General features: G+C 32.2%; 58 protein-coding genes (1 of these 58 cut by a window edge). 39 read left to right on the top strand and 19 right to left on the bottom strand.

What is annotated here, in order from left to right:
- Nucleotides 1-16: 16 nt before the first annotated feature.
- Nucleotides 17-1,171 (bottom strand): trans-sulfuration enzyme family protein, encoded by a 1,155-nt coding sequence (locus IEW40_RS11430; protein ID WP_188618234.1) that lies wholly within the window; start codon nucleotides 1,169-1,171, stop codon nucleotides 17-19.
- Between the two features lie 204 nt (nucleotides 1,172-1,375).
- Between IEW40_RS11430 and IEW40_RS11425 the strand changes: the two genes are divergently transcribed.
- From IEW40_RS11425 to IEW40_RS11385, 10 genes are all read left to right on the top strand, one after another.
- Nucleotides 1,376-1,993, top strand: a complete 618-nt coding sequence (locus tag IEW40_RS11425; protein WP_229663438.1) for a hypothetical protein — start codon at nucleotides 1,376-1,378, stop codon at nucleotides 1,991-1,993.
- Between the two features lie 226 nt (nucleotides 1,994-2,219).
- Nucleotides 2,220-2,561 carry a hypothetical protein gene (locus IEW40_RS11420; protein ID WP_188618232.1) on the top strand — a complete coding sequence of 114 codons (342 nt, stop codon included), beginning with the start codon at nucleotides 2,220-2,222 and terminating at the stop codon, nucleotides 2,559-2,561.
- Between the two features lie 25 nt (nucleotides 2,562-2,586).
- Nucleotides 2,587-2,871 (top strand): winged helix-turn-helix domain-containing protein, encoded by a 285-nt coding sequence (locus tag IEW40_RS11415; RefSeq protein WP_188618231.1) that lies wholly within the window; start codon nucleotides 2,587-2,589, stop codon nucleotides 2,869-2,871.
- 147 nt (nucleotides 2,872-3,018) lie between these two features.
- Entirely contained in the window at nucleotides 3,019-3,309 is a 291-nt protein-coding gene (locus IEW40_RS11410) for a hypothetical protein (protein WP_188618230.1), read from the top strand.
- A gap of 28 nt (nucleotides 3,310-3,337) precedes the next feature.
- A complete protein-coding gene (locus IEW40_RS11405) occupies nucleotides 3,338-3,994 on the top strand; it encodes a DUF1361 domain-containing protein (RefSeq protein WP_188618229.1) in 657 nt (218 codons plus the stop codon).
- A gap of 65 nt (nucleotides 3,995-4,059) precedes the next feature.
- Nucleotides 4,060-4,353 carry a hypothetical protein gene (locus IEW40_RS11400; RefSeq protein WP_188618228.1) on the top strand — a complete coding sequence of 98 codons (294 nt, stop codon included), beginning with the start codon at nucleotides 4,060-4,062 and terminating at the stop codon, nucleotides 4,351-4,353.
- 5 nt (nucleotides 4,354-4,358) lie between these two features.
- On the top strand, nucleotides 4,359-4,730 hold the full coding sequence (locus tag IEW40_RS11395) for a hypothetical protein (protein ID WP_188618227.1): 372 nt from the start codon (nucleotides 4,359-4,361) through the stop codon (nucleotides 4,728-4,730).
- Between the two features lie 35 nt (nucleotides 4,731-4,765).
- The gene (locus IEW40_RS14205) at nucleotides 4,766-4,918 is read left to right on the top strand and encodes a hypothetical protein (protein ID WP_229663437.1); all 153 of its coding nucleotides are present in this window, start codon (nucleotides 4,766-4,768) and stop codon (nucleotides 4,916-4,918) included.
- A gap of 44 nt (nucleotides 4,919-4,962) precedes the next feature.
- Nucleotides 4,963-6,180: a B12-binding domain-containing radical SAM protein gene (locus IEW40_RS11390; RefSeq protein WP_229663436.1), complete on the top strand. Its 1,218-nt coding sequence runs from the start codon at nucleotides 4,963-4,965 to the stop codon at nucleotides 6,178-6,180.
- A 111-nt stretch (nucleotides 6,181-6,291) separates the two neighbouring features.
- Entirely contained in the window at nucleotides 6,292-6,753 is a 462-nt protein-coding gene (locus tag IEW40_RS11385; RefSeq protein ID WP_188618226.1) for a hypothetical protein, read from the top strand.
- A gap of 115 nt (nucleotides 6,754-6,868) precedes the next feature.
- Here the strand turns inward: IEW40_RS11385 and IEW40_RS11380 are convergent, their stop codons facing one another.
- Both IEW40_RS11380 and IEW40_RS11375 read right to left on the bottom strand, forming a co-directional pair.
- Nucleotides 6,869-7,204: a DUF3276 family protein gene (locus tag IEW40_RS11380; protein ID WP_188618225.1), complete on the bottom strand. Its 336-nt coding sequence runs from the start codon at nucleotides 7,202-7,204 to the stop codon at nucleotides 6,869-6,871.
- A 120-nt stretch (nucleotides 7,205-7,324) separates the two neighbouring features.
- A complete protein-coding gene (locus IEW40_RS11375) occupies nucleotides 7,325-8,998 on the bottom strand; it encodes an ABC transporter ATP-binding protein (protein ID WP_188618224.1) in 1,674 nt (557 codons plus the stop codon).
- A gap of 119 nt (nucleotides 8,999-9,117) precedes the next feature.
- Between IEW40_RS11375 and IEW40_RS11370 the strand changes: the two genes are divergently transcribed.
- The 3 genes from IEW40_RS11370 to yajC all read left to right on the top strand — a co-directional run bounded on the left by IEW40_RS11370 (nucleotide 9,118) and on the right by yajC (nucleotide 10,958).
- A complete protein-coding gene (locus IEW40_RS11370; RefSeq protein WP_188618223.1) occupies nucleotides 9,118-10,023 on the top strand; it encodes a transcription antitermination protein NusB in 906 nt (301 codons plus the stop codon).
- Nucleotides 10,024-10,151: 128 nt separating this feature from the next.
- Nucleotides 10,152-10,631 carry a DUF1573 domain-containing protein gene (locus IEW40_RS11365; RefSeq protein ID WP_188618222.1) on the top strand — a complete coding sequence of 160 codons (480 nt, stop codon included), beginning with the start codon at nucleotides 10,152-10,154 and terminating at the stop codon, nucleotides 10,629-10,631.
- 12 nt (nucleotides 10,632-10,643) lie between these two features.
- Entirely contained in the window at nucleotides 10,644-10,958 is a 315-nt protein-coding gene (gene yajC / locus IEW40_RS11360) for a preprotein translocase subunit YajC (RefSeq protein WP_373283799.1), read from the top strand.
- A 75-nt stretch (nucleotides 10,959-11,033) separates the two neighbouring features.
- Here the strand turns inward: yajC and IEW40_RS11355 are convergent, their stop codons facing one another.
- From IEW40_RS11355 to IEW40_RS11335, 5 genes are all read right to left on the bottom strand, one after another.
- A complete protein-coding gene (locus tag IEW40_RS11355; protein ID WP_188618221.1) occupies nucleotides 11,034-12,719 on the bottom strand; it encodes a putative transporter in 1,686 nt (561 codons plus the stop codon).
- A 189-nt stretch (nucleotides 12,720-12,908) separates the two neighbouring features.
- Entirely contained in the window at nucleotides 12,909-13,457 is a 549-nt protein-coding gene (locus IEW40_RS11350) for a hypothetical protein (protein ID WP_188618220.1), read from the bottom strand.
- Nucleotides 13,458-13,528: 71 nt separating this feature from the next.
- Complete coding sequence (aspS, locus tag IEW40_RS11345) at nucleotides 13,529-15,277, bottom strand: aspartate--tRNA ligase (RefSeq protein WP_188618219.1); 1,749 nt, start codon at nucleotides 15,275-15,277, stop codon at nucleotides 13,529-13,531.
- Between the two features lie 119 nt (nucleotides 15,278-15,396).
- Nucleotides 15,397-15,606, bottom strand: coding sequence for a helix-turn-helix domain-containing protein (locus IEW40_RS11340; RefSeq protein WP_188618218.1), 210 nt, complete (start codon nucleotides 15,604-15,606; stop codon nucleotides 15,397-15,399).
- A 4-nt stretch (nucleotides 15,607-15,610) separates the two neighbouring features.
- Nucleotides 15,611-16,210 carry a DUF2975 domain-containing protein gene (locus tag IEW40_RS11335; protein ID WP_188618217.1) on the bottom strand — a complete coding sequence of 200 codons (600 nt, stop codon included), beginning with the start codon at nucleotides 16,208-16,210 and terminating at the stop codon, nucleotides 15,611-15,613.
- Between the two features lie 324 nt (nucleotides 16,211-16,534).
- Here IEW40_RS11335 and IEW40_RS14235 point away from each other — a divergent pair, with 324 nt between their 5' ends.
- Entirely contained in the window at nucleotides 16,535-16,759 is a 225-nt protein-coding gene (locus tag IEW40_RS14235) for a 30S ribosomal protein THX (RefSeq protein ID WP_188618216.1), read from the top strand.
- Nucleotides 16,760-16,790: 31 nt separating this feature from the next.
- Here IEW40_RS14235 and IEW40_RS11325 read toward each other — a convergent pair whose 3' ends face one another.
- Together IEW40_RS11325 and IEW40_RS11320 are read right to left on the bottom strand one after the other, a co-directional pair.
- A complete protein-coding gene (locus IEW40_RS11325; protein WP_188618215.1) occupies nucleotides 16,791-17,441 on the bottom strand; it encodes a DUF937 domain-containing protein in 651 nt (216 codons plus the stop codon).
- 125 nt (nucleotides 17,442-17,566) lie between these two features.
- The gene (locus tag IEW40_RS11320) at nucleotides 17,567-18,076 is read right to left on the bottom strand and encodes a DUF2480 family protein (RefSeq protein ID WP_188618214.1); all 510 of its coding nucleotides are present in this window, start codon (nucleotides 18,074-18,076) and stop codon (nucleotides 17,567-17,569) included.
- Between the two features lie 103 nt (nucleotides 18,077-18,179).
- Here IEW40_RS11320 and lpxB point away from each other — a divergent pair, with 103 nt between their 5' ends.
- The 11 genes from lpxB (at nucleotide 18,180) to IEW40_RS11265 (ending at nucleotide 32,053) form a co-directional block, all read left to right on the top strand.
- Nucleotides 18,180-19,283: a lipid-A-disaccharide synthase gene (lpxB, locus tag IEW40_RS11315; protein ID WP_188618213.1), complete on the top strand. Its 1,104-nt coding sequence runs from the start codon at nucleotides 18,180-18,182 to the stop codon at nucleotides 19,281-19,283.
- Nucleotides 19,284-19,286: 3 nt separating this feature from the next.
- A complete protein-coding gene (locus IEW40_RS11310) occupies nucleotides 19,287-19,739 on the top strand; it encodes a DUF1569 domain-containing protein (protein WP_188618212.1) in 453 nt (150 codons plus the stop codon).
- A gap of 35 nt (nucleotides 19,740-19,774) precedes the next feature.
- The gene (locus tag IEW40_RS11305; protein ID WP_188618211.1) at nucleotides 19,775-21,535 is read left to right on the top strand and encodes a ComEC/Rec2 family competence protein; all 1,761 of its coding nucleotides are present in this window, start codon (nucleotides 19,775-19,777) and stop codon (nucleotides 21,533-21,535) included.
- 107 nt (nucleotides 21,536-21,642) lie between these two features.
- Nucleotides 21,643-22,308 (top strand): succinate dehydrogenase cytochrome b subunit, encoded by a 666-nt coding sequence (locus IEW40_RS11300; protein WP_188618210.1) that lies wholly within the window; start codon nucleotides 21,643-21,645, stop codon nucleotides 22,306-22,308.
- A 16-nt stretch (nucleotides 22,309-22,324) separates the two neighbouring features.
- Nucleotides 22,325-24,337: a fumarate reductase/succinate dehydrogenase flavoprotein subunit gene (locus IEW40_RS11295; RefSeq protein ID WP_188618209.1), complete on the top strand. Its 2,013-nt coding sequence runs from the start codon at nucleotides 22,325-22,327 to the stop codon at nucleotides 24,335-24,337.
- Nucleotides 24,338-24,361: 24 nt separating this feature from the next.
- Nucleotides 24,362-25,132 (top strand): succinate dehydrogenase/fumarate reductase iron-sulfur subunit, encoded by a 771-nt coding sequence (locus tag IEW40_RS11290; protein ID WP_188618208.1) that lies wholly within the window; start codon nucleotides 24,362-24,364, stop codon nucleotides 25,130-25,132.
- 149 nt (nucleotides 25,133-25,281) lie between these two features.
- Nucleotides 25,282-26,799, top strand: coding sequence for a TlpA family protein disulfide reductase (locus IEW40_RS11285; RefSeq protein ID WP_188618207.1), 1,518 nt, complete (start codon nucleotides 25,282-25,284; stop codon nucleotides 26,797-26,799).
- Nucleotides 26,800-26,891: 92 nt separating this feature from the next.
- Nucleotides 26,892-28,301: a 23S rRNA (uracil(1939)-C(5))-methyltransferase RlmD gene (gene rlmD, locus IEW40_RS11280; protein ID WP_188618206.1), complete on the top strand. Its 1,410-nt coding sequence runs from the start codon at nucleotides 26,892-26,894 to the stop codon at nucleotides 28,299-28,301.
- A gap of 84 nt (nucleotides 28,302-28,385) precedes the next feature.
- Entirely contained in the window at nucleotides 28,386-30,902 is a 2,517-nt protein-coding gene (locus IEW40_RS11275; protein ID WP_188618205.1) for a zinc-dependent metalloprotease, read from the top strand.
- Nucleotides 30,903-30,969: 67 nt separating this feature from the next.
- Nucleotides 30,970-31,437, top strand: coding sequence for a DUF6452 family protein (locus IEW40_RS11270; protein ID WP_188618204.1), 468 nt, complete (start codon nucleotides 30,970-30,972; stop codon nucleotides 31,435-31,437).
- Nucleotides 31,403-32,053: a DUF6048 family protein gene (locus IEW40_RS11265; protein ID WP_188618203.1), complete on the top strand. Its 651-nt coding sequence runs from the start codon at nucleotides 31,403-31,405 to the stop codon at nucleotides 32,051-32,053. The genes IEW40_RS11270 and IEW40_RS11265 overlap by 35 nt, the downstream gene beginning before the upstream one ends.
- A gap of 6 nt (nucleotides 32,054-32,059) precedes the next feature.
- On the opposite strand, the gene coaE is transcribed toward IEW40_RS11265, so the two are convergent.
- The 4 genes from coaE to ruvB are packed head-to-tail and all read right to left on the bottom strand — an operon-like array spanning nucleotide 32,060 to nucleotide 35,694.
- Nucleotides 32,060-32,680 carry a dephospho-CoA kinase gene (coaE, locus tag IEW40_RS11260; protein WP_188618202.1) on the bottom strand — a complete coding sequence of 207 codons (621 nt, stop codon included), beginning with the start codon at nucleotides 32,678-32,680 and terminating at the stop codon, nucleotides 32,060-32,062.
- A 19-nt stretch (nucleotides 32,681-32,699) separates the two neighbouring features.
- On the bottom strand, nucleotides 32,700-33,566 hold the full coding sequence (locus IEW40_RS11255) for an MBL fold metallo-hydrolase (RefSeq protein WP_188618201.1): 867 nt from the start codon (nucleotides 33,564-33,566) through the stop codon (nucleotides 32,700-32,702).
- Between the two features lie 43 nt (nucleotides 33,567-33,609).
- Complete coding sequence (locus IEW40_RS11250; protein ID WP_188618200.1) at nucleotides 33,610-34,656, bottom strand: WG repeat-containing protein; 1,047 nt, start codon at nucleotides 34,654-34,656, stop codon at nucleotides 33,610-33,612.
- Nucleotides 34,657-34,671: 15 nt separating this feature from the next.
- A complete protein-coding gene (gene ruvB / locus IEW40_RS11245; protein ID WP_188618199.1) occupies nucleotides 34,672-35,694 on the bottom strand; it encodes a Holliday junction branch migration DNA helicase RuvB in 1,023 nt (340 codons plus the stop codon).
- Nucleotides 35,695-35,844: 150 nt separating this feature from the next.
- Between ruvB and IEW40_RS11240 the strand changes: the two genes are divergently transcribed.
- From IEW40_RS11240 to IEW40_RS11220, 5 genes are all read left to right on the top strand, one after another.
- Nucleotides 35,845-36,996, top strand: a complete 1,152-nt coding sequence (locus tag IEW40_RS11240) for an MFS transporter (RefSeq protein WP_188618198.1) — start codon at nucleotides 35,845-35,847, stop codon at nucleotides 36,994-36,996.
- Between the two features lie 83 nt (nucleotides 36,997-37,079).
- On the top strand, nucleotides 37,080-38,318 hold the full coding sequence (gene hutI, locus IEW40_RS11235; RefSeq protein ID WP_188618197.1) for an imidazolonepropionase: 1,239 nt from the start codon (nucleotides 37,080-37,082) through the stop codon (nucleotides 38,316-38,318).
- 2 nt (nucleotides 38,319-38,320) lie between these two features.
- Nucleotides 38,321-39,241 carry a formimidoylglutamase gene (gene hutG / locus IEW40_RS11230; RefSeq protein WP_188618196.1) on the top strand — a complete coding sequence of 307 codons (921 nt, stop codon included), beginning with the start codon at nucleotides 38,321-38,323 and terminating at the stop codon, nucleotides 39,239-39,241.
- A gap of 189 nt (nucleotides 39,242-39,430) precedes the next feature.
- Nucleotides 39,431-39,832: a hypothetical protein gene (locus tag IEW40_RS11225; protein ID WP_188618195.1), complete on the top strand. Its 402-nt coding sequence runs from the start codon at nucleotides 39,431-39,433 to the stop codon at nucleotides 39,830-39,832.
- A gap of 29 nt (nucleotides 39,833-39,861) precedes the next feature.
- Complete coding sequence (locus IEW40_RS11220; protein ID WP_188618194.1) at nucleotides 39,862-41,157, top strand: NAD-dependent succinate-semialdehyde dehydrogenase; 1,296 nt, start codon at nucleotides 39,862-39,864, stop codon at nucleotides 41,155-41,157.
- Nucleotides 41,158-41,191: 34 nt separating this feature from the next.
- Here the strand turns inward: IEW40_RS11220 and pyk are convergent, their stop codons facing one another.
- From pyk to IEW40_RS11195, 5 genes are read right to left on the bottom strand one after another with little or no spacing between them, the layout of a single operon-like run.
- Nucleotides 41,192-42,634 carry a pyruvate kinase gene (gene pyk / locus IEW40_RS11215; RefSeq protein ID WP_188618193.1) on the bottom strand — a complete coding sequence of 481 codons (1,443 nt, stop codon included), beginning with the start codon at nucleotides 42,632-42,634 and terminating at the stop codon, nucleotides 41,192-41,194.
- On the bottom strand, nucleotides 42,627-43,079 hold the full coding sequence (locus tag IEW40_RS11210; protein ID WP_188618192.1) for an IPExxxVDY family protein: 453 nt from the start codon (nucleotides 43,077-43,079) through the stop codon (nucleotides 42,627-42,629). Before IEW40_RS11210 ends, pyk begins: the two co-directional genes overlap by 8 nt.
- Nucleotides 43,057-43,821 (bottom strand): ribonuclease III, encoded by a 765-nt coding sequence (gene rnc / locus IEW40_RS11205; RefSeq protein ID WP_188618191.1) that lies wholly within the window; start codon nucleotides 43,819-43,821, stop codon nucleotides 43,057-43,059. Before rnc ends, IEW40_RS11210 begins: the two co-directional genes overlap by 23 nt.
- Nucleotides 43,821-45,068 (bottom strand): beta-ketoacyl-ACP synthase II, encoded by a 1,248-nt coding sequence (gene fabF / locus IEW40_RS11200; protein ID WP_188618190.1) that lies wholly within the window; start codon nucleotides 45,066-45,068, stop codon nucleotides 43,821-43,823. The genes rnc and fabF overlap by 1 nt, the downstream gene beginning before the upstream one ends.
- 30 nt (nucleotides 45,069-45,098) lie before the next feature.
- Nucleotides 45,099-45,338: an acyl carrier protein gene (locus IEW40_RS11195; protein ID WP_069800766.1), complete on the bottom strand. Its 240-nt coding sequence runs from the start codon at nucleotides 45,336-45,338 to the stop codon at nucleotides 45,099-45,101.
- Nucleotides 45,339-45,507: 169 nt separating this feature from the next.
- Between IEW40_RS11195 and folE the strand changes: the two genes are divergently transcribed.
- The 9 genes from folE to IEW40_RS11150 form a co-directional block, all read left to right on the top strand.
- Nucleotides 45,508-46,173, top strand: coding sequence for a GTP cyclohydrolase I FolE (folE, locus tag IEW40_RS11190; RefSeq protein ID WP_188618189.1), 666 nt, complete (start codon nucleotides 45,508-45,510; stop codon nucleotides 46,171-46,173).
- A gap of 37 nt (nucleotides 46,174-46,210) precedes the next feature.
- The gene (locus IEW40_RS11185; RefSeq protein ID WP_188618328.1) at nucleotides 46,211-46,501 is read left to right on the top strand and encodes a hypothetical protein; all 291 of its coding nucleotides are present in this window, start codon (nucleotides 46,211-46,213) and stop codon (nucleotides 46,499-46,501) included.
- Between the two features lie 107 nt (nucleotides 46,502-46,608).
- Entirely contained in the window at nucleotides 46,609-48,096 is a 1,488-nt protein-coding gene (gene cysS / locus IEW40_RS11180) for a cysteine--tRNA ligase (RefSeq protein ID WP_188618188.1), read from the top strand.
- A gap of 306 nt (nucleotides 48,097-48,402) precedes the next feature.
- Nucleotides 48,403-51,054 (top strand): 4-alpha-glucanotransferase, encoded by a 2,652-nt coding sequence (locus IEW40_RS11175; protein WP_188618187.1) that lies wholly within the window; start codon nucleotides 48,403-48,405, stop codon nucleotides 51,052-51,054.
- A 198-nt stretch (nucleotides 51,055-51,252) separates the two neighbouring features.
- Entirely contained in the window at nucleotides 51,253-52,176 is a 924-nt protein-coding gene (locus IEW40_RS11170; protein ID WP_188618186.1) for a hypothetical protein, read from the top strand.
- Between the two features lie 218 nt (nucleotides 52,177-52,394).
- Nucleotides 52,395-53,375, top strand: coding sequence for a glycosyltransferase family protein (locus tag IEW40_RS11165; protein WP_188618185.1), 981 nt, complete (start codon nucleotides 52,395-52,397; stop codon nucleotides 53,373-53,375).
- 93 nt (nucleotides 53,376-53,468) lie between these two features.
- The gene (locus IEW40_RS11160) at nucleotides 53,469-53,930 is read left to right on the top strand and encodes a DUF4890 domain-containing protein (RefSeq protein ID WP_188618184.1); all 462 of its coding nucleotides are present in this window, start codon (nucleotides 53,469-53,471) and stop codon (nucleotides 53,928-53,930) included.
- A 136-nt stretch (nucleotides 53,931-54,066) separates the two neighbouring features.
- On the top strand, nucleotides 54,067-55,953 hold the full coding sequence (locus IEW40_RS11155; RefSeq protein ID WP_188618183.1) for a DUF3858 domain-containing protein: 1,887 nt from the start codon (nucleotides 54,067-54,069) through the stop codon (nucleotides 55,951-55,953).
- A 7-nt stretch (nucleotides 55,954-55,960) separates the two neighbouring features.
- Nucleotides 55,961-57,671, top strand: partial view of a transglutaminase domain-containing protein gene (locus IEW40_RS11150; protein ID WP_188618182.1) — the 5' portion only. Its footprint extends 230 nt past the window's final position; 1,711 of the gene's 1,941 nt are visible here — the first part of the coding sequence; its start codon is at nucleotides 55,961-55,963; its stop codon lies off the right edge, out of view.

Genomic DNA, 57,671 nt, shown 5'->3' with positions numbered 1-57,671 from the left:
AAAAATAAAAAATCTATTAATTTTTATGTAAAGCTTGTGATAAATCTTCGATTAAATCTTCTGTATTTTCTAAACCGACAGAAATTCTGACGGTGGCATTGTCTATTCCTTTAGACGCTAAACTATCTTTGGAATTGGTAGCGTGACTCATTTTTGCAGGAATTTCTAACCTAGAGTCTGAAGTCCCAAAAGACACTTTTTTCCCGAAAAGTTTTGTGTTATTTATGAGTTGGTTGGCAGTTTCTTCGTCTTGAAGCTGAATGGTAAGCACTGCCGGAATGATGCTCATCTGTTTTTTTGCCAAATCATATTGTTCAAAATCTTCTAAAGCAGGGAATTTTACCGATTTAATTTGCGGAATAGTTTTCAAAAATTTGGCAATTTTCAGGGCGCTTTCTTCTTGTGCCTTCATTCGGTAAACCAAAGTGGGAAGACCAAGGGAGGTTAAATAAACATCCATAGGACTTTGGGCGTTTCCGTAGGCATTGGCAAAAAATCTCACTTTTTGGTGAAGTTCTTTGGTTTTAGAAACCACCGCTCCTGCGGTTACACTGCCGTGACCAGAAATGAATTTGGTGGTAGAAAATACCGAAAAATCTGCGCCCAAATCTAGAGGTTTCTGAGAAACAAAGGTCGCCATACTATTGTCCACCGCAAAAAGAGAGTTGTATTTTTCGCTGAGTTTACCAATTTCTTCTAAGTCTATAATTTTAAGACTTGGATTGGTGGGCGATTCGCATAAGATTAATGCAATTTCGTTGTTTTTGAGTTCTTGTTCTACCAAATTGAGATTGGTAAAATCGGTATAAATGGTTTTGATATTGTTTTTTTCGGAAAGCACTTTTAGCAATCTGTACGTTCCGCCATAACTGTCGTTTTCTACCAAAACCGTGTCGCCATTTTTCAGAACTGTTTCAAAAAGTACCGAAATTGCTGCAATTCCGGTATTAGTACAAACACAACCAAAACCATTTTCTGCTTTTGCAAAAATGTTTTCTAGCGCATTTCTGGTAGGATTATCAGACCTGGAATAATCATAGATTCTGTCTTTTCCTTCCTGTTTTTTGAGGTCAAAGGTTGCCGTGTTATAAATAGGGAAGTGCGAAGCTCCATAAGGATCTTTGAAATCTGAATTGAGGGCAAGATTGGCAAGAAGTGTTTCGATTTTCATTTTAAAATTTTATTAGAAAAATTGAATTTTTAATCAATTTCAATACAAAGTAAGTGAAAATAATGTTTTTGATGGTAATTTTTAATGATTTTGTGGTGATTTTTGTGAGTTATAGTTCAATAAATATTTTTTTTGAGAATTTTTTAAAAAATGTTTGGTTGTTTGAATAAAATCTATAACTTTGTATTTCAAAGTGCTTTATTTATGGAAAATAAAAATTACCAAGAAGACTTGTTGCACATCAGAAAAATGATGGAGAAAAGCTCTAGATTTATTTCTCTGAGCGGAATTTCTGGCGTTTTTGCAGGTTTGTTTGCATTGGCGGGTGCTGTTTATGTTTATTTCCTTTTTCAGAAAAATGGGGTAGATTATTTCGAGGCAACTGTAAAATACTATGAAAAAGATATTGTGATTCATCTTATTTTAGTGGCGTTTTTGATTATGGTTCTAGCTGTTATTTCAGGAGCTTACTTTACCATCAGGAAAAGTAAAAAAAACAATCTTACAATTTGGGATAGTACCACTAAGAAGTTGTTGGTTAATTTTGCTATTCCTTTAGCAATAGGAGGTTTTTTCTGTGCTGGATTAGTGTATCATCATTTACACGGATTGCTAGCTCCTACAACTTTAATTTTTTATGGTTTGGCACTTTTCAATGCTGGGAATTATACGTATTCTGATGTAAAATATCTTGGACTTTGCGAAATTTCTTTAGGAATTATTTCTGTATTTTTTTTAGGATATGGATTGTTTTTCTGGGCTATAGGTTTTGGGGTTTTGCATATTGTATATGGAATTGTGATGCATAAGAAGTATAAGTGATACGGCAGTTGTAAGGAATATATTTAAGATAATTTTAAATGGGAATTTGTTTTCTTTTTTCAATTTTAATTTGGATAATATTAATCTTACTGTTTTTGATTTGGTTATTTATTTCATTTAAAAAGAGAAAAAGTTCGGAATTATAATTTCATCTATTTTTTTTCTTATCTTAATAAGTTTTTATTTTTCAAATGATATAGAAGAACTTACATTTAGTAAAGAAGAGGTGAAAAATGATTTAAAAAATTTGAATATCAGTTTTAAAGATGATTTTATAATAATTGATAATAAAATTTCGGGAATGCCTGAAAGATATCAAGATACGAAATTGCTCATCTCTAAAAAGGATAGAAATAAAATAATTTATGATATAAAAAATTCTAAGAACTTTAAAAAATTAAAAAATGAGAAAGAAATTATAAATAATAGTGAAGAAATATTAAACTTTAAATACCCAGATTTTTATTCCAAAGAGATTTTAAAAAAAATTGATAATTATCCTACTAAAATTCTGATTTTCATTAATGATAATAGTGATACTTTAAATTATCAAAGAATTGAAGATTAACATAACTAAATATTTTTAACAAAAAATGATCACTCAACTCAACAAAGAATTTGAAAGTCGTGTTAGACTCGGTATTATGTCCGTGTTGATGGTTAATGATTGGGTAGATTTTAACGAAATGAAACATTTGCTAGAAGTTACTGATGGTAATTTGGCAAGTCATAGTTCGGCATTAGAAAAATCTGGATTTATTGAAATTAAGAAAGAATTTGTAGGCAAAAAAACAAAAACATCTTACAGAGTGACTAATGCTGGCAGACAAGCCTTTACAGAACACATTAATGCGCTTGAAAAACTATTAGGAAAGTAATTTAGTTGAGAATTGAAAGTGAATAATTGAAAAAAATATAAAACCAAAAGCTGACAACTTTCAACCAACAACCCAAAAGGAGCAATCCTTTAATTTTTTGAAAATTAACTTTGTAATTCAAAGTACTTTATATTAAATTTTAAAAATATGATAACAAACAAACAGAGAAGCATTACAATTTATACCATTGCAGCTTCCATTTTAGCAATTCCTTTGGTAGGAATGTATTTTACAGAAGAAATCAAATGGACAGGATTTGATTTTTTAATAGCAGGAATGTTGCTCTTTTCTAGTGCATTTTTTATTGATTTTATTCTAAGAAATGTAAAAAGAGTAGGGGCGAAAATGTTATACATCGTGCTCATTTTCATTGTGTTATTTTTGATTTGGGCAGAATTGGCAGTAGGAATTTTTGGGAGTTCATTTGCGGGAAGTTAGTTGTTAATTATTTAAAATACAATTGTTTATGTTAGTAAAGACTTTCAAACCTGCTTTTAGATTTCAATTAGAAATACTATTGATTTTGATGACAGCTTTTAGTTTTACGTTGTTCGTTTTTAGGTATTACATTAGCGACACCAAAGTTTTTTTATTCCTAAATTGGAATTTATTTCTTGCCATTATTCCGTTTTTGGTAAGTACAGTTATTTCAAAATTTCAGGTAAAAAGTAAATCGGCATTAGTCGCTTTAATCGTAATTTGGATTCTATTTTTTCCAAATTCACCTTACATTCTCACCGATTTATTTCATTTAAGAGCGAGAAATATCGTTCCGATTTGGTATGATTTAATCGTGATTTTGTCTTACGCTTGGACTGGCTTAATGTTCGGTTTTGTAAGTCTCTTGCAAATCGAAAAACTTTTATCGGAATTTTTAAACAAAAATTTCATTAGAATTTTATCTGTTTTATTTCTGTTTATCAGCAGTTTCGGAGTTTATCTCGGTAGATTTTTGCGCTGGAATTCTTGGGATATTTTGAGCGATCCTTTTGGTTTGTTCAAAGATATTTCTTACCGAATTATCTATCCATCAGAAAATCCTAGAACTTGGGGATTAACCATTCTTATGGGAATTCTATTGAATTTAATGTATTTCTCAATTAAACTTTTTAGAAAAATTTAAAAATTAAACAACAAACCCTTTCAGAGTTTTAAACTCTAAAAGGGTTGAAAAAAATTAAAAACATTATGAAAATTTTCACTATCAAAAACATCGGAAAACTCTTCTTTTGGCTTTCGTTTATACTCGGAAGTATTTGTCTTTTTGGATATGTTTTCACAAAAGACATTCAGTTTGCAATTGCAGGTTACTTCCTCTTAATTTATGGAGGAATCATTAATTTAATGGTATTTGTAGTTTTAATAATAGCAGCATTTTTTAACATTGAGAAAAAAGAAGATTATGTTAAAAGTGCCTACATCCTTTTAATAAATATCCCAATTGCTATTCTTTACGCTTGGATTGGATTATCAATAATTTAATAGTAATGAACAAAGAAAAAAAACACCTTGTCAAAAATTGGTGGATTAAAAAAAGAACTTTATACAATGCAGGAATATTTATTTCAGGAATAGTTTCTTTCATACTTTATTGTTTTGTAGGTTACGTTTTCATTTATCCAATTGATGAAGAATTTGAAATTACTCTTTTTACCATTTTTTTTCAAGGAATAGGGTATGTCTTCTTTATAATTATAGCTAATCTTTTCTACAATTTAGGTTATATTTTAGATATAAGTTTAAATGAAAATAATTCAGAAAGCTATAGGAATAATCTATTTAAGATCGGTTTTATAGCAACTATTGCAGTTCCATTTTCTATACCAATTTTGCTATTTATCGAATATCTTTTTCATTGAAATCTAAATATTATTCAATCCCCAAATCACAAATTATGAAAGTTAAAATGATTCTACCATCACTTACGGAAGCCGAAAATCCGTATTGGAGACCAATAAAATACTCACTTTTTCCACCGCTTGGTTTGGCAACTTTGGCAAGTTATCTTTCCGAAGAGGACGAAATTGATTTAATAGACCACACGTAGAAAAACTGAAATTAGATGACCAGCCAGATTTGGTCATTATTCAAGTGTATATTACCAACGCTTATCGTTCTTATGAAATTGCAGATTTTTATAGAGCAAAAGGTTGTTATGTTTGTTTGGGAGGTTTGCACGTTACTTCGCTTCCAGAAGAAGCCGCACTTCACGCAGATTCTATTTTTCTAGGACCAGGTGAAGAAACTTTCCCAGAATTTTTGAAAGATTTTAGAAACAAAACGCCTAAGAAAAGATATTTTTCATCGGTTAGAACTTTAGAAAAATTGCCACCAGTTCGTAGAGATTTAATCAAAAGAGAAAAATATATGGTTCCTAATTCTATTGTGGTAACTCGCGGTTGTCCGCATCATTGCGATTTTTGTTATAAAGATGCTTTTTTCCAAGGTGGGAAATCTTTTTATACCCAATTAGTTGATGATGCGCTTTCGGAAATTGACAGACTTCCCGGAAAACATCTCTATTTTTTAGACGACCATTTGCTTGGAAATCAAAAATTTGCAACCGAACTTTTTGATGGAATGCGAGGGATGAATCGAGTTTTTCAAGGAGCTTCTACCGTAGATGCCATTTTAAGAGGAAATTTGATTGAAAAAGCAGCAGAAGCAGGTTTAAGAAGTGTTTTTGTAGGTTTTGAAACGTTTTCCGAAGAAAATTTAAAACAAAGTAACAAAAAGCAAAATCTGAAAAAAGATTACGAATTGGCAGTTCAAAGGCTTCATTCTCTAGGAATTATGATTAACGGAAGTTTTGTTTTTGGTTTGGATGAAGACGATCAACAAGTTTTTAACAGAACAGTAGATTGGGCGGTAAAAAATGCGATTACCACTTCTACTTTTCACGTTCTCACACCTTATCCCGGAACGAAATTGTTTCAAGATTTTGAAAATCAAGGAAGAATTTTGACGAAAAATTGGGATTTGTATGACACTAGAAATGTAGTTTACCAAACCAAAAATATTTCTTCGGAAGATTTAAAAGCAGGTTATGATTGGGCTTACAAAGAATTTTATAGTTGGAATAATATTTTGAAAGCCTCATTAAATCACGATTCTGTAAAACATCAATTGAAACATTTATTCTATTCTGGTGGTTGGAAAAAATTTGAACCACTTTGGAATTTTATTATTAAAACAGAAGGTCTTAATAAAATGCTTCCACTTCTTGAAAGTCTTCTTTCTAAAGTAAAATATGAACAAAAAAAAGAATTTTCACAAATAAAAACGAATAGCAAATTAATAGAAATTTGATGAGTTTTTAAAATTCAAAAAATTATTTATAAAATTTTCATTTTTTTTGGCTAAAATTTTATTGTTACATTTGGAATAAATTTAGCTTTAACTAAAATAAAATCAAGGACTATGGTCTTAAAATATATTTTAATCCCCTTCATAGGATTTATAGGTTGTGTAAATAGCAATCCCAAAAAATCTGTAGCAAATGTCGGAAATATAGAAATGAAAATTTCTCAGCCAAGAAGAGGTGCTTTTCGTACTGTGGAAGGTAACAAAATCATAAGAACCGTAGATGCCTCGCAATTGCCTTTGAACATAGGAGAGGAATTTACAAATGAAAACCAACAGTTTGTTTTGGTTATTAAAAATGTGAAAAAATCTAGTATCTCTGCTAGAATTTCTACGAATGATAAGGCAAGGAACATAAGAATCAATCAAATAATAATGCCAAACAATCTTACAGATGGTCCTTTTTCTAATAACTTGAATTACAAAACTTCTAAAAAAGGAACGTATAAGATTGTAATTGGTAAAAATTTGATGGCTGATGGCCAACTTACTGGTAATTTTTCGGTCTCAGTAGAATAAGACGTGTTCGTGAAAATTGCACGTAAAGTATATTCTGAATGCTTTCAGGCTTGCTTTAAATGAATGTAATTAGATGAAAATGAAAAAGCACTCCGAAACAGAGTGCTTTTATTTTTTATACTTCTTCATCAGATTCTATGGTAAAAGATCTAGACTTAAAGTCTTTGTCGTGTTTTTCAGAAATCACATCTTCACCTTTTTCTTTGATTATGAAGTCTGTAGATTCGTTAAACATTTCTTTGAAACTCACGAAATCTTCTTTGTATAAATAGATTTTGTGCTTTTCGAAAGTTGCTTCACCATTCTCACCGAAATTTTTTTTGCTTTCTGTAATGGTAAGGTAGTAATCTCCTGCTTTTGTCTCGCGCACATCAAAGAAATAAGTTCTTCTTCCTGCTTTCAACACCTTTGTGAAAATCTCATTTTCGTTTCTCTCCTTGTAATCACTCATTGGTACTTATTTTAGAAATCTTGTTTTAACAAATATAAAAGAATTCTTTGAATCTCAAAATTTTTTTTAAAAAATTTGAAAATTGCCCAATTTTAAAGGGAAAAACAGCTTTTGTAAAGGTTAGTTTTCTACTTCAACTTCGGTGAGATTCAATATGTAATCTGCTCTTTTAGCACTTGATTCTCTGTGGGTTATAATGATTGAAGTACAAGACTTAATGTCGTTCTCAATGTTCTGTAAAATGTTCTCTTCTGTCTCTGTATCTAGTGCCGAAAGAGAGTCGTCAAAGATGAGGATTTCGGGCTTTTTGATTAGAGCACGGGCAATACAAATTCTCTGTTTTTGGCCTCCAGAAAGCATTACGCCTCTTTCGCCAACCATAGTTTGGTATTTTTCTTTAAATTCTATGATGTTTTTATGCACATCTGCTTTCTTAGCAAATTCTTCTACCAATGCGTGTGTAGGATGGTCTATTGCAAAACCAATATTGTTTTCAATAGTGTCAGAAAATAAGTAACTTTCTTGCGGAATGTAGCCAATATGTTTTCTGTAAAGTTCTAGATTATGGTCTTTTAAATTTTTACCATCAATTAGGATTTCTCCTTCGTCAGGATCAATTAAACGGCAAAGAAGTATGGCAATGGTAGATTTTCCGCTGCCTGTTTTTCCCATAATGGCGAGAGATTTACCCGCTTCTAATTTGAAAGATAAATTTTCTAATGCTTTGATACCAGTGTTAGGATAGGTGTAAGATACATTTCTGAATTCTACATCACCTTTTATGGTATAATTATCAAAATTTTTGTTGATGATTTCAGATTTAATGTCCATAAATTCATTGACTCTAGACATAGATGCCGCAGCTCTTTGGTTAACCGAAGAAACCCAGCCTACCATAGAAAATGGCCAAATCAAGATGTTGATATACATAAAAAAGTCTGCAATAGTACCTACTGTAAGCTTTCCTTCGAAATAATTTTTTCCGCCTATGTACAAAATAGCGACATTTAGTAGGCCAATTACAAAGAGAATAATGGTAAAAAAGTAAGCTTCAGTTTTGGCTAAATCTAGCGCTTTGTCTTGATAGTCTTTAACTTTAGTTCCATAATTTTTCTCTATATATTTTTCTTTGTTGAAGAATTTTACAACTCTTATTCCAGAAAAACTATCTTGTACAAACGTAGAAATTGCACTTTGGCTTTTCTGCATTATTTTAGATTTTCTATTGATAATAGAGCTTACTTTATAGATAATAAAAGATAAAATAGGTAATGGAATGAGTGTCCAAATTGTCATTTCTACATTGGTCATCAACATGTATGCGCATGTTATAACCAGTAGAATAATGAGGTTGATTACATACATTATTCCTGGCCCTAGATACATTCTAATGGCTACTACATCTTCAGATAGACGATTGAGTAAATCTCCTACCGTCGTTTTTTTGTAAGTAGAAAGAGATAATTCTTGGTAATGTTTATAAATTTTATTTTTGAGTTCATATTCTATTCTTCTAGAAGCAACAATGATGGTTTGTCTCATCATGAATCTAAAAACGCCAGATAATACTGAGGTTCCTACAATAATTCCACCATTGATGAGTAGCGTTCTGAAAAGTACTTCCCTTTTTATATTGCGGTCATCTAGAACATCTTTTATCAGGTCTACGGTTTTCCCAACAAACTGAACCTGATAAATCGAAAAAAAGTTAGAAGCAATGATAAATAAGATGCCCCAAAAAAGCAAAACTCTGTGTTTCCAAAAATATGGATTAAGTGTTTTAAGTGAATTCATAGTTGCAAAAATACAGAAAATATGTTTTGAGATTGTACATCTAAAAAACTTATGTCGTCTGGTTTCTATATCCGACTAATTTTCTTATCTTTGCAAAATCTTTTAAAAGTTCTTTGAAAATGTTAGGAAGAAGACAAATCCGCGAAAAAGTAGTGCAAACGCTTTATTCTTACCATCAGAATCCCATTAAAACTGATGTGTTAGAGAAAAATATGTTTACTGAGATTGAAAAAATCTATCATCTCTACATTTATCAACTTAATTTTTTAGTTGCATTAAAAGACTTGGCCGAGAACCAAATCGAAATTGCAAAAAATAAATATATTAAGACAGAGGAAGACCTTAATCCTAACCTTAAATTCGTTAATAATCAAGTTCTTATTCAATTAGAACAAAACGAAGAAAGACTTTCTTTTACCTCAAAACATAAAAATCTCAACTGGGAACTTCACGATGATCTATTGGTGAAAACGTTTCAGCGTATAGTTGCAGGTAAGCGTTATCAAGATTATATGGCAGATGAAACCTTGTCTTTCGAGGATGACCAAAAATTTGTAGGTAAACTTTTCTTAAGATATATTGCTGAAAACGAAGATTTCCATGATCGATTAGAATCAATGGAAATGTCATGGGCAGATGATTTCCATGTGGCAAATTCTATGGTGCAAAAGACCATTGGTTTTATGAAAGCAGAGCATACTATGCATACTTTAATTAAAATGATTAAAGATGATGAAGACAGACAATTTGCTAAAAAATTGCTTTTACAAAGCATCAGCCACTGGGATTCTACAGAGAAAAAAGTAGAAGAAAGACTCCAGAATTGGGATTTAGAACGTATCTCTTTGATGGACAAGATTATTCTAATTGCATCAATTTCTGAGCTAGACTTTTTCCCACTTACGCCTGCTAGAGTAATTATCAATGAATATATTGAAATTTCGAAAGTGTTCGCTACAGATAGAAGTCAGATTTTCGTGAACGGAATTTTAGACAAATATACCAAAGACGTATCTAGAGCTTAATTTTATTCCTAAAATATTTCAATTTTGATGAAGCTTTATCATCAAAATTCTTTTTAAATCTTATTGTTGAAATATAGATTAATGATTTTATTTAACTAAATTTGAAGGAAATTTTTAAATTATATTCAATGAAGAAAATTGTAGGTTTAAGTTTATTTACAGCTTTAGTGATGATGTCTTGCAAAAAAAATGAAACAGCAGACCAATTAAAATTAGATGCTTCAGAAACTACAACTCAGCAAGCGCCAGTTGTTTTAGAAAGTGATATCATAAAAGAAGCAAACAAGCAACCGGAAACTAGTTTAGCTTTGTCTGAGCCAAGTTTTGATTTTGGTAAAATTAAAAAAGGAGATGTAGTGGAACATATCTATGAAGTGACCAACACGGGTAAAAATCCTTTAATTATTTCTAATGTTCAGCCTACTTGTGGTTGTACAGTCCCAGATTTTACAAAAGATCCTATTTTGCCAGGTCAAAAAGGTAAAATTACTCTTAAATTTGATTCGTCTAACTTTGATGGGGTAGTACATAAAGCAGCTCAGGTTTATGCTAATGTCGCAAAAAATCCTATTGAGTTAACTTTTACTGCAGATATTCAACCTAAATAATAAATATATTATATGATGTTTTCAACAATATTTTTACAAGCGCAAGGTGATGCAATGTCTTCATTTTTGCCAATGATTTTGATTATGGTTGTCATGTTTGTTTTATTCCTTTGGCCACAAATGAGAAAGCAAAGCAAAGACAAAAAATTCCATGAAAATTTGAAAAAAGGACAAAGAGTAGTGCTTACTTCTGGAATGCATGGTAAAATTTCGGATATTATGGAGGATGGCATAATAATAGAAACGATGTCTGGAAAATTAAAATTTGAAAAAGCAGCAATTTCTAGAGAATATACTCAGACAAGATTTCCTGAAACTGCAGCGTAGTTTTAGAACTTAATACAAAACAAAACCGTCTCTCAAAAAAATGAGAGACGGTTTTTTAATAATATATAGATTTATCTAAGTAAGTAAAAGGATTAATAAACTCGCTGTGAAAATCCTTGCGATAGTTACCAAAGGATATACTTGAGCATAACTTTGGATTGGGACGTCATTGTCTAGATAATTGGTGCTAAATGCTAATGCAGCTGGATCTGTATAGCTACCACTCATAATTCCGGTAAGTTGTAAGAAATTAATTTTCAGAAAAACTCTACCTACCACAACCATTGTAATTAATGGGATAAATGTTATTGCTGAGCCATATAGTAGCCAGTTCCAACCGTTATATTTAATAAAATTTTCATAAAATCCTTCGCCAGCATGAATACCTACTGCTGCAAAGAATAAACAAATCCCAAAGTCTTTCATAAAATGAATAGCACCATTATTGATGTACGAATGGATGAAAGAAATACCTCCGTATCTAGAAATTAAGAGTGCTACAATAAGTGGACCTGCAGCAAAACCAAGTTTTAGAGGGATTGGTAATCCTGGAATCATCAACGGAATAGAACCTACGATTATACCAATTAAAAGACCGCCGAATAGAGATAAAAAGTCTGGTTCTAGTAGTTTTTTCTCTTGGTTTCCGATGATTTTTTCAGCTTCTTTTATTGCTTCATCAGTACCAATAACTCTCAAAATATCCCCATAAAATAGTTCTAAAGACGGTCTTGGCAAGATCTCTCTTCCTGCTCTGAAAACTCTTGTTACCTTTAAGTCATACGTATTATAAAGGTCTAGTTCTGACAATTTTTTGTGTACAGCAGACGGTTTCGTAACAAAAATATTTTTCTTACTAATATCAGAATCAGATTCAATGAAAGAATCGGTAGAATCTCGACCTATTTTAGAAATAAATTCATTCAGTTCTTTTTCTTTTCCTACAATCATCAGTACATCTCTGTCTTGTAGATGTGTATCTAAAGTAGGAGAAAATACAGAAACTTCGCCACTATGTTTTAGTCTAGAAATAATGATTTCGTATCCTATTTCTTTAATCACTTCATTCAGAGATTTTCCAAAAAATTCAGGATTGGTAACTCTCATTTTTTTATGAGTAAGTGGCTCTTCTCTATTGATTTTTGCCATTCTGAATTTTTTCATTTCATCTTCTGGCGTAATTTTTAATACGATTTTAGAAAAAATGATAACTGCTATTATTCCGAATACTCCTAGTGGATAATTGATTGCATATCCAATAGTAGGATCTGCAAAGGTTTTACCAGGAAATTGAACTTTTAGTTCTTCAATCGTGTTTTTAGCTGCTCCTAAACCGGGGGTATTGGTAACCGCCCCACTCATTATACCTACTAGATTTTCTATGTCTAGCGCAGTAACTTTGTGCAGAATAAAGGTGATTAAACCTCCCAGTAGTACTGTAGAAACTGCTAAAATGTTAAATTTCAAACCTTCATCCTTAAAGGAAGAAAAGAAAGAAGGTCCTACTTGCAGACCAATTCCGTAAACAAATAATATTAACCCAAAATCTCTAATAAAATCAAAAATTTCGTGATTAATTCTGTATCCAAAATGTCCAAGAATCAATCCTGTAAACATTACTGCAGATACACCAAAAGTAATTTTTCCTAATTTTAACCTCCCAAAGAAGACGCCAGAGCCTATTGCTAGCATAATCGTAACCAAAGATTGGATTACAGATGGGTCTTCAGTAGGGAATAGTAAAGTTTTAAGCCATTCCATAGTTCTATATTTTTTTGCTGGTGCAAAGTTAAGACTTTGCTATTCGTAGAATAGTTTTCTTAAAATGAAATATATCAGTTTATCGAAATTAATGAAAATTACTCATTTCAGATAGTTTTTTACAGAATTTTTGATTTCTACCTTATTCATAATTTTTTTTCACTTGGGAAAATTTTTTAAGATAAGAATTTAACAAATATGATATTTTATATTATTGGTTTGTATTACTCCAATTTCTTTTTCTACAGGTGGAAATTGAGTTGAAATAAGTTTGTAAGTAATAATTGTATCTTTAGAAAATGTTTCAACTTCAATCAATTTTACGGGTAATGTTTTGTAGTTTTCTAGATGAAGTATTCCATAATATTCTTCTTTAGTTTTTAGTCTTTCTGTGGAAATTTGTGATTTTTTCAATTGTTTTGGATAAAATAGATTAATGGTTTTATGATCATTAAAAAACTGATTTTCTATTTCAATAGAAAGGATTTTGTTTTCGGAGATTGTTTTTTCGTAATTTTTTTCAATAATAATGTTTGGAATTGTAAATGTTATAATGATGAGAATTATTGATAATATACTAAAATAGTCGTTTTTGTATAAATTATGTTCTTCTAAAATAGGAGTAATGTCATTTACACGATTAAAACCAATAGCTTTTGCAATAGGAAAAATTGAAATAATGAAAGATATAATTGCGATATATCTAGTGTAATAAAGAATTGAAATAGCTGTTTCCATAAAAAAAGCGAAGAAAAAACCTCGCTCTAATTTATAAATTTATTCTAAAAAACCTTGATGGTTTTGAATTTCTACAAATTCACTTTCAAAGCCAATTCATCAAGTTGTTCATCGTGAATTGGTGAAGGTGCATCAATCATTACATCTCGTCCAGAATTATTTTTCGGGAAAGCAATGTAATCTCTAATCACTTCATTTCCGTCGAGAATGGCAACCAATCTATCAAAACCGAAAGCCAAACCAGCGTGAGGTGGCGCTCCGAATTTGAAAGCATTCATTAAGAAACCGAATTGCGCTTCTGCTTCTTCTTTAGAAAATCCTAATAAATCAAACATTTTCGATTGCAATTCTTTATTGAAAATTCTTACGGAACCACCGCCAATTTCGTTTCCGTTGAGAACCATATCATAAGCATTGGCTCTTGCTTTTCCAGGGTCAGTTTCTAATAAATGTACATCTTCTGGTTTTGGCGAAGTAAAAGGATGGTGCATTGCATGATAACGCCCTGTTTCTTCGTCCCATTCCAAAAGTGGGAAATCTATTACCCAAAGTGGAGCAAATTCGTTGCCTTTTCTTAAACCAAGTCTATTTCCAACTTCCATTCTTAAAGCAGAAAGTTGAGTTCTCACCTTATTGGCGTTTCCGCTCATTAAGAAAATTAAATCTCCTTGTTTTGCGCCGAATTTTTCTACAATTTTCTTCAAATCTTCTTCAGAATAGAATTTATTGACAGATGAAGTAATTACGCCATCATTTTGGAATTTAATCCAAACCATTCCAGAAGCACCAATTTGAGGGCGTTTTACCCAATCTATTAACTCATCAATTTGTTTTCTGGTATAATCTGCACAACCTTCTACATTAATCCCAACTACCAATTCTGCTTCGTCAAATATTTTGAAATCTTTTCCTTGAACCAATTCATTCACTTCCACGAATTTCATTCCGAATCTTATGTCTGGTTTGTCGTTTCCGTAAGTTCTCATCGCTTCATCAAAAGTCATTCTTGGGAATTTTCCGAAATCTTTTCCTGTGATGTCTTTCAACAAATGCGCTGTCATTCCTTCAAAAATTTCTAGAACATCTTCTTGTTCTACAAACGCCATTTCGCAATCGATTTGGGTAAATTCTGGTTGTCTGTCTGCACGTAAATCTTCGTCACGGAAACATTTTACAATTTGGAAATATCTGTCCATTCCACCAACCATCAATAATTGTTTGAAAGTTTGTGGAGATTGTGGGAGTGCATAAAATTGCCCTTGATTCATTCTGCTAGGAACCACGAAATCTCTCGCACCTTCAGGTGTAGATTTTATCAAAACTGGCGTTTCTACCTCGATGAAACCTTTGTCTGAAAGATAATTTCTTACCTTTTGAGCTATTTTGTGACGGAAAATCAGTTTTTCTTTCACAGGATTTCTACGAATATCAAGATATCTGTATTTCATTCTCAATTCTTCGCCGCCATCCGTTTCATCTTCTATGGTGAAAGGTGGAAGTTCGGCAGAATTTAAAATCGTGAGTTTTTCAACTAAAATTTCAATTTCACCGGTTGGAATTTTCGGATTTTTAGAAGCACGTTCAATTACCGTTCCTTCTGCTTGGATTACAAATTCACGCCCTAATTTTTTGGCTTGTTCCAAAATTTCGGCAGAAGTACGTTCTGCATCGAAAACCAATTGTGTAATTCCGTAACGGTCTCGCAAATCAATCCAAACCATAAAACCTTTGTCTCGGCTGGTTTGTACCCAACCTGCCAATGTCACTTTTTCATTAAGATTTTTGAGAGTAAGTTCTCCGTTTGTGTGCGTTCTGAACATATTATTTTAGTTTGAAGTCGTTTAATTTTGTTTGAAATTGTTTGATTAAATTTATCAAAAATTCAAGTTGCAAAGATAAGGTTTTGTGATGGAAGATGGAAGTTTTTGATGTTTTAAAACTATTTTTCGGGAATATATTCTAATAAATCTGCTGGTGTACAATCTAAAGCTTTACAAATAGCTTCTAAAGTAGAAAGTTTTATCGCTTTTGCTTTTCCTGTTTTTAAGATGGAAAGATTGGCTTGTGTAATGCCAATTTTTTCTGCGAGTTCTTGCGATTGCATTTTGCGTTTGGCAAGCATTACGTCTATGTTAATGATGATTGGCATAATTTTAAATTGTTAAATCGTTTTCTGATTGAAGTTCGTAGCCTTTTTTGAAGAAGGCAATCACAAAGAGAATGCTACAGCCAATAATTAACATATAAAAACTTGTGTAAATAGCATCTCCAAAAGCAAAGTCTTTGAAAATAAAATTTTTAAAAATATGAAGCGGAATATATAATAAATTGAGATATGCTAATCTTTTTAACCAAAGAATAATTTCTTTACTGAAGATGATTTCGTTTGTAAGTTCTTTCAGTATTTTATATAATGAATAAGTGAAAAAAGATAAATAAAAGAATGTGCTAATAATATTAAATCCTGAATGTAAATTATAAATTCCTGTATAAAGTTGAGTTTCTGTAAAAGGTATGTTCATTCTGAATTTCATTAGATCTTTTAATTTTTCTGTATAAAAATTATTACTCCAACCTACATCTTGGCTGATGTAAAAAGTTTGTGAAAGAAAATGGCTCTCAGTTTTTTCGTTATAAAGAATAACAGAAAATCCGAAAATTTCATAAAGTCCTACTAAAGTAAAGATGATGAATAAAAAGTAGAAAAAGTAACTTAAATACTTTGATACAGAGTTTTTACCGATTAGTTTCATAATTATTTGTTTTAAAATTATATCGCAAATGTATAAATAATTATTGTAAAACAATAAAATATTTCAAATTTTGATAAAAATTAATTTTAATGCGGTGAGTTTTCGCGTGAGGGCGAAACCGAAAATCCCGCAGTAGGCGCTGGCTAAAGCCTTGGAACGAGGAATTGCAGGTGAAGACCGACTTTTTGTTTTTTTTAAGAGATTAAGTTTTGGAAAAAAACAAAAAGGCACGCCCTAATTAATTTATTGATGATAAATAACGGTAGGCGTGAATGGATATTTTTTTTAACTTTGTAAGAACCAATCATTTAAAATTTAATTTTTATGGGAAAAGGAGACAAAAAAACGAGAAAAGGTAAAATAATACAAGGGAGTTATGGAAAAACAAGACCTAGAAAATCTTCGAAATCTGTAATTCCTGCAAAAGTAGAAAAGCCTAAAAAAGAAGCAGCCCCAAAAGCGGAAAAGCCAAAAAAGGCTGAAAAACCAACTGAGGAAGTGGTGGAAGAAAAACCGAAAACCACGAAAAAGAAAAAAACCGAAGAATAGTCTTCGGTTTTTCTATGTAATTGTATATTAACTATTTGCCTCCTAAAATAGAGCCTAGTAAACCACCAAGTCCGCCCTGTTGAGCTTGTTGTTGGTTGCCACCACCAAGAACGCTGCCTAGTAAGTCACCTAGTCCGCCACCAGATTGTTGAGTAGCGCCACCAAGAACACTACCTAAAATACTAGAAAGAGGATCATTGCTTTGCTGTGCTTGTTGTTGAGCACCACCCAAAATACCGCCTAATAAATCACCAAGTCCGCCAGCGCTTACGCCATTTGCTTGTTTTTGTTTGCCAATGTAACCCATGATTACAGGAGCTAGCATTGCTAAAATTGGTCCAATTTTGTCCATTGAAATGCCTGTATTCTGAGAAAGTTGGTTTTCAACGGTTGCTTTTTCTCCGCCGAAAATGTGGTCTAGAATAGAACCGCCTTCCGCTTCTCTTTCTAGAGCAGACGATGGATTGTCAAGAATAGAACCATCGTGGTCTCTGTCTAATGCGTTATTAAGAGCTTCAGCTTCGTTGGCATCTTGAGATTTATTTCTAAGATACGAAATAATGAGAGGAGCAGCTACTGCAGCGAGTGCAATCATTTGAGATTTAGAAATTCCGAATTTGTTTTCGGCTTCTGTAGCTACCTGATTTCCTACGTTTCCTGTGATAAGGTCAATTAAACTCATATTGTGTTTTTTAATTGTTAATAATTATTTTTTAACAATTCAAATGTACGATTTTTATGAATTTTTAAAATAGAATTTTTTATAAAACAATGTTAAATTTATTGCAGAGAATTAAGAAATGTGGTTTAATTTTTAAAAATAGGAACATTGCTGCAAGCTTCGCCGAACATGAGTGATTTTACAATCGGTTTTAGTTTTTCTACCAATTCTATGTAAGCGTTTTCGGGGATGTCTTCTTCACTACAGCCTTTTACCAAAACGCGTTTTGCTTCTAAAGCATCGAAATTGTAATTAGAAATTGCTTCATGCATTAAGATGATTTCTAAATCTTTTTTATTGCCATAAACTATTTTTTTTGCAATTCCTGTCAATTTAGAAGTGATCAGAAAATATGCCCAAATGGGAATAATAGCTTCTACTGAACAATAAACGTAAACAAAAGTATCACGGTAGATTTCAGTGTCTATTTCTGCTACTTTTTCGCGGAAATCTTTTTCTTTTAAAATCATTTCCATAAAGAGAAAATCTTTCAAATCTATCTCTATTCTTTTGCCTTTTGGAGAAAGTGCTGATAAATCAAAATTCACCAAACCACTTTCTGCTACTTTATTTTTTATTTCGAAATCTTCTGACATTTTTTATTATTATATTTGAGCAAAATTAATTAATTATAAATTGAAATTTGAGGTTTGATATTTGAAATTGATAAAATCATTAAACGCTCATTACTCATTACTTATGAAATATTATATCATCGCAGGAGAAGCATCGGGAGATTTGCACGCTTCTAATCTTATGAAAGCTATTTTACAGAAAGATATAAACTCAGAATTCAGATTTTGGGGAGGAGATTTGATGGGAAAAGTAGCGAACCAAAAACCTGTAAAACATTATAAAGAACTCGCTTTTATGGGTTTTTTAGAAGTGGCGATGAACATAAAAACCATTTTGAAAAACATAAAACTTTGTAAAGAAGATATCAAGAATTATCAACCAGATGTTTTGGTTCTGGTAGATTATCCAGGGTTTAATCTCAGAATTGCAGAATTTGCCAAAAGTATTGGGATAAAAGTGGTTTATTATATTTCTCCACAACTTTGGGCTTGGAAAGAAGGAAGAGTAGAAACCATCAAAAAATATGTAGATGAAATGCTGGTGATTCTTCCGTTTGAGAAAAATTTTTATAAAAAACATCAAGTCAATGCTCATTTTGTAGGTCATCCTTTGCTAGATGCGATTTCTGATTTGCCAGAAATTTCTGCGGAAAATTTCAAAAAAGAAAACGGTTTAAACGAAAAAGAAATCATCGCGCTTTTGCCGGGTTCTCGTGAACAAGAAGTAGAAAAAATGTTGAGTTTGATGCTTTCTGTGCGTGATTATTTTAAAAATTATCAGTTTGTAATTGCAGGAGCTCCAAGTTTACCAAAAGAATTTTACCAAAAATTTGTAGATGATGACGTGCATTTTGTTTCAAATAAAACTTATGATTTGTTGAGGTGTTCTAAAGCTGCTTTGGTAACTTCCGGAACGGCAACTTTGGAAACAGCTTTGCTAAACGTTCCCGAAATTGTGTGTTACAAGACCAGCACAATTTCTTATGAAATTGGGAAACGCGTGGTGAAAAATATTAAATTTATTTCTTTGGTCAATCTCATTATGGACAGAGAAATTGTAAAAGAACTCATTCAAAAAGAATTAAATACAGAAAATTTGGTGGCTGAACTTCAAAAAATTCTAGAAGGACAAAAGCGAGACGAAATGCTCATGAATTATGAACTTTTGAGAGAAAAACTTGGCGGAAAAGGAGCTAGCAAAAATGCAGCGGATATTTTTGTAAATTAAAAGATGAAGAAATTAATTTCTCAAATGGACGAAATTGAAAATTTAAAACAATTTTCAGATAAAAGCGCTCCAGAAATCTCAGAAGCTAGTGTTGGTTGGCATCTGGAGCATTCACTTTTGGTGATTTCAAAAATTATAGAAGGCTTGAAAAAATCTAAGCCTGAAAATTATCAACCTAAAAATAATTTTGCAAAACTTTTTGTGATGACTACAGGTTACATTCCTAGAAAGAAAGCAAAAGCGCCTAAATTTACCATTCCTAGTAGTGTTGATGCAATTCAAAACATTGAAAATCTTATCATTAATATTAGAGGAGAGATTTCTAAAATTCAGAATCTTAATGCTAATTCTTTTGTAGAGCATCCACTTTTCGGACATCTTAATTTGAAACAAACGATTAAATTTCTTTGCATTCACACGCATCATCATTTGAAAATAGTAAGAGATATTTTATAAAAAATTTCTATCTTTGGTTAAACTATTAGCCAATAATGAACAAGCAACCTCTTCTCCTGATGCTTCTGTGCTATGTTTTGGGGATTCTTTTCTGCGATTTAATACCAACTTCTATTCATCAAACTCTATTTTTGATGAGTTTTGCATTGGTTTTCAAGATGCTTTCATTCTTTAAAGTTAAGATTTTAAAAGAATTGAAAAACTATTCTCTAGGATTTTTGTTTTTTTCGGTGGGTGTTTTTTCTCATTATTGGCATTCTAAAAAACCTGAAATTCCAAATTTTCAAGGAAAGCAAACGCTTGTTTTTCAAATTGATAAGAAGTTGAATTCTAATAAAAAGTACAGAAAATACGAAGTTTTGGCAAAAGTTGAAAAAAATGAAATTAATGCCATCTTGTATGTTCCGAAAGAAGAAAAACAACTTGATTTTAAAAATTATTATCAGACCAAAGTATATATAAATAAAGTAGAAAGTCCGAAGAATGATTTTCAGTTTGATTATGCAAAATATCTCTCAAGAAAAGGAATTTATTATCAAAGTTTTGCAACAGAAGAAATTCTAGAAGCTCCAAAAAAAACGCTGACCATTTCTGAAAAAATCAGACAAAAAAGACTAGAAATCCTCAATACGATTGATGGTTCTAAACTCCCAAAAAGAGAAAGAGAATTTCTAAAAGGAATTATCTTGGCAGACCGTACAGAAATGGATGCCGAAATGGTTTCGGATTTTAGCAAAAGTGGTTTGGTGCATTTTTTGGCAATTTCGGGTACGCATTTGGCGATTATCTTTTGGTTGATTTTATATCTTTTGAAACCTATTTTTCCAGCAAAATTTAGAAGAATTCCTATAGTGCTATCTTTGCTATTTATCTGGAGTTTTACGATTTTCATAGATTATGGAAGTTCTGTGGTTAGAAGTTGCTTGATGATTACGGCATATTACAGTTTTGTGCTTTTACAGCGCAAACCAGATTTACTCCACGCAATAGCAATTGCAGGTTTTGCGATTTTAATTTTTGATACGCATCAACTTTTTGATGTTGGTTTTCAGCTCAGTTTTGTAGCTGTTTTTGGAATTTTTTGGTTGAATACACCGATTTTGAAAAATCTCCCAAGACCTAAGAATAAAATTCAAGATTTTCTGTTCAACATAGTTTCAATGAGTTTAGCAGCTCAGATGGCTACATTGCCTTTAGTTATTTTTTATTTTCATCAATATTCATTTTTATCAATAGTTGCCAATGTAATTATAGTACCGTTTTCGGAAATTATTATCATTTTTTCTTTGTTAATGACCGTTTTATTTGCCTTTAAAATAGAATTCTCTTGGTTGAGTTTTATTTATGAAAAATTAGTAGATTTTTTGTTGAATAGCATTCATTTTTTTGCAGAACAAGATTGGTTTTTCCATAAAAATATTCCTTTAAATATTGTTGAAATAATTATTCTTTTTGTGGTAATTTTTCTATTGAGAGGTTTGTTTTTACATCAAAGTAAGGCTTTGCCTCGCGTTTTGGGATTTGCAATGTTGTTTTTATTGGTCAGAATTTTTATTAATTTTTATCAATTTAATAGAACAGAAAATTTATTTTTGGAGCATTTTAATCAAAAAATAGTTATTCAAAAGGAAGGTGGTAAGGCAATTTTTCGGGTGAGTGAAACGGCTGATGTTGAAGTGCTAAAGCGTTTTATTATAGATTCTTATATGGCTTCAAGACGTGTTGAACAATATGAAGTAGAGATGGTTACTGATGATTTTTTGGAGGCCAAAATGGGTGAGAAATTTAAAAGATGAACTAAGTCTTATTTAGAACCATTACAAAATACAAAAAATGACATTTGTCATATTTTTGCCCACTTTATAATTCTTAATTTTGTGGAAATTCAAAAAAAATATAAACAATGGCAGGATTAACTCAATCTACAATTGGTAGAAAGTTTTTAATGGCGCTTTCAGCAATGTTTTTGCTGATTTTCTTATTAATTCACCTCTCGGTAAATTTACTTTCATTGTTTGGTGAAGAAGGTCCTTTTAATGCAGCCTCACATTTTATGGGTTACAATCCTCTAATTCAATTTGCAATGCAGCCGGTATTAATTGCTGGTGTAGTGTTTCACTTTGTGATGGGATTTGTACTAGAAATTAAAAACAAAAATGCGAGACCAGTAAAATATGCTGTAGCCAAAAACAGCGGAAACTCTACTTGGATGTCTAGAAATATGATTATTTCTGGAGCGGTTATTTTAGCATTTTTAGGCGTTCACTTCTATGATTTTTGGGTTCATGAGATGAATTACAAATATCTAGAAGGTTTAGCAATTGATGAAGGGAGATATTGGGAAGAACTACACGCTAAGTTTGCAGACCCAATAAGAGTAGCATTTTATGTTATTTCTTTTGTGTTACTAGGATTACACCTTTCTCACGGTTTTCAGTCTTCATTCCAATCTATTGGAGCGAGACATCCTAAGTATTTAAAATGTGTAAACACATTAGGAACTTGGTATTCTATCTTAATTCCTCTAGGATTTATTATAGTAGCTGTTTTTCATTTCGTAACTCAATAATTACATCTATATTATTATGAGCATTCTAGATTCTAAAATTCCTAAAGGTCCATTAGCAGACAAATGGAAAAATCATAAAGATCATATGAACTTGGTTGCACCTAACAACCGAGATAAAATTGACATTATTATTATTGGTACTGGTTTAGCTGGCGGTTCTGCTGCGGCTACATTGGCAGAACAAGGATATAATGTAAAAGCTTTTTGCTACCAAGATTCGCCAAGAAGAGCACACTCTATTGCAGCACAAGGTGGTATAAACGCAGCCAAAAACTATCAAAATGATGGTGATTCTGTTTACAGACTATTCTATGATACCATAAAAGGTGGAGATTACAGAGCAAGAGAAGCTAATGTACACAGATTAGCTGAAGTTTCTGCAAATATTATAGACCAATGTGTAGCACAAGGTGTACCTTTTGGTAGAGATTACGGTGGTCAATTAGACAACCGTTCTTTCGGGGGAACTCAGGTAAAGAGAACTTTCTATGCTAAAGGACAAACGGGTCAACAGTTATTATTAGGTGCCTATTCTGCAATGAGCCGTCAAATCGGTAAAGGTAGAATTAAAATGTACAACCGTCACGAAATGATGGATCTAGTATTAGTAGATGGCAAAGCAAGAGGTATTATTGCTAGAAACATGGTAACTGGCGAGATTGAAAGACATTCTGCTCACGCTGTAGTTATTGCTTCTGGTGGTTATGGTAATGTATATTTCCTTTCTACTAATGCAATGGGTTCTAACGTTTCTGCCGCATGGAAAATTCACAAAAAAGGAGCGTTTTTTGCTAATCCTTGTTTTGTGCAAATTCACCCGACTTGTATTCCTGTTCATGGAACTCAGCAGTCTAAATTGACCTTAATGTCAGAATCTCTTAGAAACTCAGGTAGAATTTGGGTCCCTAAAAAATTAGAAGATGCTGTTGCCATCAGAGAAGGTAAATTAAAACCTGAAACCATCAAAGAAGAAGACAGAGATTACTATTTAGAAAGAAGATATCCTGCATTTGGTAACTTAGTGCCTAGAGACGTAGCGTCTAGAGCAGCCAAAGAAAGATGTGATGCTGGTTTCGGAATCGAAAATAATGATACTAAAGAAGGTGTTTTCCTAGATTTCTCTACAGAAATTATGAAAAAAGGTAGAGAAGCTGCTACTGAGAAAAACATCCACAATCCTTCAGATAAACAAATTTATGATTTGGGTAAAAAATGGGTAGAAGAAAAATACGGAAACCTATTCCAAATGTATGAAAAAATTACTGCAGACGATCCTTATGTAACTCCTATGAAAATTTATCCAGCGGTTCATTACACAATGGGAGGAGTTTGGGTAGATTATAATCTGATGAGTACCATTCCTGGTTGTTTCGTAATAGGTGAAGCTAATTTCTCTGACCACGGAGCGAATAGATTAGGTGCATCAGCATTAATGCAAGGTTTGGCAGATGGTTATTTTGTACTTCCTTATACCATCGCAGATTATCTATCAGCTGATATTAGAACAGGTGCAATACCTACTAATTCTTCAGAATTTGAAGCTGCTGAAAAAGAAATCAAAGATAAAGTACATTTCTTCTTAAACAATAACGGTTCTAAATCTGTAGATTATTTCCATAAAAAATTAGGAAACGTAATGTGGAATAAAGTTGGAATGGGAAGAACTCCTGAAGGTTTAGCAGAAGCCATCAAAGAAATTGAAGAAATTAGAAATGAATTCTGGAAAGACGTTAGAGTACCAGGTGATGCAGATGGTATGAACCCAGAGTTAGAAAAAGCTTTCCGTGTAGCAGATTTCTTAGAATTAGGACAATTAATGGCTATAGATGCTCTTAATAGAAACGAATCTTGTGGAGGTCACTTCCGTGAAGACCACGCAACACCAGAAGGTGAAGCAGAAAGAGACGACGAAAATTACAAATACGCCGCAGTTTGGGAATACAAAGGTGATGATATCAACGCCGAAGTATTGCACAAAGAAGAATTGGTGTACGAGAATATTGAAGTTAAAACTAGATCTTATAAATAATCTCCAACATAAAAAAAGATAATTATGAGTGCTAAAAAAGGATTAAATCTGACTCTGAAAATTTGGAGACAAAAAAATAATAAAACAAAAGGTCAATTCGAGACCTATAAAATATCAGACGTTTCACCAGATTCTTCATTCCTAGAAATGCTAGACATGCTTAATGAAAATCTAGTAAACGAAGGAAAAGAACCCGTAGCTTTCGATCACGATTGTAGAGAGGGTATCTGTGGTATGTGTTCGCTTTACATCAATGGTAGAGCACACGGTCCTGATACAGGTATTACCACTTGCCAGCTTCACATGAGAATGTTCAAAGATGGTGAGACCATTCATATAGAACCTTGGAGAAGTGCTGCTTTCCCAGTTATCAAAGATTTGGTAGTAGACAGAAGTGCTTTTGATAGAATCATGGCTGCTGGTGGTTTCGTTTCGGTAAATACTTCTGGAAATACATTAGACGCAAATGCAATCCCAGTTCCGAAAGAAGATGCTGATAAAGCTATGGATGCTGCAGCTTGTATTGGTTGTGGAGCTTGTGTAGCAACTTGTAAAAATGGTTCTGCAATGTTGTTTGTAGGAGCTAAAGTTTCTCAGTTTGCACTTTTACCACAAGGTAGAGTAGAAGCCAACAGAAGAGTGCTTAATATGGTGAAACAAATGGACGAAGAAGGCTTTGGAAACTGTTCAAATACAGGCGCTTGCGAAATAGAATGCCCGAAAGGAATTTCTCTAGAAAATATAGCAAGAATGAACAGAGAATTCCTTGCTGCTAAGTTTACAACTGCTGAATAAGTTTTATAAACTGAATAAATTGAAAATCACCTCTCTGCTTGAGGTGATTTTTCGTTAAATAATTCCCAAAATGTAAAGTTTATTTTAGCAAATAAAACTAAAAGTATATTTTTGCTAATCAATTATTAAAACAATTTTTTAAACGAAAAATGAAAAAGTATTTTTTATTATTATTTTTTGCCATTTTAATTATTTCTTGTTCTAAAGGTGGTAAAGTAACCATCTCAGGTAATCTACAAAATGCTAGACCTCTAGAAAGAATAGAGATAATAGAAACAACAGGTATTGCTACATTGCCAGTTGCTAATTTCGGAACTGATGCAAAAGGAAATTTTTCTCAAACTATTGAAATTCCAAAAAATGGAGTTTACATTATTACCTACGGTGGTAGTTCAGGTTTTATTTATCTGAAAGGTGGTGATAAAGTAGACATAAAAGCAGATGCTATTATGTTTCCTATGACCATGCAAATCTCTGGAGATGCTAAAGGTAATACAGAGTTTTTAACTGAAAGCCAAAAATATATTAATGAATACCTTTCTAAAATCAATCAATCTGTAGTTACCAAAAATGAAACAGATTTTTTGAAAGAATTAGAAAAATATAAAACAGAAATTTCTAAGGAATTAGATAAAATAGCTGATACTAAAAAGCCTGATAGCGATGTGAAAAAATTGAGCAAAAACGAACTAGATGTTACCTTGCTTAGAATTTCTTCTCAATATGAAGCATTGCATGGTCAAGCTACCAATAATCCTAATTATAAGCCTTCAGACAAATTAAAAGATTTTCAGAAATCATTAGAAAACGAAAAATTTGTAGAGAATATGGCGACCTATAGAAATTATTTGTTATCTAAATATGGTGCAGAATTCCAAAAATATTTTCAAGCGAATCAAACACCAGCGCCAAACTCTAATGTAGAAATATTTGCTAAGTTTTTAGACACTAAAAAAGATATTTCTGATAAGGTTAAAGACTATTTACTGGCTACAGTAGCCACTCAGTTTGACCTTCAACCCAATAATCCGAAAGTGCCAGAAATTATGAAGGTACTTAATTCTAAAGTAAAGTCAGAATCTATGAAAGCTGACCTTAAAAAAGTAGAAGAAGCCATCTACGGTTTACCAGTAGGAACAGATTATTCTAAAACAGAATTGGTGAAATTAGATGGTAAAAAATCTTCACTTTCTGAACTGAAAGGAAAACCTACAGTGGCTGTTTTCTATGCTTCTTGGAATCCTTACATCAACCAAAGCGTAGTTCCTGTACTTAAAGAAATGGTGAAATTCTATGGAGCAAAAATTAATTTCGCATTTGTAGATTTAGATGATACCCAAGACCAATTTAAGAAAACTGCCAATGCAATGTTCAAAGACATAAAAGGTGTAAATTTCTATGGCGAAAAAGGGATGAATTCTGAAATTGCAAAACAATTTGCTGTATATGGTTTCAAAATGCCTAGTTTTGTTATCTTAGATAAAGATGGTAAAATATCTGGTAGAACTTATTTCAATATAGGTGATCCACAATTTGTAGATGCACTTAACAAAGCATCAGGTTTAATGCCACCATCAGTATTGCCTAATCAAAATCAACAAATGATGCCGCCACCTCCTCCACCTGTAGAAGAGCATTCTGCTAATGATGGACACAATCATAAATAATTAAAAAATAAAAGATATAAACAAAGCGGACTTTACTAAGTCCGTTTTTTTATTTTTAAAAGTGTAATTTTGCCAAAGTTTTTAAAGAAAAAATGAGTAAGAAAAAGAAAAATATAATTTTAGAAAATATAAAGCTAATCTCTGCAGGAGCTAAAGGTGTAGCAGTAGGTAAAACTGAAGAAGGTAAAACCGTTTTGGTTACTGGTGCTGTGCCAGGTGATATAGTAAATGCCAGAGTAAAAAAAGCAAAATCTAAATATTACGAAGCTGAAGTGCTAGAAATTTTAGAAAAATCACCATACAGAGTAGAACCAAAGTGCATTCATTTCGGTGTTTGTGGTGGTTGCAAGTGGCAAAATCTTTCTTATGAAAAACAATTAGATTTCAAACAAGAAGAAGTTTATAACAATATCAAAAGAATTGGCGGAATAGAAAATTTCGAAACTTTGCCTATTCTAGGCTCGGAAGAAGAATATTTCTACAGAAATAAAATGGAATTTTCTTTTTCTAATGCTCGTTGGCTTACTCAATTCGAAATCAGTTCCGAAGAAAATTTTGGTAACAAAGATGCCTTAGGTTTTCATATCCCAGGAATGTGGAGCAAGATTTTGGATTTAAAGGAGTGTTTCTTGCAAGAAGAACCTTCTAACGAAATGAGATTGGCTGTGAGAGACTATGCCATAAAAAATGGTTTAGAATTTTATGATGTCAAAAATCAAGAAGGTTTCCTTAGAACTTTTATGCTTCGACAGAATTCTAAAGGAGAATGGATGGTTTTATTCCAATTGTATAGAGAGGAAAAAGAAAATAGAGAAAATCTTTTCAATTTCGTTTTAGAGAAATTTCCACAGATTAAAACCTTGGTTTTTGCCATTAATTCCAAAGGGAATGATTCTGTGTATGACCTAGATATTCAAACCTATTTTGGTGAAGGATTTTTATATGAAGAAATGGATGGACTTCAGTTTAAAATTGGACCTAAGTCTTTCTTCCAGACCAATTATAAGCAAGCGCTTAATCTTTACAGAAAAACACTAGAATTTGCAGGAATTACTGAAAATGATGTGGTTTACGATTTGTATACCGGAACTGGCACTATTGCTCAATATATTGCCAAAAAAGCAAAATATGTAATCGGGATAGAATCTGTGCAAGAAGCAATAGATGCTGCTAAAGAACATGCCAAACTCAATGGTTTAGAAAATTGTGAATTCCATTGTGGTGATATGAAAGATGTTTTCACAGAAGAATTTTTAGCCAATCATCCAAAAGCGGATGTTTTGGTTACAGACCCTCCGAGAGACGGAATGCATCAAAAAGTAGTAGAACAAATTCTAAAATTAGCTCCTAAGAAAATTGTCTATGTCAGTTGTAACTCGGCTACCCAAGCCAGAGATTTAGCGCTGATGAAAGATGATTATGATTTGGTCAAGATTTTACCAGTAGATATGTTTCCGCAGACGCATCATGTAGAAAATATCGCTTTATTAATAAAAAAATAACTAAATTGGGGGTTCAAATAAGAATCCCCAATTTTTTTAATCAAATTTGATTAAAATCTAACCAAGAAAAATAATTAAAATCGAATGAAAAATGTACTAAGATTTTTTTGTGCCTTATCGCTTTTGGCATCGGTAAGTGTATTTTCTCAAGAAAAAGATAGTGTAAAAGTGGAAGTAAAAGCCAAAAAAGACACTGCCAATGTTGCCAAACCTAAAGACAAAAAACCAGAAAAAATTCAACCGTACGAAAAAGTAATCACCAGCAAAGCGGTAAGTGATGATGGAATTATTACCGTACACAAAGTAGAAGATAAATATTTCTTCGAAATTCCAGATAAATCTCTAAAAAAAGAATTTTTGGTAGTAACTAGATTAACCAAAGCTGGAGCTGAGATGCGCTCTGGTTTTTCTGGATATGCAGGCGATCAAATCAGCCAAAATGTAATTAGTTTTGAGAAAGGTCCCAATGATAAGGTATTTGTGCGTTCTGTTTCTTTTGTTGATTATGCTAAAGATTCTACTTCTGCAATGTACAATACAGTGATGAGAAATAATGTAAATGCCATAGAATATGCTTTTGATATTAAGGCTTTTGGCAAAGACAAGAAATCTACAGTAATAGATGTTACAGATTTTATCAATGCAGATAATGATATTGTTTCTTTTGATACAAGATTTAAAAAAGGTTTTAAAGTAGGGAGTTTTCAAAAAGATAAATCTTTTGTGAATTTTGTTAAGTCTTTTCCTACAAATATTGAAATAAATACCACTAAAACTTATAACAGAGGTGCGGGAGAATCATCACCAATTCCTGGCGCTCCAAAACCTGAAGTAAGCGGTAATTATACGGTGGAAGTAAACTCTTCAATTGTTTTGCTTCCCGAAGATAAAATGCAAGCCAGATATTTTGATCCTAGAGTGGGTTATTTTACGGTAGGTTATACCGATTTTGACCTTAATCCTCAGGGTGTAGAAAGGGTTTCTCTAATCAAAAGATGGAGACTAGAACCGAAACCAAAAGATGTAGAAAAATACAAAAGAGGAGAGTTGGTAGAACCTGCAAAGCCTATTGTTTTCTACATAGATCCTTTAACACCCAAAAAATGGATTCCATATTTAATACAAGGAGTAAATGATTGGCAAAAAGCCTTTGAAAAAGCGGGTTTCAAAAACGCCATTTATGCTAAACTTCCTAATCCTAAAGATGACCCAGAATGGAGCTTAGAAGATGCTAGATTTTCTGCAGTAGTTTATAAACCTTCGGATGTTCCTAATGCTTCAGGTCCTTCAATTTCAGACCCAAGAACAGGCGAGATTTTAGAAAGCCACATCAATTGGTACCATAATGTAATGAAACTTCTGAATGACTGGTATTTTGTGCAAGCATCACCAAATGACCCAAGAGCAAGAAAAGTAGATTTTGATGATGAATTAATGGGGGAATTGATTAGATTTGTTTCTTCTCACGAAGTAGGTCATACGCTTGGTCTTAGACATAATTATGGCTCTAGTTCTACTGTTCCTGTAGAAAATCTTAGAAATAATGCATGGCTTAAAACCAATGGTCATACTCCGTCTATTATGGATTATGCCAGATTTAATTACGTTGCACAACCAGAAGATAAAATAAATGTAGATAATTTAATGCCTAGAATTGGAGATTACGATAATTGGGCAATAGAATGGGGATATAGAAGATTTTATAACTATGATTCACCAGAGAAAGAAAAAGCTTATATCAATAAATGGACGATCGAAAAATTACAAAACCTAAGACTTTGGTTCGGTACTGAAACCAATCCTTATGATCCGCGTTCACAAAGCGAACAAGTAGGTGATAATCCTATGATTGCTGGTAAATATGGCGTGAAAAATCTACAAAGAGTGATAGACAATCTAGAAGCTTGGAGCACAAAACCCAATGAAGATTATAGCGTGTTAGCAGATCGTTACAATCAAGTTTCTGGACAATTTGCAAGATATTTAGGTCACGTTGCTAAATACATTGGCGGTGTAATGGAAACACCAAAAACAGTAGAACAAAAAGGTGCAGTTTATGAATTGGTTTCAAAAGCAGAACAAAAAGAGGCTTTGAAATTTTTAAATGATTATGCTTTTACTACCCCTAATTGGATTCTTAAAACCAGTGTTCTCGACAAAATCAATAGAACGCCAGTTGATGTGGTAAGCAATCTACAAAATGGAGTTCTCAATAGAATTTTGATGAATGGTGTTTTAGAAAATCTAAACAAAGGAGAAGCTATAGATGCTAATGCTTATGCTTTGTTTGATTATCTTCAAGATTTGAAAACTAGTATATTTTCTGAATTAAAAACATCTTCTAAAATTGATATTTATAGAAGAAATTTACAAAGAAGTTTTGTAGATAATTTATTGTCAAAAACAGATTCTCCTGCTGGTGGTTCTATCATTAGAATTGGTGGTTCAGACAATTCAGATGTAAAAGCATTGGTTAGAGGAACCCTGAGGGATATTAGAAACGAAGCGGCTAAAGCTGCTTCTCAATATTCTGATAGTGTAACCAAATACCATCTAGAAGATTTGGTTTATAGAATAGATAAAGCTTTAGAAGTAAAATAAAAATCTTAATTTTGAACCACAAAAGCAAACATTGTTTTTGTGGTTTTTTTAACTTAAAAAATGAATAATGAAATATTGGTTTTTATTATTTTTCGGGGTGCTATTTCTCACTTCTTGCGAAGGTGATGATGACGTATGCGTAACAGGCGAGGCTACTCCTAGAATGAAGGTGAAATTTAAGACATTAGACGGCAGAGTTGCTACATTAGATTCGTTATATGTAGATGTGAATTATGGAGCAGGAAATGTGAGTGTTATAAAAGCTAAAGAAGTAGATTCTGCAATGATTCCTCTCAGAGTAGACAATAATCTTTTTACAGAAATTTCTCTCAGAACTTCTAATAAAGGAAATGCTTCAAAAATAAAAGTTACATACACTTTAAAATCAGAATATGTATCTCCGGCTTGCGGTTTCAAAAGATTGTACGAAAACGTAGGTGGGACTTTAGAAACACCAAATCCAGTAATAAAAATTGAAAAAAATCAAGATCAAATTATTGATGAAAACAAAACTCACTTTTATTTTATTTTTTAGTTTAAGTTTCTTTTTTGCTCAAGAAAAAGATTCTATAAAACCAAAATACAAGTACGAACCTAATCTTGCCATTGGTGTAGATGTCTTAAATGCTGCAATGTCTGCATTTAGTGATAGAAAATTATTTCAAGCGCATGTTTCTACAAAAGTGAAAAAAAATATCAATGCTGTTTTAGATGTCGGATATGATAAAAATATTTATCAAAAAGGTGGTTATGATGCTTCTGCTAATGGAATTTTCGCGAAATTAGGTGGTTTCTATTTGCTTTCTATGGATCATGAGGACAAGGACAGTGGTTTCTATGCTGGTGGAAAACTAGGGGCTTCTTTTTACGCACAAGAATACAAATCTGTACCTATCAGAGCTTTTGGCGGGGCAGACCAATATTTACAGTTGCCTGCATCTAAACAATCTTCATATTGGGTTGAGGCAATGGTCGGAGCTAGAGTTCAGTTGTTTAAATCTAATTTTTATGTAGATGTCAATGCACAACCAAGATACTTAGCATACACTTCTAAGCAAGAAGAAATGCAACCCATGATTATCCCCGGATTTGGTAAAAGTTCTTCTAAGTTTAATGTGGGATTTAGCTGGAATATTGTGTATCAATTTTAAGTTGATTTACAAATCCATTTTTTCTAATTCTTTGATTGTTTGTTTTGTGAAAGATTTCAAAGTTTCAAGGTCTGAATTATTTTCAATAACAAAATCTGCCTTTTTAATTTTATCTTTTTCGGGCATTTGTTTTTGCATAATGGCTTCTATTTCTCGGTAAGTTTTCTGGTCTCTGTCCATTACCCGTTTTATTCTGATATTGTCTTCGGCAGTTACTAAAATAGATTGATAACAACTTTCATTGAGCTTTAACTCAAATAAAAGGGCTGTTTCTTTGAAAACAAATTCAGAATTTTGTGCATTTACCCAATTCTCAAAATGCTCCTTTACCGCAGGATGAATTATTTTATTCAGTTCAAGAAGTAGCTCTTCATTTTCAAAAACTATCGAGGCAACATAAGGTCTGTTGTACTCTCCGTCTTCATCATAAGAATTCTCGCCAAGAAGACTTATAATTCTATGTTTAAGGTTTTCATCAATATTCACCAATTCTTTAGCCCAAAAATCAGAATTATAAACAGGATAGCCCATTTCTTCAATAAATTCGGCTACCGTAGATTTTCCACTGCCAATTCCTCCAGTTAGACCAATAATTTTTTTTGCAGTTTTTAAACTTCCATCTTCCATCTTCTAACTTCCTTTCAAATTAATACCCAAAAACATCATTAAAACTAAAAGTTTCATCTAATTTTACTCCTTTTTCCGTCATTTTTAGACTTGCCAGTTCATGATGAGCATCGTGTTCAAAAAACAATAAATACTCATTGTCCACACATTGTTTTAGGAATTTTCCTTTTTCTTCCATTGTGAGAAGCGGTCTGGTGTCATAACCCATCACATAAACTTGAGGAATATGCCCAACAGTTGGGATTAAATCTGCTGCGAAAACAATGGTTTTTTCTTGATATTGAATTACCGGAAGCATTTGTTTTTCGGTATGCCCATCTACAAAAATTACATCCATTTTCAAATCAGGAGCGAAACCATAATTCCCAGTTTTCGGAGTTGGTAAAAACTGCAATTGTCCGCTTTCTTGCATTGGTAAAATATTTTCCTTCAAGAAACTCGCTTTTTCTCTAGGGTTGGGTTCTGTAGCCCATTGCCAGTGATTTTCGTTGGTCCAAAATTGTGCGTTTTTAAAAGCTGGTCTGTAACCAGATTTATCATCATTCCATTCAATTGCGCCACCACAATGATCGAAGTGAAGATGCGTTAGAAAAACATCAGTAATATCATCTTTTACAAAACCATATTTTGCTAAATTTTTATCTAAAGTATCATCATCATAAAGTGAATAATGCCCGAAAAACTTCTCATCTTGTTTATTTCCTAAGCCACAATCTATGAGAATGAGTTTTTTACCATCTTCTACCAAAAGAGAACGAGTGCCCAATTCTATCAAATTTTTTTCATCAGCAGGATTGGTGCGTTCCCAAAGCGATTTCGGAACCACGCCAAACATAGCACCGCCGTCTAATTTAAATTTTCCGCATTGTATAGGATAGAGTTTCATAAAACGTGTGATTTTGTGCTAATTTAAGTAAAATTTTGAGAATTTAAGGAGTAGAAGTAATGTAAAAAGAATCTCCAATTTTAGTAAAAATAATTAATTTTTGATAGAAATCTTTTTCTACCTTAGGTGTAAGTCTTAATTCTATAGACAGTTCTTTGTTTTCTTCTTCAAAAGTATTTCCATCAGAAAAATTTATTTCAAGTTCATTTTGAAGGTACTCTTTTATAAGGTTATTACAATTTTCACCGTATTTATTTAAGAAGATTTTTCTACTAATGTGTTTTGGTTTTCCCTCTCTTTGTAATTCTACCATTTTATCAAAATAGTTTTCGGAAATTTTCCCCTTAGATTTAAAATCTGTTAAAAATTTTGTTTCAAACCATTTTTTAAAATCTTTTTCAGGACTGTAAAAAGAATACGTATTTCCATCACTACCTTTGTAAGTGGTGTAAATGTCGGAATCTACATTTTCATTAAGTGCATTTTTTTTATAAACATTCTTATAATCAATAGAATGTGAATAATTGTCTAGTGGAATTTCAAAAAGTATAGATCCAGAAGTATTTATTGCTAAAGTTTTTCCCCCTTTCCAAGACCAATGATTGCAATCTCCTTCATGATTTTCACTTTTTGATTTAGATTCCCATTTTTGTTTGTGAGCATCTTTTATCACTAACGCAATGTTATTATGAAAATCTCCAGCGTCATTATAAATTGCAGGGATTATCACTTTACCGTTTTTATCAAAAAAACCAACTTTATCCGTTTTTTTGTCCCGAAATTTTATTTTACCTTCAGATTCTTTAGCGTATTCAGTATCAAAAACATAGACACTATCTTTTCCTACTTTATTTCCATTTTTTAATAAATAATATTCATCTCCATCTATCTCATTTACAGCATAAATATTATTAAAATTTCCTGTAGAAAATGGAGCAAAAAATTTTGGTTTAATCATTACCTTCCCATTTTTGTCTTTAAATCCCATAGTATTAGAATTATTTTTAAAAAAAGGATACCATAAATCTTTTTCTTGTCCGAAACAAAAAACAGAAAACAAAACAAAAAATAAATGCACTAATTTTTTCATAGATTTTACTTTAATCTAAAACAAACTATCAGGCCTTCTTGGTATCGAAATCCCCAAATGTTTGTACGCTTTTTCCGTTACTTCTCTTCCTCGCGGAGTTCTAATGATAAAACCTTCTTGTATTAAAAATGGTTCATAAACTTCTTCTATCGTTTCAGGATTTTCGCCAATTGAAGTTGCCAATGCAGAAATTCCTACAGGTTTTCCTTTGAAATTTTCTATCATCACCCGCATAATTTTGTTGTCCATATCATCCAATCCAAATTCATCTACATTCAAAGAATTTAAAGCAAATTTGGTGATTTCAATTTCAATTTCGCCATTTCCTTTAATCTCTGCAAAATCCCGAACTCTGCGCAAAAGTGCATTCGCAATTCTAGGAGTTCCTCTGCTTCTTCTCGCAATTTCTAGTGCCGCATTTTCATAAATAGGAACGCCCAAAACTCTGGCACTCCTTTCGATAATCATTCCCAAAAGTTCTATCGTATAATATTCTAATCTAGATTGAATACCAAATCTTGCCAACATCGGTTTGGTAAGCATTCCACTTCTTGTAGTTGCACCAACCAATGTGAAAGGATTTAAACCAATTTGCACAGAACGAGCATTAGGCCCTGTTTCTAGCATAATATCGATTTTGTAATCTTCCATTGCAGAGTACAAATACTCTTCTACAATGGGCGAAAGACGGTGGATTTCATCAATAAAAAGAACATCATTTTCTTCTAAATTGGTCAATAATCCTGCCAAACTTCCGGGTTTGTCTAGAACTGGCCCCGAAGTAATTTTACAACCAACGCCCAATTCATTTGCAATAATATGCGCTAATGTGGTTTTTCCCAGACCTGGAGGTCCGTGCAAAAGAACGTGGTCTAGCGCAGCTCCTCTGTTTTTAGCAGCCGCCACGAAAACTTCAAGATTATCCAATGTTTTTCTCTGTCCTGCAAAATCACGAAAACTCTGAGGACGGATTTTTTCTTCCTGCATTAATTCATCATCAGAAAAATTATCTTTATCGGCGTGTAAAAAATCGGGCATCTTTTTATAATTTATCCCAAAGATAGAAAATTTTGTTCTGAGAAATAAGTGAGATTTGTTTTAAATCATCATAAAAGTCAGATTTTAATAAGAATTTGACGAGAAAATATTCTAATTTTTAGATGAGATTGCCGTAATTTTGTACACGAAATGAATGAATTAGAAAAAAGACAGAAACAAAGGATTGCCCTTTCTGCATATTTCCTTCTTTCGGGGATTTGTTTTTCTACTTGGGCTTCTAGAATACCTACAATCAAAGATAATTTTAACCTTGATGAAGATACTTTGGGCAATTTACTCATGGTAATGCCTGCAAGTGCTGTTATTGGTATTCCGCTTTCTGGTTGGCTAGTTTCAAAATTTGACAATAGGATTCCGCTTCAGATTGCTAGTTTCACATTTTTATTGTCTCTGCTTTTTATTGGTTTTGCACCTTCTATTTGGTGGATTGTATTTGCTTTGGTTGTTTTCTCTGTTTCACTACGGGTGATTAATATTGCCATTAATACTCAGTCTATTGCCATTCAAGAAAAATTTGAGAAAAAAATTGTAGGAACCTTTCACGGTATCTGGAGTATTGGAGGAATTTTAGGCGTTTTGTTTTCTACTATTATGATTAAATTTAAAATTTCCATAGAATGGCATCTTTTGTTGGTGGCTGTTTTCGGAATTTTGATGATACTTTTTGCATTTCCTTACTTATTGAAGAATGACAAAGCAAGAAGCGGAAATGGTTTTAGACTAGGGAAACCGAGTAAATATATTTCATTGTTAGGATTAATTGTCTTTTTTGCGGCCATTTGCGAAGGTGGAATGTACGATTGGAATGGAGTTTATTTCAAAGAAGTAGTAAAAGAAGAGGTTTTTACGTATGGTTACTTGCTTTTTATGGTTTGTATGACGATTTCTAGATTAACCATTGATAAAATGATGGAGAAATTCGGAATGCAAAAATTATACATTTTAGGTTCTTTTTTGATTATGACTGGCGTTGCAATGGCAGTAGTTTTTCCATATTTTTGGACGGCGCTTATTGGTTTTTGTATGGTAGGGTTTGGTGTTTCAGGCTTGTATCCTATGACATTTATACTATCAGGTAAAGCCAAAAAATATTCTGTAGGAATAGTAATTTCTATCGTGAGTACTTATTCTACCGTAGGTATGTTTCTAGGCCCGCCCATTATTGGTTATCTGGCGCACGCTTTCGGTTTACAAAGAGCATTTATTACTTTTATCATCGGTGGTTTTATGTTCATTCCGCTTTCTAAAATGGTTTTTGATCATTTGAAGAATAGAGATTAATTTTCAGGAAAAATTATTTTTTTATGAACATATTTTTTTAGTTAAGAATCAAATTTTCTTAATTTTACCAAAATCAATTTTCTGTGAAATTATTCGGACCGTTTAAACAAATTCTTACCTTAAACAATCTTCCACTTCGAGGAAAAATCTCTGACGAACAATTAGAAATCATCGAAAACGGTGGTATTTTAATTAATTCTGAAAACAAAATTGAAGAAATAGGAAACTATGATGTTATTGCTAATAAAACGAAGCAATCTCTCTCCAATTCTTCAACTCTCCAACTCTCCGACAGAGTTGTTCTTCCCGCTTTCATCGATTGTCACACTCATATTTGTTTCGGTGGAAATAGAGCCAATGATTTTGCGATGAGAAATGCAGGGAAAACTTACTTAGAAATTGCAGAAAAAGGGGGCGGAATTTGGAGCAGCGTTCAGCATACCAGAAATGCTTCAGAAGACGAACTCTTAGAAACTTTATTAGAAAGAATCAATCGTTTAATTTTACTCGGAATTACGACTATTGAAATAAAATCTGGCTATGGTTTAAATGTAGAAAGCGAACTCAAAATGCTTCGTGTGATCAAAAAAGCACAAGAAAAAACCAAAGCTACTCTTGTACCAACTTGTCTTTCCGCACACTTGAAACCAAGAGATTTTGAAGGAACTTCTTCAGCATATTTGCAATATATTTTAGACGAAATTTTACCCAAAGTAAAAAAAGAAAATCTAGCGAAAAGAGTGGATGTTTTCATAGAAAAATCTGCATTTCAACGAGAAGAAAGTCGGAATTTTTTAATAAAAGCTAAAGAATTAGGCTTTGAAATTACCGTTCACGCCGACCAGTTTACTGCAGGAAGTTCTAGAATTGCGGTGGAAGTCGGCGCCGTTTCTGCTGACCATTTAGAAGCTACGATAGATGAAGATTTAGAATATTTAGCCAAATCAGAAACAGTAGCAGTAGCACTTCCAGGTGCGAGTATTGGTTTGGGAGAACCATTTACTCCAGCTAGAAAAATATTGGATAAAAACGGAATTCTCGCCATAGCAAGTGATTGGAATCCTGGTTCTGCACCTAATGGAAATTTAATTTTACAAGCATCTATTTTAGCAACGTATCAGAAACTTTCTACTGCCGAAGTTTTCGCAGGAATTACGTTTCGTGCTGCAAAAGCTTTGAATTTAACCGATAGAGGAATTTTGAAAAAAGGAATGAAAGCCGATTTTGTGGTTTTTGAAACCGATAATTTCCAGAATGTTATATATAATCAAGGAAGTTTGGTGGCAAGTGAAGTGTATATTGATGGAAAAAAAATTAATTAAAAATGGACAACATTTGGCAAGGCAGAAACGATGGAGATTCACCGCTTCATCACAGAATTTTTCAACGAGTAGAAATTTCGGAGAACTATGAAAATATTTCACCGAATAATTTCGTTTTACACGGTTTTTCTGTAGATGAAGGTGTTAGAAGAAACAAAGGAAGAGTAGGTGCAGCTAAAGCACCAGATATTATCCGAAGAAATATGAGCAATTTTCCTGTAGTTTCTCCAGATTTTAAATTATTAGATTTTGGAAATGTGACTTGCGAAGACCAAAATTTAGAAAAAGCTCAAGAAAATCTTTCTGATAAAGTTTCTAAAATTCTACAAAAAAACGCAAAATCCATCGTTCTTGGTGGTGGCCACGAACTCACTTTTGCGCATTATTCAGGCGTCAAAAAAGCATTTCCCAATCAAAAAATTGGCATCATCAATATAGATGCGCATTTTGACAATCGTGAACCCGAAAATGGAGTAGGAGCGAGCTCTGGAACAGGTTTTTGGCAAATTGCACAAGATGGAGAAATTCACTCTCTCCATATCGGAATTCAAAGAAATTCTAATACGCTCAAATTGTTTGATACCGCTCATCAATTCGGCATGAGATACATTCTCGCAGACGAAATTTTCTACGAAAATCTCCCTAAAATTTATCAAAAGATAGATGAACTAATTTTTTCGGTTGATCAATTGTACCTCACCATTTGTATGGATGTTTTCAACGCTGCAATTGCGCCTGGAGTTTCTGCTACGGCATACAACGGCATCTTTGCAGACGCTACTTTTTTGCATTTTTATCGCCATATTTTAAAGTCAGAAAAACTGATTGCCCTTGATATTGCAGAAGTAAATCCAGAGTTTGACATTGCCGAAAAAACCGCCAGATTTGCTGCCAGTTTGGTGAATGAATGGTTTATGATTTAGAAGCAACACATTTCAGCTATTTTTCACTTTCAGTCCTGCTTTTCGTTGCAATCTTTTTTGGTAACTTCGGCAAGCTCAGTCACCAAAAAAGGATTTCCACTGCAATCAGGGCTAGAAATTGGGTTCAGTTTTATTTTCGACTTTTCTCTAAAAGAATTATATTTGAAATCATCTAATAACTATAAAATAATGAAGTTTTTAAAAATATTTTTATCAATATTTGTCATTTTTTCAATTTTTATAATAGGATTTTTCACCTATTATATTTCTGATTATGTACTTCCTTGGGACAGAGCCGAAGTAATAATTACCGTTCAATCTTGGGGTGGACTTTCTGATTTGCCAAAAGATGCTACAAATTTTGAATATAAAAAAGAAGGTTCTATTTTTACAAGAGAATTTACTGTTGAATTTGATGCTCTCAAAAACGAAATTGATATTTGGATTTTAAAAAGTAAAGGTTTGCAACAAAAGCAGTCGAAAATAATTAAAAATACTAGGATTTTTGAAGTTCGTGGTTATGAAAATTCGATGGGAGGTAAAGTTTATATAAAAGATAATCACGTAAAAATTAATATGATGTGGAGCTAGATTTTCACAATTTAATATTTAAAAAAAATATGGCCCTAAACATTCAAAATAAATTACAACAATCTCAACAATCCTTCAAAAAATGGAAAAATATTCCGTTTGAAGAAAGACAAAAATATTTTGCTAAACTATCAGAAATTTTAAGAGCTAGAAAGCAAGAATTTGGTGAAATTATTACACAAGAAATGAAGAAGCCTATTTCTCAATCTATTGCAGAAATAGAGAAATGTGCCACACTTTGTGATTTTTATGCCAATGCAGAAAATGTTTTAAAACCAGAAAAAATAAAAACAGAATTCCAAATCTCCGAAGTACATCACGAACCATTAGGAACTATTTTAGGTGTTATGCCTTGGAATTTTCCTTTTTGGCAAGCCATTAGATTTGCAGTTCCTACCATTCTTGCTGGGAATACTGTCATTTTAAAACACGCCTCAATCTGCTTAAAAAGTGGAGATACTTTACAAGAAATTTTCGAGGAAGCAGGTTTTCCTGAAGGTGTTTTCTTGCATTTTGAAATTTCTCATTCAGAGGTTGAAGAAATGATTGCCAATCCTATTATAAAAGGAGTTTCGCTTACAGGAAGTGAAGCTGCTGGTAGAAAAATTGCGGAAACAGCGGGCAAAAATTTAAAAAAATGTGTCTTAGAATTAGGCGGGAGTGATGCTTTTATTGTTTGTGAAGATGCCAATTTGGTAAAAGCAGCAGAAAGTGCCGCTCTTGGAAGGCTTCAAAATTGCGGACAAACTTGTATCGCTTCAAAAAGATTTATCATTCACGAAAAAGTATTTGATAGTTTCTTATTTCTTTTGCTCAAAAATTTTAAAAAATATGAAGTTGGCAATCCGAATGATGCTAAAACCAATTTTTCGGAAATGGCAAGAGAAGATTTGGCAGATGATTTAGAACAACAATATAAAACTGCTTTAGAAAACGGAGCTGAATATATTTTGCCATTAGAAAGAATTTCAAAAGCTGGTTTCAGACCAGGAATTTTAAAAATGAATGTAGAAAACCCGATAAATGATGAGGAACTTTTTGGGCCTTTAGCAATGGTTTTTTCTGGGAAATCTGATGAAGAATTGCTTGCAATTGCTAATAACACGATGTTTGGCTTAGGAAATTCTGTTTGGACAAGTGACAAAGAAAAAGCACTATTTTTTGCTGAAAATTTAGAATCTGGCACGGTTTCTATCAATCAAATTACCAAATCAGATGTTAGATTTCCTTTCGGTGGAACTAAAAATTCTGGTTACGGAATAGAACTTTCTTTGTATGCACTCCAAGAATTTACTTTTAAGAAAACCATTATGGGGAATCTATAAAAAAAGCGCTCAAAAAGAATGAGCGCTTTTAGTTTTATATGGTACTTAACCTTAGTGTATTTGTTTTTCCACCTTCGTAGACTGGCATTGCATTTAAGTTGACTACGAAATCACCTTTTTCTACGTATCCGTAATTATGTGTAAGCATATTTACTTGGATAACGGTTTCATCAGTAGATTTATTCATGTCATAATAAAATGCTTTTACACCCCAAAGAAGATTTAGCATCGTAAGAACTCTAGGATTAGAAGTATAAACTATAATTCTAGCATGAGGTCTGTGTGCCGAAATCTGAAAAGCAGTATAACCTGAGTAAGTTAATGTAATAATTGCTTCTGCACCAGTTGTTTCAGCAATTTTTACTGCATTTAGACAAATCATATCTGTTACGAAACGGTCATCTACACAAGTAATTTTTTCGATGATGTCATTTTTCTTTTCGTAAAGAGATGTAGATTCTATGTTTTTGATAATTTTCGTCATATTCTTGATTACATCTACAGGATATTTACCTACAGAAGTTTCACCAGAAAGCATTACTGCATCAGCTCCGTCTAAAACATTGTTTGCTACGTCGTTTACCTCGGCTCTTGAAGGAGTAAGGCTATTAATCATCGTTTCCATCATTTGAGTAGCGATGATTACAGGCTTAGAATAATATCTAGCTTTATCTACCAATCTTTTTTGGATAACAGGTACTTCTTCCATAGGTACTTCTACACCTAGGTCACCACGTGCTACCATTATTCCATCACACTCCATCATTATTTCGTCAATATTTTTTACCCCTTCAGGTTTTTCAATTTTGGCGATGATTGGTGTTCTGAATTCAGATTTAGAGTGATTTTTGATTAATTCTTTTAAATCAATGATATCTTGTGCATGACGAACAAAAGAAAGGGCAATCCAATCAAAATCATTGTCAAGCATAAATTTAGCATCTTCTATATCTTTTTCTGTAAGTGCAGGAAGAGATACATTGGTATTTGGTAGATTCACTCCTTTTTTAGAACTAAGAGGTCCGCCTTGGATTGTTTTAGCTTTTACGGTGTCTTTATCGTTGGTTTCGATGACTTCTAAAACGAGTTTTCCGTCATCAATTAATATTTTTTCGCCAACTTTTACATCCTGAGGAAATCTTTCATAAGTCATATAAACTTTTGTAGAATCTCCTTCACATTGTTCATTGGTAAATGTAAGTACATCTCCTGGGTTAAGATAAGAACCGTCTTTTACAACACCTACTCTCAGTTTAGGGCCTTGTAAGTCACCAAGGATTGAGGTATTAAAACCATATTCTTGATTGATCTCTCGGATGATATCTACATTTCTTTTCACCAATTCATAATCAGCGTGAGAAAAGTTTATTCTGAATACATCAGCACCAGCTTTCACTAATTCTAGCATTACCTCTTTAGAAGAGGTTGCAGGACCTAATGTAGCTATAATCTTTGTCTTTTTTGATCTTTTATTCATAATATTGTAATAACTTGTACAGTTCTGTTTTTGGATGTAATGAAAAATCTTGAATTTGAAACAAAATATTTTCAGGCAGCAAAATTAGTGAAAAATCTGCAAAACTATCCTTTGCATATATAATAAAGTCTACATCTCTGTTTTTAGGCATTAGAAATTTTATTTCTTCGGCCTGAGAAAACAATTCATTGCTCGTTTTTTTTCTCTTTGGTGTAGATTTATTCGCAATAATTTGATAGCAAGTTTTAGTTTCTAAATGGTAAGCTTCAAATTTTGAAAAACTGAATTTTTTATATTTCAAATCCTCTATTCTACAAAAATTCAATGAATTAATTTTATTAATTTCAAAAAAAATTTCATAATCAGGCAATCTTTTAGCTTGTCTTATAAATCCGATGTTGATGGGTTCATCATCTTCTAATTCAAGTAATATTTTTTTGCTCAATGATGTTTTCTTTTTTATTCAGAGAGTAAAATGCTCTTTGTGCGGCTTTTTCTTCGGCTTTTTTCTTAGAAGATTCTGTGGCACTTGCTATTTTATTCTCATTAAGATATACGCAGGTCTTAAAGATGAAATTTTTGTTAGGAAGCGGTTCTTCACTAGTTTCATATCTTATAGATACCTTCTTTTTCTGACTCCACTCTAGTAATAAGCCTTTATAGCTTACAATTTTGTGTTCTAATCTTTCTATCTCTTTTTCAGAAAATAATCTGTCTAAAATGATTTCTTGGCAAATATCATAATTGAAATCTAAATAAATAGCTCCTACGAATGCTTCAAAGAGATTTCCATTGATGTTTTCTCCTAAACTTCCATGACTTCCATTTTGGATAAAATCTGTAAGCTTTAGTTTCTCACCAAGAAGATTTAGGTTTTTTCTGTTTACTATTTTAGATTTCATTTGAGTAAGAAAACCTTCATTCTCTTCAGGATAGGTCTTATAAAGATAAGATGAGATAACGCTTCCCAAAACAGAATCTCCCAAAAACTCTAGTCGTTCGTAGTTTTTGGCATTTAGAACCTTATTTGGTGTTTTTAGAGAAAAAGCTTCTTTGTAGAAGTCAATATTATCAACCTTTCGGCCAATAATTTTACTGATTTTTGTAGACAAAAGAAGTTCCTTTTCTGTTTTTTTTCTGAAAGTTTTTTTGAGTAGAAATTTTTGTAATGAATTTTTGAGGCCCATTATAATTTCTTGAAAAGTACGCAGGCATTATGACCGCCAAAACCAAAAGTATTACTCATGGCTACTTTTACATCTTTTTCCACAGCATGATTGAAGGTAAAATCTAATCTACTATCAATATTTTCGTCATCAGTAAAATGATTAATTGTTGGCGGAACAATACCATGTATGATAGTTCCTATCGCTGCTATTGCTTCTATCACTCCGGCTGCACCTAGCAAGTGCCCAGTCATAGATTTTGTAGAATTTATTTGGATATCATAAGCATGCTCTCCTAGTAATTTAGCAATTGCATTAGACTCTGCAATGTCACCTAATGGAGTAGATGTACCATGCATATTGATGTGGTCTATTTCATCAGGCGTTAATCCAGCGTCATCTAAACAATTTTTCATTACTAAATAAGCGCCCAATCCTTCAGGATGTGGTGCTGTCATATGATATGCATCTGCACTAAGGCCTCCACCAGATAATTCTGCGTAGATGGTAGCACCGCGTTTTACAGCGTGTTCATATTCTTCAAGGATAATACATCCTGCTCCTTCGCCTAATACAAATCCATCTCGGTCTTTATCAAAAGGTCTAGAGGCAGTTTTATAGTCATTATTTCTTGTAGAAAGTGCCATCAGTGCATTGAAACCTCCCATTCCAGATGCAGTAACTGCAGCTTCAGAACCTCCACATACGATAATATCAGCTTTGCCAAGTTGTAAAAGCATTTTAGCATCTATAAGCGCATTTGCAGAAGATGCACAAGCTGAAACTGTAGCGTAGTTAGGTCCATGAAAACCATACTCCATTGAAATTTGACCAGGAGTAATATCGGCAATCATTTTTGGGATAAAGAAAGGATTAAATCTTGGGATGTTGTTAGAATTAGCCCAGCCTAGAACTTCGGTTTCGAAAGTTTCTAAACCACCAATTCCCGAGCCCCAGATTACACCTACTCTGTTTTTGTCTACTTGATCTTCAATGATTCTAGAATGTGAAACAGCTTCTCTAGCTGCCACAACACCGAGTTGAGTATTTCGGTCCATTTTTTTTGCTTCCTTTTTCTCAAAATGATCCAAAGGATTGAAGTTTTTTACTTCACAAGCAAATTTTGTCTTGAAGTTAGTAGAATCGAAGAGAGTAATAGGAGCAGCACCACTCACTCCTTTTACTAGGTTTTCCCAATATTCTTGAGCATTATTCCCAATAGGTGTAATAGCACCAAATCCTGTAACTACAACTCTCTTCAATTCCATAGATTTTAATTTTCTTTTTATTAAAAAAAATTATTGTTTGATAACTTCTTCAATGTAAGCAATAGCGTGACCTACAGTAGTAATTTTTTCTGCTTGATCATCAGGAATTTGAATGTTAAATTCTTTTTCGAATTCCATGATTAGCTCTACAGTATCTAAAGAATCTGCACCTAAATCATTAGTGAAGCTTGCTTCAGGAGTTACTTCTGTTTCTTCCACGTCTAGCTTATCAGCGATGATAGCTTTTACTCTTGATGTAATGTCTGACATAGCAATTTGTTTTAAAATTTTGTTAATTCAAGTGCAAATATATAAAATTTCGTGCCAATCAAACTTTTTTTTCTTAAAATTAAAATGTTTTTAAAATAAATTCTCTCATTATCAAACAATTAAAGTATTATAAAATATTTCAGTATTTTTGTACTTTATTTTTTGAACTATGAGCAATTTTATGGATAACGACGACGATGTTTTCACAGGCAAAGACCATACTCCACTGAGAAATGATGCTTTTGAAAAATCTCCCGAAGAAAAAATAAAAATCATCGAAGAAAAATTTGCAGACATTATGCATACTTTGGGTATGGATATGACAGATGATTCTCTAAAAGATTCTCCGAAAAGGGTTGCTAAAATGTATGTCAATGAAATTTTTGGGGGTTTGTTGCCAGAAAACAAACCTAGAATATCTACTTTTAGCAATAAATATAAGTACAGACAAATGTTGGTTGAAAAAGACATCACCGTTTATTCTTTCTGCGAACATCATTTTTTGCCGATTATTGGTAAAGCGCACGTTGCTTATATTTCAAATGGAGAAGTAATTGGTTTGTCAAAAATCAATAGAATTGTGGATTATTATGCAAAACGTCCGCAAGTGCAAGAAAGATTGACGATGCAAATTGTAGATGCTTTGAAAGAAGCTCTCGGAACGAAAGATGTAGCTTGTATTATAGATGCAAAACACCTTTGTGTAAATTGCAGAGGGATAAAAGACACCGCAAGTTCTACCATTACAGCAGAATTGAGCGGAATTTTTAGAACCAATCCTATTACAAGACAAGAATTCTTGCATTATGTAGGAAGTCATGCGAAGTTGGATTAGATTGGGTTTTAAAATTTGATAATGAGGTATTTTGATAATGGATTTATTTACAATTATAGCAGAATTTAGAGGTGGAACTTATTGTTCACAAGTTTATTCGGAAGATGTTTTTTCTGTGCAAAAAGAATGGATTAAATGCCTTGAAAGAGATAAAAAAGAAATTAAGTTTTTAGGAGATAAAATAATTTCTGAATTAATTTTGGAAATTTATGGTGAAAATAATCAACCAACAAAACTTTCTACCTTAAACAATATTTGGTATAATCAATTTTCTAGTTCAAATGGAATTTTTAGGTTAAATATAGTGAAAACAAATGACCAGATTTAAAAAAATATCAACCCGAATTTTTACAACCACAATCATCTGTTGTTGCTGATTTATAATGCACAATCAAAACCTTAATTCTTTAATTTTTAAATTTTTAATTATAAAAAATGCAACTTAAAATATATAACTCACTGACCGCAGAAAAAGAAATTTTCACTCCAATTAATGGCGATAAAGTAGGTATGTACGTTTGTGGACCTACAGTTTACAGCAACGTGCACCTAGGAAACGTGAGAACTTTCCTTAATTTCGATTTTATATATAGAAGTTTAACGCACTTGGGTTACAAAGTTCGTTATGTAAGAAACATTACAGATGCTGGTCATTTAACTGATGATGGTGATGTTAATAATGACCGTTTCGTAAAACAATCTCGTCTAGAGAAGTTAGAACCTATGGAAATTGTACAAAAATACACTGTAGATTTTCATAAAGTTTTAGAAAAATTCAATCTTTTACCTCCAACTATAGAACCTACGGCAACGGGGCACATTATCGAACAAATAGAACTTACCAAAGATTTAATAGAAAAAGGTTTGGCGTACGAAAGCAACGGCTCTGTGTATTTTGATGTAAGAACATACAACGAAAAAGGTGGTAATTATGGCGAACTTTCCAAAAGAAATATAGACGAACTTTTTGCCAATACCCGTGATTTAGACGGGCAAAATGAGAAAAGAAATCCACAAGATTTTGCCCTTTGGAAAAAAGCATCACCAGAACACATCATGAAATGGATTTCACCTTGGGGAGAAGGCTTCCCAGGTTGGCATTTAGAGTGTACAGCAATGAGCACCAAATATTTAGGCGAACAATTTGATATTCATGGAGGAGGAATGGATCTTAAATTCCCGCACCACGAATGCGAAATTGCACAAGGAAAAGGTTGTAATGGCGTTTCGCCAGTGAAATATTGGATGCACGCCAATATGCTCACGATGAACGGTGCAAGAATGAGTAAATCTACAGGAAATTATATACTGCCTCAAGAATTAATTTCTGGAGAAAATAGTTTTTTTGAAAAAGCATTCCATCCGAGTGTTGTCCGTTTTAATTTTTTACAAGCGCACTATAGAAGCGTTTTGGATATTTCTAATGAAGCAATGTTGGCTTCAGAAAAAGGATTCCAACGTTTGATGGAGGCTTTGAAAACGCTTTCAGCAATCAGCAATCAGCAATCGGCGGAAAGCGGAAAGCAGAAAGCAGAAAGCGATTTTAACTTAAAATCTTGGAAAGAAAAATGTTATGATGCTCTGAATGATGATTTCAATTCGCCGATTTTGATTTCGCACTTATTTGAAGCGGTAAGTTTTGTTTTCAAATTAAAAGACGGCAAAGAATCTATTTCTTCACAAGATTTAGAAGAATTAAAAACTTTGATGAATTCTTTTGTTTTTGATGTTCTCGGGCTTCAAAATATTGAAGAAAACAACAATGCAAAACTTGATCAAACATTGCAAGTTTTAATTGAACTAAGAAATCAAGCCAGAAAAGCCAAAAATTTTGAACTTTCAGACCAAATCAGAGACAAACTTCTAGCTGAAGGAATAGAACTAAAAGACGGAAGAGATGGCACTTCTTATGTTTTGAATTAAAAATAACATTAATTTATATAAACGCCCTTTTCGAGTTCAAAACTCGGAAAGGGTTTTTTGTTAAAAAAAACTCATGTTAGAAAATTTAGACTCCATTTTTTAAATAATGAAAAATTTACAACAGAATATTTTTTTAACTACCTTAATTTTTTCAGAAGCTTTACTAGTCGTTATTATGTCATATAGAGATAATAAATCCTTTTTTTTTAAGACATAAATTGTAAGAAACAAATTAAAAATCATATAATTAATTTTTTCTAAAGCATATATATTTTTGTAAATTCGTGAACTGAAAAACGACTTTACATGAAATTATATTTCACGATTAACTACGGAACAGAGTTTGGCAAGAAGCTAATGCTAAAAGTTCTAGATGGTAAAAATGTACAAACTTATGACCTGCATTTCTCAGACAACAGAAATTGGAAAACTGAGATTGATTTTTTTTCTAAATCCATTGAATATAAATATTTGGTGATTGATGAAAATAATCAAATCGTAGATGAAGAAATCTGTACGCACCATCTCAATTTTGTTAATAATTTTTCTGAATACAATATTTACGATGTTTGGAACAATAAAAATTTCCCAGAAAATTATCTCAACAATAAAATTCTTCAAAACAAATTAGGAGACTTCAAGCCAGAAAAAGTTTCGATTCTTAAAAAGCATACCCATCATTTTAGGATAGAAGCACCTTTATATTCATCTGATTGGCGATTGGTAATCTTAGGGAATAATGAGTCACTTGGAAATTGGGATTATGAGAAAGCCGTTAAAATGTTTCAAACTTCTGTAGGGGTTTGGGAACTTGCGGTAGACCTTAGAAAGCAAAAAGAATTTGTACAATATAAATTTGCCATTTTAGATGAAAAAATTGGGAAGATTATAGCAATCGAATATGGAGATAATAGATTAGCTTTTCCTAATCAAGACCAAGAAGTACTGCAAGTACATGCAGATCACTTCTTTAGATTCAGTGCAGAGCAATTGTATAAAGCAGCTGGTGTAGCTGTGCCTGTTTTCAGTTTAAGAACTAGTGATGGATTTGGGGTAGGAGAATTTGCAGACATCAAAAAACTAGCAGATTGGGCTCATAAAACTAATCTTTCTGTGATTCAGATTTTACCTATAAATGATACTACGGCCAATTATTCTTGGACGGATTCTTATCCATATGCTGCTATTTCTGTTTATGCACTTCATCCTCAGTATTTGAGTTTAGCTAAAATTCAATTTGGAATTCCAGAAGCACTTCAGTTAGAGTTTAAAATAAAGAGAGATGAGCTCAATGCACTTTCTTTAGTAGATTATGAACAAGTGATTTCTGAGAAGTGGAAGTTTATAAAAGCAGTTTTTGAGGAAAATAAAACTGAAATTATAAAAGATAAAGATTTTTCAAAATTCTTAAAAGAGAATGCAGATTGGCTGAAACCTTATGCCGCTTTTTGTGTATTGAGAGATAAAAACAATACTCCAAATTTTAATGATTGGAAAACCCATAAAAAATATGTTGCGGGTAAAATTGCTCAGTTATTTGAAGCGAAGCACGCAGATTTTGAAGCAGTTATGCTACACGCTTGGGTGCAATATCAGTTGCATTTACAATTGAAGGAAGCCGTAGATTATACCCACGGTTTGGGAATTTCTTTGAAAGGAGATTTGCCAATTGGTATTTACAGATATTCTGTAGAAGCGTGGACTGAGCCAGAGCTCTTCGGGATGGATTTCCAAGCGGGAGCACCGCCAGATGAGTTTTCGGATTTAGGACAAAACTGGGAGTTCCCTACCTACAATTGGGAAGTAATGCAAGCCAATGATTATGATTGGTGGAAGAAGCGTTTTAATGTGATTGCTCGTTATTTTGATGCAATGAGAATAGACCATATTCTAGGGTTTTTTAGAATTTGGAGAATGCCAATGTCTGCTACGCAAGGTTTATTGGGGTATTTTTATCCAGCAGTACCAGTTACTCATCAGGAATTTGCGTCTAGACATATTCCATTCAACTATGATAGATACTGCAGACCTTTTATTAATGACCAAATACTTTGGGATTGGTTTGGGTATGAGAAAGAGGTTATCGCAGAGCATTTTATGTATCCTGAAAATGGAGTTTATTACTTTAAACCTGAATTTGATACTCAAAGAAAATTAACTGAATATTTCAAAGAAAACCCAAGAGATGGAGTAGAAGAGAAATTGATTAGTTTAGCAGCAAACGTTCTTTTCTTACAAGAATTTAATGGTAGTGAATATGTATATCATCCAAGATTTAATATTCAGAAAACAGATTCGTATAAATATCTATCAGATTGGGAGAAGAAGCAACTTTCTGACCTTTATGTAGATTATTTCTTTAGACGTCAAGATGGTTTGTGGTATCAAAAAGCAATGGAAAAACTACCAATGTTGCTGGCTGCTACAGATATGTTGATTTGTGGTGAGGATCTTGGTTTGGTTCCAGATTGTGTGCCAGGTGTGATGGATAAACTAGGGATAACAGCACTAAAAGTACAGCGTTCACCTAAAGAAAACGTACCATATTACAACCCACAATCTGCTAGTTATATGAATGTGGTTACAGCTTCGTCACACGATAGTTCTACCCTAAGACAATGGTGGAAAGAGAATAGAGAACTTACGCAGCATTATTTTAATAACCAACTGAAACAATTTGGTACTGCGCCATCAGAATTGGTACCTGAGTTGGCAGAAATTATTATGAAACAGCATCTTCACTCTGAAGCGATGTTGGCGATTTTCCCAATTCAAGAATATTTTGCGACGGATTATGAAATTGTAAACCCGTATGCAGATGATGAAAGAATTAATAATCCTGCGGTTTTCCCTCATTATTGGAGATACAGAATGCATATTTCTCTAGAAGAATTGTTAGAAAAAGAACATTTTAATCATAAAATTTCTAGTTTCATAGCTGAAAGCGGAAGGCGTTAATAATCAGTTCTTTAATGAATTATAAAAAGTTAAAATCATCTATTGGTTTTAACTTTTTTTGTTTTAAAAAATCAAAACTAATTATATTAAAAAAAAGCTTGAAGAGTTTTTTAAGTAATTTTAAAATATTTTTTAAAAACTTAGAAAGTTTGGCACGTATTTTTAATATTCTTTAACAAATCATTAAATAAAAATAATATGAAACCGATATTTAAAAAAATGGTTCTTGCTTCTATTTTATCTTTGGCAGGAATGGCTTACGCACAATATTATCCAAATGACAATTATGGTAATAATCAATATTCTAATAACCCTTATGAATATTACTATGATGATTATAATTATCCAGAAGATTATTACTACGAATATCCTGAGGATTATTATACCCGTGATTTTTACAGAGGATATTATAATGACTATAGAAATGCTATTGTAAGTATTAATTGGGATAGGCTTTTTGTAGAATTCAGACTTTCTCCTTGGCAAATTAGAGAGATAAGGCTTTTGAATAATAGATTTTCTAATTATAATTTTTGGTTCAATTACTATAGATACAATCCAGATCGTTGGTACTATGATAGATTTATTGCGATTGAAAGAATTCTAGGTCCAAGAATTTATGTAAGTTTTTACAATAGATATTACCATAATTACAATCCAATTGTTTATTATAGAAGTTATCGAGTTAAGCATTATCGACCTATAGTTTATGTTACCCCTAGATATAGAAATGTAGATGTAAGAACTTTTAGAAATGATGATTTCAGAAAAGGAAGCTTCAGAGATGGTTTTAATGGTAATAATAATGTTGTAAAAGGGAATAACAGCTTCAGAAGAGATAATCAATCACAAAATAACGTTAGTGGTTTTAGAAAAGATAATGATAGACCGCAAAACAATGGAGGTTTCCGAAACGAAACAGATTCTCCTAGGGATTTTGGTAATAACAAACCAGAACAACCAAGAAATAATGGTTTTAGAAATGACGCGCCTAAAAGAACAGAAGACGTAAACAGAGGGAATAATGAATCTAAAAATAACGGAGGTTTCCGAGGTGGTGACCATAACCGTTCTGCCGGAAGTGATAAAAATCATAACAGCGGTGGAAGAGGCTTCAGATAAGGGTTTAGTTAATTTTAATTAATTAGTTAGTATGATAAGGCAGATTTTTTTCTGCCTTTTTTTATTGTGGCACGTTCTTTGTAAAAATTATAATACATTCTTCATATCAAATTTAATTTTTACATTCAGTAAAGCGGAAAGTTAGTTTTCCGCTTTTTTTTGTGTTAATTTTTTTTAATAATGATTTTGCAAAAAGAAATAATGATAACTTCGTTTTTATGAAAATTCTTTACGCAATTCAAGGCACTGGTAATGGGCATGTCTCTAGAGCTAGAGAAATTATTCCTATTTTAAAAAAATACGGAACGCTAGATATTCTTATTAGCGGAACTCAGGCAGATGTAAATCTAGATGAAGAAATAAAATACAAATTTAAGGGTTTCGGTTTTGATTTTGGTACCAATGGCGGAATCAATTATAAAAGCAGTTTCATAAAGGCCGACTTTAGGCAATTGATAAAGGATATTAGAAGTCTACCCGTAAAAGATTATGATTTAATAATAAATGATTTTGAGCCAGTTACCGCTTGGGCTTGTAAGCTCAGAAAAATAAAGTCTGTAGCACTTAGTCATCAATCAGCATTTTTATCACCTAAAACACCTGTGATTTCTGGATTTCATTTAGGTAGAATTATACTTAGAAATTATGCGCCAGCAACTTACAGAATAGGTTTTCATTTTAAAAAGTATGATGATTTTATAAAAACACCAGTGATAAGGTCGGAAATTAGAAATTTATCTCCTGAAAATTTGGGTCATTACACTGTTTATTTACCTGCATATAGTGATGAATTTATTTTGAAAAAATTAGAAAAATTTCCAGACCGAAAATTTCAGGTATTCTCTAAACATACCAAAGAAGATTACTTGAAAAGTCATATTGTAGTTTATAGAATCAATAACGAAAAATTCAATCAATCTCTTGCCAATAGTGAAGGTTTGTTGACTGGTGGTGGTTTCGAAGGGCCAGCAGAAGCAATGTTTTTGGGTAAAAAAGTATTGTGCGTGCCTATGTTTCATCAGTATGAACAGCAGTGTAATGCTTTGGCAGCAGAAGATATGGGAGCAACCGTGATTTGGGATGAAAAAGAATTTGATTCTAAATTAAAATTCTGGATTGAAAACGGTAACAATATAAAAGTGGATTTCCCAGACGAAACGGAAAAAATCATCAAGTATCTAATAGAGAATTTTATATAATTATTTTTTAACAAAACTTTATCATTTTATGATTTAACCTTATTCTGTTTACAGCATCAAAGAAACAGATTAACAATTTAAATATTATTAAAAATGAAAAAAATATTTTTGACCTTAGTATTAGGTTTTGCAACAATTGCTTTCGCGCAACAAAAAGGAATGGATAGACCTGGTAAAATGGATCCTGAGCAAAGAAAAGCTGAAATGCAAAAAAGACAACAAGAGCATTTAGATAAAATGTCTAAAGACCTCAATTTATCTCAAGACCAAGTAAAAAAAATAAAAGAGCTACAAGATAAGCAAATGGCAGACTTGCAAAAAAATATGCAAAAAAATAAAGAGGAAAGAAATGCTAGAATGCAAGAAATGAAGAAAAAACAAGATGCACACGCTGCAGAAATGAAAAAAATCTTATCAGAAGACCAATATAAAAAATGGGAAGCTGATAAAAAAGATAAAATGGAAAAGCGTAAAGAGATGATGAAAGACAAAAAAGGGAAAATGGGGAAGAGAAAAATGATGAAAAATCCAGAGGTAGCTCCTATGGTTGATTAATTTAGCGTTTTAAGTTATTGATAATAAGCAGGATATTTCTCCTGCTTTTTTTTGTGATAAAAATCAACGTTAAAATTTTGTTAAATTTAAGTATTTTTTTTAAATTTAGACTTTCAAAAAAACAATAAAAATAATCATGAATAATTTCCTAAAGCTAATTATTTTAGTTTTCTCCAACTTTTATTTTTCTCAAAATTATGCAGTCTCTTCTATACCAGAAGAATTAAAATCTAAAGCGAATATTGTCATAAGAAATGATGTTTCTACCTATGTGATTAATTCTATAGATGATATGGAAATTAATCATCAGAATGTATTTACTGTACTCAATAAAGCTGGTGATGAAGATGCTACAGTAGCCATTCATTATAATAAAAGTACTAGAGTAAGTGACATAAAAGTACAAATATTAGATGCTAATGGCAAAGTAATTAATAAATATTCTAAAAGTGACTTTACAGACGTTAGTAGTGTCTCTGCAGGTTCTCTTTATCAAGATGATAGAGTTTTGTTTTTAAATTACATTCCAGTAAGTTATCCTTATACCATTTCCTATTCTTACAATGTAAAAACGCCTAACACCATCTTTTTGCCTGATTTTTATCCATTGTTAGATTACAATACTTCCTTAGAGAATACTAAAATTACTATTGTAAATAAGTCTGGTATTAAACTAAGAACTAAAATAGTAGAATCTAGTTTTGCGAAAGTTACTTCTAGTGGAGATGCTAATAATATGACTTATTCATATCAAAATTTCCCTGCGATAGAAAAAGAAACATATTCCCCGAGCTTAAAAACCATATTGCCAAGAGTGCAATTTTCTCTTGAAAAATTTACTCTAGAAGGCAAACAAGGAGATATGACCAACTGGACAACCTTTGGAAATTGGATGTACAAAGACTTGCTTACGCCAGTATCAGTAGTTACCCCAGAGATAAAAGCAGAAGTAGCAGCGCTTAATCTTACTGGGACAACTTCTGAAAAAGTGAAGAAAATATACCAATACATGCAAAACAAAACAAGATACGTAAATGTATCTATCGGTATTGGTGGTTGGCAACCTATAATTCCTGATGAAGTAAGAAAAAAAGGCTATGGTGATTGCAAAGCACTTACCAACTACATGAAAACACTTCTAGATGCAGCAGGTATTAAATCTTATTATTCTGTAATTACCAGTGACGAAACACCGCAATCCTTTGACCCAGATTTTCCTAAAATGGGCGGAAATCACGTAATTCTAATGATTCCTACAGAAAAAGAGCCTATTTGGTTAGAAAATACATCGCAGCTAATGGCTTTCAATCATTTATCATACAACACGACAGATAGAAATGTTTTAGCAGTTAAAGAAAACGGAATCGAAATTATTGATACACCAGTTTATCAACCAGAAGAAAATCAAGAGATTATCAAAACTAAAGTAGTTTTAAATGAAGATAATAGCATTAATCTAAATTCTGACTTTTACTATTCTAAAGCTCAATATGATTTTAATATGTACATGCTTGGTCTTTCAAAAGAAGATGTAAAAGATGCAGTGAAAGGCAGATATGACCATATAAAAATCGAAAATTTAGAGGTAAATAATATTAATAATGATAAAGAAAAAGCAGAAATTACTTATCAAGCAAAATTTAAAGTAAATGACTATTCTAAAAAACTAGGAAATGACATTTTCTTTAGGGTTTTACCTCTTCTAGAGACATCTAATATTAGTGCAGATGAAGAAAGAAAATTGCCACTCTCATTACCATTTTCTTATCAAGATATTTACGAAACAGAATTCACCATACCAGCAGGATATAAATTAGCAGAAAAGCCTTTGCCAATTGCCTTAAATTCAGAGTTTGGCTCATATAATTTAGATTTCAAATTAGACGGAAATAAACTTCTTGTGAATAGGAAAATTACCATTTCAAAGGGTAATTATCCTAAAGAAAAATTTAAAGCTTATGCTGATTTTAGAAAAAAAACGACCAGTTTAGACCATACCAAAATTTTAATTTCAAAACAATAACTAAACAATGAAAACAAAACTTCTTGTCCTATTTACAATTTTTTCTTTTAGCTTCTACTTAGCTCAAAAAGAACATAAATTTTTAGATACCCCAAAACTTACTATTGAAGACCTTAAAAAAACAAAATCTACTTTAAAGGAAGACGCTCCAGCAGAAGTTTTGTACAGATCTATACACTATTACATCAGAAAAGATTATGAGATGGAAATTAAGATAGTTGATAGAGTAAAAATTTATAATAAAGACAAAGCAGAGGATTTTTTAAATAAAGAAATTGCACTTTATGAGGCGCAGTCTGGTAATGAAGAAAAATTATCTAATTTAAAAGCTTACACGTACAATTTAGAAAATGATAAAATTGTTACCAACAAAGTTGAAAAAGATTCTAAATTTAAATCTACTGAAAATAAAAGATACAATATTGTAAAATTTGCTTTTCCTAATGTTAAAGATGGCTCTGTAGTAGAATACTCATATACCGTATTCAGTCCGTTTATTAGAGAAATGCCAAAAATTATGATTGAGGAAGAAGTTCCTATAATCTACACAGAATATGTTCTTGATACTCCAAAAGAATTAGGGTATAGTATCAATTACAAAGGTTCTGTTATGCCTAAATATAGAATTTCAGAAGAAAGAATGTTGTATGGTGCAGATTATAGAACATACAGATTTGGTTATGAGAATTTGAAAGCTTTCTTAGACGAAAATTATGTTAAGAACATAGATAATTATAAGACCTCTATTAGAGCAGAGCTTAACTCTTCGTACACAGGAAATGTTTTAAAATCATACACCCTTTCTTGGGATGATGTTAGAAAAGAAATGATGGAAGAAGAAGGATTTGGTGGGGCACTTAGGAAAGACCATCTAGTAAAAGATTTACTTCCGGCAGAGATAAAACAAATTCCAAATGAACTTAAAAAGACAGAAGCTATTCTGAAATTTGTTCAAAAAAATTACACTTGGGACCATAAGAATAGAGTTTTTACAGAAGAAGGAATTAAAAATTTAATTAATACCAAAGTAGGAAATTCTGCAGAAATTAATATTCTTCTTGTTTTATTATTGAGAAATGCAGGAATTAATGCCAATCCTGTGGTGCTTTCAACAGTCAATATGGGTATGGTTACCAATTATTTACCATCTATTACAAGTCTTAATTATGTGATAGCTTGTGTAGAATCTAATAAACAATTGTATACTTTAGATGCTACTTCTAAACTTTCTTCTATTAATGTAATTCCACCTAGAGCAGTAAATTACAATGGATTTTTGTTTACAGACAAAAAAGCAGAACAAATTAACATTGTAAACCCAGAAAAAAGCAATACTTATCTAGAAGTAACGGCTCAATTAGAGAAAGACGCCACTTTTGCTGGTCATTTCACCGATAAAGATACCAAAGTATATGCGATGTTAAACAATGAGCAATACGAAGAAGATAAAGATGGTTACCAAAAAGAAAATTACAAAGAACGATATAAATTTCCTTTGTCTAACCTTAAATCAGGTGCCTTAAATGACAATGAATTTGAAACCAGTTTTGATTTTACTTCAGATTCTTTTGTAGATGGTGTTGGAGGTAAATTTATTTTTAATCCATTATTGTTTTTATATTCTAAAAATCATGATTTTAATCAAACCGAAGAAAGAAGAAATCCTATAGAATTTATTTCGGCTTATAATAAAAACAAAAAAGTGACTATCACGATTC

The sequence above is a fragment of the Cloacibacterium rupense genome (assembly GCF_014645495.1).
GTDB lineage: Bacteria > Bacteroidota > Bacteroidia > Flavobacteriales > Weeksellaceae > Cloacibacterium > Cloacibacterium rupense.
This window is presented reverse-complemented; position numbering and strand designations above follow the sequence as displayed.

Bases quoted from the DNA above. Each gene is read 5' to 3' on its own strand.
- IEW40_RS11430 (WP_188618234.1), bottom strand. From the start codon at position 1,171: ATGAAAATCGAAACACTTCTTGCCAATCTTGCCCTCAATTCAGATTTC.
- IEW40_RS11425 (WP_229663438.1), top strand. From the start codon at position 1,376: ATGGAAAATAAAAATTACCAAGAAGACTTGTTGCACATCAGAAAAATG.
- IEW40_RS11415 (WP_188618231.1), top strand. From the start codon at position 2,587: ATGATCACTCAACTCAACAAAGAATTTGAAAGTCGTGTTAGACTCGGT.
- IEW40_RS11410 (WP_188618230.1), top strand. From the start codon at position 3,019: ATGATAACAAACAAACAGAGAAGCATTACAATTTATACCATTGCAGCT.
- IEW40_RS11405 (WP_188618229.1), top strand. From the start codon at position 3,338: ATGTTAGTAAAGACTTTCAAACCTGCTTTTAGATTTCAATTAGAAATA.
- IEW40_RS11400 (WP_188618228.1), top strand. From the start codon at position 4,060: ATGAAAATTTTCACTATCAAAAACATCGGAAAACTCTTCTTTTGGCTT.
- IEW40_RS11395 (WP_188618227.1), top strand. From the start codon at position 4,359: ATGAACAAAGAAAAAAAACACCTTGTCAAAAATTGGTGGATTAAAAAA.
- IEW40_RS14205 (WP_229663437.1), top strand. From the start codon at position 4,766: ATGAAAGTTAAAATGATTCTACCATCACTTACGGAAGCCGAAAATCCG.
- IEW40_RS11385 (WP_188618226.1), top strand. From the start codon at position 6,292: ATGGTCTTAAAATATATTTTAATCCCCTTCATAGGATTTATAGGTTGT.
- IEW40_RS11380 (WP_188618225.1), bottom strand. From the start codon at position 7,204: ATGAGTGATTACAAGGAGAGAAACGAAAATGAGATTTTCACAAAGGTG.
- IEW40_RS11375 (WP_188618224.1), bottom strand. From the start codon at position 8,998: ATGAATTCACTTAAAACACTTAATCCATATTTTTGGAAACACAGAGTT.
- IEW40_RS11370 (WP_188618223.1), top strand. From the start codon at position 9,118: ATGTTAGGAAGAAGACAAATCCGCGAAAAAGTAGTGCAAACGCTTTAT.
- IEW40_RS11365 (WP_188618222.1), top strand. From the start codon at position 10,152: ATGAAGAAAATTGTAGGTTTAAGTTTATTTACAGCTTTAGTGATGATG.
- yajC (WP_373283799.1), top strand. From the start codon at position 10,644: ATGATGTTTTCAACAATATTTTTACAAGCGCAAGGTGATGCAATGTCT.
- IEW40_RS11355 (WP_188618221.1), bottom strand. From the start codon at position 12,719: ATGGAATGGCTTAAAACTTTACTATTCCCTACTGAAGACCCATCTGTA.
- IEW40_RS11350 (WP_188618220.1), bottom strand. From the start codon at position 13,457: ATGGAAACAGCTATTTCAATTCTTTATTACACTAGATATATCGCAATT.
- aspS (WP_188618219.1), bottom strand. From the start codon at position 15,277: ATGTTCAGAACGCACACAAACGGAGAACTTACTCTCAAAAATCTTAAT.
- IEW40_RS11340 (WP_188618218.1), bottom strand. From the start codon at position 15,606: ATGCCAATCATCATTAACATAGACGTAATGCTTGCCAAACGCAAAATG.
- IEW40_RS11335 (WP_188618217.1), bottom strand. From the start codon at position 16,210: ATGAAACTAATCGGTAAAAACTCTGTATCAAAGTATTTAAGTTACTTT.
- IEW40_RS14235 (WP_188618216.1), top strand. From the start codon at position 16,535: ATGGGAAAAGGAGACAAAAAAACGAGAAAAGGTAAAATAATACAAGGG.
- IEW40_RS11325 (WP_188618215.1), bottom strand. From the start codon at position 17,441: ATGAGTTTAATTGACCTTATCACAGGAAACGTAGGAAATCAGGTAGCT.
- IEW40_RS11320 (WP_188618214.1), bottom strand. From the start codon at position 18,076: ATGTCAGAAGATTTCGAAATAAAAAATAAAGTAGCAGAAAGTGGTTTG.
- lpxB (WP_188618213.1), top strand. From the start codon at position 18,180: ATGAAATATTATATCATCGCAGGAGAAGCATCGGGAGATTTGCACGCT.
- IEW40_RS11310 (WP_188618212.1), top strand. From the start codon at position 19,287: ATGAAGAAATTAATTTCTCAAATGGACGAAATTGAAAATTTAAAACAA.
- IEW40_RS11305 (WP_188618211.1), top strand. From the start codon at position 19,775: ATGAACAAGCAACCTCTTCTCCTGATGCTTCTGTGCTATGTTTTGGGG.
- IEW40_RS11300 (WP_188618210.1), top strand. From the start codon at position 21,643: ATGGCAGGATTAACTCAATCTACAATTGGTAGAAAGTTTTTAATGGCG.
- IEW40_RS11295 (WP_188618209.1), top strand. From the start codon at position 22,325: ATGAGCATTCTAGATTCTAAAATTCCTAAAGGTCCATTAGCAGACAAA.
- IEW40_RS11290 (WP_188618208.1), top strand. From the start codon at position 24,362: ATGAGTGCTAAAAAAGGATTAAATCTGACTCTGAAAATTTGGAGACAA.
- IEW40_RS11285 (WP_188618207.1), top strand. From the start codon at position 25,282: ATGAAAAAGTATTTTTTATTATTATTTTTTGCCATTTTAATTATTTCT.
- rlmD (WP_188618206.1), top strand. From the start codon at position 26,892: ATGAGTAAGAAAAAGAAAAATATAATTTTAGAAAATATAAAGCTAATC.
- IEW40_RS11275 (WP_188618205.1), top strand. From the start codon at position 28,386: ATGAAAAATGTACTAAGATTTTTTTGTGCCTTATCGCTTTTGGCATCG.
- IEW40_RS11270 (WP_188618204.1), top strand. From the start codon at position 30,970: ATGAAATATTGGTTTTTATTATTTTTCGGGGTGCTATTTCTCACTTCT.
- IEW40_RS11265 (WP_188618203.1), top strand. From the start codon at position 31,403: ATGAAAACAAAACTCACTTTTATTTTATTTTTTAGTTTAAGTTTCTTT.
- coaE (WP_188618202.1), bottom strand. From the start codon at position 32,680: ATGGAAGATGGAAGTTTAAAAACTGCAAAAAAAATTATTGGTCTAACT.
- IEW40_RS11255 (WP_188618201.1), bottom strand. From the start codon at position 33,566: ATGAAACTCTATCCTATACAATGCGGAAAATTTAAATTAGACGGCGGT.
- IEW40_RS11250 (WP_188618200.1), bottom strand. From the start codon at position 34,656: ATGAAAAAATTAGTGCATTTATTTTTTGTTTTGTTTTCTGTTTTTTGT.
- ruvB (WP_188618199.1), bottom strand. From the start codon at position 35,694: ATGCCCGATTTTTTACACGCCGATAAAGATAATTTTTCTGATGATGAA.
- IEW40_RS11240 (WP_188618198.1), top strand. From the start codon at position 35,845: ATGAATGAATTAGAAAAAAGACAGAAACAAAGGATTGCCCTTTCTGCA.
- hutG (WP_188618196.1), top strand. From the start codon at position 38,321: ATGGACAACATTTGGCAAGGCAGAAACGATGGAGATTCACCGCTTCAT.
- IEW40_RS11225 (WP_188618195.1), top strand. From the start codon at position 39,431: ATGAAGTTTTTAAAAATATTTTTATCAATATTTGTCATTTTTTCAATT.
- IEW40_RS11220 (WP_188618194.1), top strand. From the start codon at position 39,862: ATGGCCCTAAACATTCAAAATAAATTACAACAATCTCAACAATCCTTC.
- pyk (WP_188618193.1), bottom strand. From the start codon at position 42,634: ATGAATAAAAGATCAAAAAAGACAAAGATTATAGCTACATTAGGTCCT.
- rnc (WP_188618191.1), bottom strand. From the start codon at position 43,821: ATGGGCCTCAAAAATTCATTACAAAAATTTCTACTCAAAAAAACTTTC.
- fabF (WP_188618190.1), bottom strand. From the start codon at position 45,068: ATGGAATTGAAGAGAGTTGTAGTTACAGGATTTGGTGCTATTACACCT.
- IEW40_RS11195 (WP_069800766.1), bottom strand. From the start codon at position 45,338: ATGTCAGACATTACATCAAGAGTAAAAGCTATCATCGCTGATAAGCTA.
- folE (WP_188618189.1), top strand. From the start codon at position 45,508: ATGAGCAATTTTATGGATAACGACGACGATGTTTTCACAGGCAAAGAC.
- IEW40_RS11185 (WP_188618328.1), top strand. From the start codon at position 46,211: ATGGATTTATTTACAATTATAGCAGAATTTAGAGGTGGAACTTATTGT.
- cysS (WP_188618188.1), top strand. From the start codon at position 46,609: ATGCAACTTAAAATATATAACTCACTGACCGCAGAAAAAGAAATTTTC.
- IEW40_RS11175 (WP_188618187.1), top strand. From the start codon at position 48,403: ATGAAATTATATTTCACGATTAACTACGGAACAGAGTTTGGCAAGAAG.
- IEW40_RS11170 (WP_188618186.1), top strand. From the start codon at position 51,253: ATGAAACCGATATTTAAAAAAATGGTTCTTGCTTCTATTTTATCTTTG.
- IEW40_RS11165 (WP_188618185.1), top strand. From the start codon at position 52,395: ATGAAAATTCTTTACGCAATTCAAGGCACTGGTAATGGGCATGTCTCT.
- IEW40_RS11160 (WP_188618184.1), top strand. From the start codon at position 53,469: ATGAAAAAAATATTTTTGACCTTAGTATTAGGTTTTGCAACAATTGCT.
- IEW40_RS11155 (WP_188618183.1), top strand. From the start codon at position 54,067: ATGAATAATTTCCTAAAGCTAATTATTTTAGTTTTCTCCAACTTTTAT.